The 56,274-nt window shown below is 74.0% G+C and carries 54 protein-coding genes and 2 riboswitches; of the genes, 31 read left to right on the top strand and 23 right to left on the bottom strand.

All coding sequences use genetic code 11. The features are described 5' to 3' along the window. Window positions 1–88 precede the first annotated feature (88 nt). A riboswitch (SAM riboswitch) is annotated at window positions 89–206 on the top strand. A gap of 219 nt (window positions 207–425) precedes the next feature. Then, on the top strand, window positions 426–1,829 hold the full coding sequence (locus tag ABT160_RS28250; RefSeq protein ID WP_351650666.1) for an aminotransferase class V-fold PLP-dependent enzyme: 1,404 nt from the start codon (window positions 426–428) through the stop codon (window positions 1,827–1,829). Between the two features lie 78 nt (window positions 1,830–1,907). Here the strand turns inward: ABT160_RS28250 and ABT160_RS28245 are convergent, their stop codons facing one another. Both ABT160_RS28245 and ABT160_RS28240 read right to left on the bottom strand, forming a co-directional pair. Further along, window positions 1,908–2,189: an Lrp/AsnC family transcriptional regulator gene (locus tag ABT160_RS28245; protein WP_161699606.1), complete on the bottom strand. Its 282-nt coding sequence runs from the start codon at window positions 2,187–2,189 to the stop codon at window positions 1,908–1,910. Then, complete coding sequence (locus ABT160_RS28240; RefSeq protein ID WP_351650664.1) at window positions 2,186–2,908, bottom strand: rhomboid family intramembrane serine protease; 723 nt, start codon at window positions 2,906–2,908, stop codon at window positions 2,186–2,188. The genes ABT160_RS28245 and ABT160_RS28240 overlap by 4 nt, the downstream gene beginning before the upstream one ends. A 170-nt stretch (window positions 2,909–3,078) precedes the next feature. Here ABT160_RS28240 and ABT160_RS28235 point away from each other — a divergent pair, with 170 nt between their 5' ends. From ABT160_RS28235 to ABT160_RS28215, 5 genes are all read left to right on the top strand, one after another. Beyond that, entirely contained in the window at window positions 3,079–3,321 is a 243-nt protein-coding gene (locus ABT160_RS28235; protein WP_351650663.1) for a hypothetical protein, read from the top strand. Between the two features lie 37 nt (window positions 3,322–3,358). Continuing rightward, complete coding sequence (locus ABT160_RS28230) at window positions 3,359–4,723, top strand: NYN domain-containing protein (RefSeq protein ID WP_351650662.1); 1,365 nt, start codon at window positions 3,359–3,361, stop codon at window positions 4,721–4,723. A gap of 257 nt (window positions 4,724–4,980) precedes the next feature. Continuing rightward, window positions 4,981–6,009 carry a C40 family peptidase gene (locus ABT160_RS28225; protein WP_351650661.1) on the top strand — a complete coding sequence of 343 codons (1,029 nt, stop codon included), beginning with the start codon at window positions 4,981–4,983 and terminating at the stop codon, window positions 6,007–6,009. A gap of 214 nt (window positions 6,010–6,223) precedes the next feature. Beyond that, window positions 6,224–7,252: a C40 family peptidase gene (locus ABT160_RS28220; RefSeq protein WP_351650660.1), complete on the top strand. Its 1,029-nt coding sequence runs from the start codon at window positions 6,224–6,226 to the stop codon at window positions 7,250–7,252. 24 nt (window positions 7,253–7,276) lie between these two features. After that, window positions 7,277–8,494 (top strand): gluzincin family metallopeptidase, encoded by a 1,218-nt coding sequence (locus tag ABT160_RS28215; RefSeq protein WP_351650659.1) that lies wholly within the window; start codon window positions 7,277–7,279, stop codon window positions 8,492–8,494. Window positions 8,495–8,501: 7 nt separating this feature from the next. Here ABT160_RS28215 and ABT160_RS28210 read toward each other — a convergent pair whose 3' ends face one another. Beyond that, window positions 8,502–9,752, bottom strand: coding sequence for a glycosyltransferase 87 family protein (locus ABT160_RS28210; protein ID WP_351650658.1), 1,251 nt, complete (start codon window positions 9,750–9,752; stop codon window positions 8,502–8,504). A gap of 142 nt (window positions 9,753–9,894) precedes the next feature. Between ABT160_RS28210 and ABT160_RS28205 the strand changes: the two genes are divergently transcribed. After that, on the top strand, window positions 9,895–11,037 hold the full coding sequence (locus tag ABT160_RS28205) for a glycosyltransferase family 4 protein (RefSeq protein WP_351650657.1): 1,143 nt from the start codon (window positions 9,895–9,897) through the stop codon (window positions 11,035–11,037). A gap of 362 nt (window positions 11,038–11,399) precedes the next feature. Here ABT160_RS28205 and ABT160_RS28200 read toward each other — a convergent pair whose 3' ends face one another. Beyond that, complete coding sequence (locus tag ABT160_RS28200) at window positions 11,400–13,196, bottom strand: AMP-dependent synthetase/ligase (RefSeq protein WP_351650656.1); 1,797 nt, start codon at window positions 13,194–13,196, stop codon at window positions 11,400–11,402. 255 nt (window positions 13,197–13,451) lie between these two features. On the opposite strand from ABT160_RS28200, the gene ABT160_RS28195 reads away from it, so the two are divergent. The 6 genes from ABT160_RS28195 (at window position 13,452) to ABT160_RS28170 (ending at window position 18,265) form a co-directional block, all read left to right on the top strand. After that, a complete protein-coding gene (locus ABT160_RS28195; RefSeq protein WP_351650655.1) occupies window positions 13,452–14,219 on the top strand; it encodes a metallophosphoesterase family protein in 768 nt (255 codons plus the stop codon). A gap of 116 nt (window positions 14,220–14,335) precedes the next feature. Further along, window positions 14,336–14,785, top strand: a complete 450-nt coding sequence (locus ABT160_RS28190; RefSeq protein ID WP_351650654.1) for an SRPBCC family protein — start codon at window positions 14,336–14,338, stop codon at window positions 14,783–14,785. Window positions 14,786–14,787: 2 nt separating this feature from the next. Continuing rightward, window positions 14,788–15,912 carry an ArsA family ATPase gene (locus tag ABT160_RS28185; RefSeq protein WP_351650653.1) on the top strand — a complete coding sequence of 375 codons (1,125 nt, stop codon included), beginning with the start codon at window positions 14,788–14,790 and terminating at the stop codon, window positions 15,910–15,912. A 67-nt stretch (window positions 15,913–15,979) separates the two neighbouring features. Then, window positions 15,980–16,432: a DUF5304 domain-containing protein gene (locus ABT160_RS28180; protein WP_351650652.1), complete on the top strand. Its 453-nt coding sequence runs from the start codon at window positions 15,980–15,982 to the stop codon at window positions 16,430–16,432. A gap of 65 nt (window positions 16,433–16,497) precedes the next feature. Further along, the gene (locus ABT160_RS28175) at window positions 16,498–17,439 is read left to right on the top strand and encodes an ROK family glucokinase (RefSeq protein WP_351650651.1); all 942 of its coding nucleotides are present in this window, start codon (window positions 16,498–16,500) and stop codon (window positions 17,437–17,439) included. Between the two features lie 70 nt (window positions 17,440–17,509). After that, window positions 17,510–18,265: an endonuclease/exonuclease/phosphatase family protein gene (locus tag ABT160_RS28170; RefSeq protein WP_351650650.1), complete on the top strand. Its 756-nt coding sequence runs from the start codon at window positions 17,510–17,512 to the stop codon at window positions 18,263–18,265. A gap of 176 nt (window positions 18,266–18,441) precedes the next feature. Here the strand turns inward: ABT160_RS28170 and ABT160_RS28165 are convergent, their stop codons facing one another. Beyond that, on the bottom strand, window positions 18,442–19,038 hold the full coding sequence (locus ABT160_RS28165) for a hypothetical protein (protein ID WP_351650649.1): 597 nt from the start codon (window positions 19,036–19,038) through the stop codon (window positions 18,442–18,444). Further along, window positions 19,031–19,810: an alpha/beta hydrolase gene (locus ABT160_RS28160; RefSeq protein ID WP_351650648.1), complete on the bottom strand. Its 780-nt coding sequence runs from the start codon at window positions 19,808–19,810 to the stop codon at window positions 19,031–19,033. The genes ABT160_RS28165 and ABT160_RS28160 overlap by 8 nt, the downstream gene beginning before the upstream one ends. Window positions 19,811–19,979: 169 nt before the next feature. Between ABT160_RS28160 and ABT160_RS28155 the strand changes: the two genes are divergently transcribed. The 5 genes from ABT160_RS28155 (at window position 19,980) to ABT160_RS28135 (ending at window position 24,944) form a co-directional block, all read left to right on the top strand. Next, window positions 19,980–20,726 (top strand): lysophospholipid acyltransferase family protein, encoded by a 747-nt coding sequence (locus ABT160_RS28155; RefSeq protein ID WP_351650647.1) that lies wholly within the window; start codon window positions 19,980–19,982, stop codon window positions 20,724–20,726. A gap of 27 nt (window positions 20,727–20,753) precedes the next feature. Continuing rightward, complete coding sequence (macS, locus tag ABT160_RS28150) at window positions 20,754–21,965, top strand: MacS family sensor histidine kinase (protein WP_351650646.1); 1,212 nt, start codon at window positions 20,754–20,756, stop codon at window positions 21,963–21,965. Further along, a complete protein-coding gene (locus tag ABT160_RS28145; protein ID WP_351650644.1) occupies window positions 21,962–22,639 on the top strand; it encodes a response regulator in 678 nt (225 codons plus the stop codon). The genes macS and ABT160_RS28145 overlap by 4 nt, the downstream gene beginning before the upstream one ends. A 138-nt stretch (window positions 22,640–22,777) precedes the next feature. After that, window positions 22,778–23,806, top strand: coding sequence for a 6-phosphofructokinase (locus tag ABT160_RS28140; RefSeq protein WP_351650643.1), 1,029 nt, complete (start codon window positions 22,778–22,780; stop codon window positions 23,804–23,806). A 130-nt stretch (window positions 23,807–23,936) separates the two neighbouring features. Next, window positions 23,937–24,944 (top strand): 2-hydroxyacid dehydrogenase, encoded by a 1,008-nt coding sequence (locus ABT160_RS28135; RefSeq protein ID WP_351650642.1) that lies wholly within the window; start codon window positions 23,937–23,939, stop codon window positions 24,942–24,944. 21 nt (window positions 24,945–24,965) lie between these two features. On the opposite strand, the gene ABT160_RS28130 is transcribed toward ABT160_RS28135, so the two are convergent. Beyond that, entirely contained in the window at window positions 24,966–26,843 is a 1,878-nt protein-coding gene (locus ABT160_RS28130; protein ID WP_351650641.1) for an anthranilate synthase family protein, read from the bottom strand. Window positions 26,844–26,933: 90 nt separating this feature from the next. Beyond that, the gene (locus ABT160_RS28125; RefSeq protein ID WP_351650682.1) at window positions 26,934–26,990 is read right to left on the bottom strand and encodes a trp operon leader peptide; all 57 of its coding nucleotides are present in this window, start codon (window positions 26,988–26,990) and stop codon (window positions 26,934–26,936) included. 171 nt (window positions 26,991–27,161) lie between these two features. On the opposite strand from ABT160_RS28125, the gene ABT160_RS28120 reads away from it, so the two are divergent. Continuing rightward, on the top strand, window positions 27,162–28,514 hold the full coding sequence (locus ABT160_RS28120; RefSeq protein WP_351650640.1) for a class II 3-deoxy-7-phosphoheptulonate synthase: 1,353 nt from the start codon (window positions 27,162–27,164) through the stop codon (window positions 28,512–28,514). 182 nt (window positions 28,515–28,696) lie between these two features. Continuing rightward, window positions 28,697–28,939, top strand: coding sequence for a (2Fe-2S)-binding protein (locus tag ABT160_RS28115; protein WP_351650639.1), 243 nt, complete (start codon window positions 28,697–28,699; stop codon window positions 28,937–28,939). 14 nt (window positions 28,940–28,953) lie between these two features. Here ABT160_RS28115 and bfr read toward each other — a convergent pair whose 3' ends face one another. Further along, complete coding sequence (gene bfr, locus ABT160_RS28110; protein ID WP_351650638.1) at window positions 28,954–29,433, bottom strand: bacterioferritin; 480 nt, start codon at window positions 29,431–29,433, stop codon at window positions 28,954–28,956. A 155-nt stretch (window positions 29,434–29,588) separates the two neighbouring features. Here bfr and ABT160_RS28105 point away from each other — a divergent pair, with 155 nt between their 5' ends. Beyond that, a complete protein-coding gene (locus ABT160_RS28105) occupies window positions 29,589–30,221 on the top strand; it encodes a sulfite oxidase-like oxidoreductase (RefSeq protein ID WP_351650637.1) in 633 nt (210 codons plus the stop codon). Window positions 30,222–30,223: 2 nt separating this feature from the next. Here the strand turns inward: ABT160_RS28105 and ABT160_RS28100 are convergent, their stop codons facing one another. The 5 genes from ABT160_RS28100 to thiO form a co-directional block, all read right to left on the bottom strand. Then, window positions 30,224–31,081 carry a deoxyribonuclease IV gene (locus ABT160_RS28100; protein ID WP_351650635.1) on the bottom strand — a complete coding sequence of 286 codons (858 nt, stop codon included), beginning with the start codon at window positions 31,079–31,081 and terminating at the stop codon, window positions 30,224–30,226. Between the two features lie 5 nt (window positions 31,082–31,086). Next, window positions 31,087–33,051 (bottom strand): Stk1 family PASTA domain-containing Ser/Thr kinase, encoded by a 1,965-nt coding sequence (gene pknB, locus ABT160_RS28095; RefSeq protein WP_351650634.1) that lies wholly within the window; start codon window positions 33,049–33,051, stop codon window positions 31,087–31,089. A 182-nt stretch (window positions 33,052–33,233) separates the two neighbouring features. Then, window positions 33,234–34,028 carry a thiazole synthase gene (locus tag ABT160_RS28090; RefSeq protein ID WP_351650632.1) on the bottom strand — a complete coding sequence of 265 codons (795 nt, stop codon included), beginning with the start codon at window positions 34,026–34,028 and terminating at the stop codon, window positions 33,234–33,236. A gap of 3 nt (window positions 34,029–34,031) precedes the next feature. Beyond that, window positions 34,032–34,256 (bottom strand): sulfur carrier protein ThiS, encoded by a 225-nt coding sequence (thiS, locus tag ABT160_RS28085; protein WP_351650631.1) that lies wholly within the window; start codon window positions 34,254–34,256, stop codon window positions 34,032–34,034. Next, window positions 34,253–35,413, bottom strand: a complete 1,161-nt coding sequence (gene thiO, locus ABT160_RS28080) for a glycine oxidase ThiO (protein WP_351650630.1) — start codon at window positions 35,411–35,413, stop codon at window positions 34,253–34,255. Before thiO ends, thiS begins: the two co-directional genes overlap by 4 nt. Beyond that, window positions 35,411–35,523: riboswitch (TPP riboswitch) on the bottom strand. Its footprint overlaps the gene before it by 3 nt. A gap of 123 nt (window positions 35,524–35,646) precedes the next feature. Here thiO and ABT160_RS28075 point away from each other — a divergent pair. From ABT160_RS28075 to ABT160_RS28055, 5 genes are all read left to right on the top strand, one after another. Then, window positions 35,647–36,861, top strand: coding sequence for an NAD(P)/FAD-dependent oxidoreductase (locus tag ABT160_RS28075; protein ID WP_351650629.1), 1,215 nt, complete (start codon window positions 35,647–35,649; stop codon window positions 36,859–36,861). A gap of 112 nt (window positions 36,862–36,973) precedes the next feature. Beyond that, entirely contained in the window at window positions 36,974–37,339 is a 366-nt protein-coding gene (locus tag ABT160_RS28070; RefSeq protein ID WP_351650628.1) for an Rv2175c family DNA-binding protein, read from the top strand. 104 nt (window positions 37,340–37,443) lie between these two features. Next, complete coding sequence (gene thiE, locus ABT160_RS28065; RefSeq protein WP_351650627.1) at window positions 37,444–38,094, top strand: thiamine phosphate synthase; 651 nt, start codon at window positions 37,444–37,446, stop codon at window positions 38,092–38,094. Between the two features lie 177 nt (window positions 38,095–38,271). Continuing rightward, a complete protein-coding gene (metF, locus tag ABT160_RS28060; RefSeq protein WP_351650625.1) occupies window positions 38,272–39,189 on the top strand; it encodes a methylenetetrahydrofolate reductase [NAD(P)H] in 918 nt (305 codons plus the stop codon). Window positions 39,190–39,237: 48 nt separating this feature from the next. Next, window positions 39,238–40,098 (top strand): hypothetical protein, encoded by an 861-nt coding sequence (locus ABT160_RS28055; RefSeq protein WP_351650624.1) that lies wholly within the window; start codon window positions 39,238–39,240, stop codon window positions 40,096–40,098. A 154-nt stretch (window positions 40,099–40,252) separates the two neighbouring features. Here ABT160_RS28055 and ABT160_RS28050 read toward each other — a convergent pair whose 3' ends face one another. From ABT160_RS28050 to ABT160_RS28030, 5 genes are all read right to left on the bottom strand, one after another. Then, the gene (locus ABT160_RS28050; protein ID WP_351650623.1) at window positions 40,253–41,737 is read right to left on the bottom strand and encodes a phytoene desaturase family protein; all 1,485 of its coding nucleotides are present in this window, start codon (window positions 41,735–41,737) and stop codon (window positions 40,253–40,255) included. Between the two features lie 66 nt (window positions 41,738–41,803). Then, the gene (locus tag ABT160_RS28045) at window positions 41,804–42,430 is read right to left on the bottom strand and encodes a DUF4126 domain-containing protein (protein ID WP_351650622.1); all 627 of its coding nucleotides are present in this window, start codon (window positions 42,428–42,430) and stop codon (window positions 41,804–41,806) included. A 378-nt stretch (window positions 42,431–42,808) separates the two neighbouring features. After that, window positions 42,809–43,417: a TetR/AcrR family transcriptional regulator gene (locus ABT160_RS28040; RefSeq protein ID WP_351650621.1), complete on the bottom strand. Its 609-nt coding sequence runs from the start codon at window positions 43,415–43,417 to the stop codon at window positions 42,809–42,811. A 29-nt stretch (window positions 43,418–43,446) separates the two neighbouring features. Then, window positions 43,447–45,528: a YhgE/Pip family protein gene (locus tag ABT160_RS28035; protein ID WP_351650620.1), complete on the bottom strand. Its 2,082-nt coding sequence runs from the start codon at window positions 45,526–45,528 to the stop codon at window positions 43,447–43,449. Then, window positions 45,500–46,348, bottom strand: coding sequence for an ATP-binding cassette domain-containing protein (locus ABT160_RS28030; protein ID WP_351650619.1), 849 nt, complete (start codon window positions 46,346–46,348; stop codon window positions 45,500–45,502). The genes ABT160_RS28035 and ABT160_RS28030 overlap by 29 nt, the downstream gene beginning before the upstream one ends. A 158-nt stretch (window positions 46,349–46,506) precedes the next feature. Here ABT160_RS28030 and ABT160_RS28025 point away from each other — a divergent pair, with 158 nt between their 5' ends. The 3 genes from ABT160_RS28025 (at window position 46,507) to ABT160_RS28015 (ending at window position 48,539) form a co-directional block, all read left to right on the top strand. Then, window positions 46,507–47,043 carry an SAV_6107 family HEPN domain-containing protein gene (locus ABT160_RS28025; RefSeq protein WP_351650618.1) on the top strand — a complete coding sequence of 179 codons (537 nt, stop codon included), beginning with the start codon at window positions 46,507–46,509 and terminating at the stop codon, window positions 47,041–47,043. Between the two features lie 66 nt (window positions 47,044–47,109). Continuing rightward, entirely contained in the window at window positions 47,110–47,868 is a 759-nt protein-coding gene (locus ABT160_RS28020) for a methyltransferase (protein ID WP_351650617.1), read from the top strand. Window positions 47,869–48,152: 284 nt separating this feature from the next. After that, window positions 48,153–48,539 carry an SCO2097 family morphological protein gene (locus ABT160_RS28015; protein ID WP_351650616.1) on the top strand — a complete coding sequence of 129 codons (387 nt, stop codon included), beginning with the start codon at window positions 48,153–48,155 and terminating at the stop codon, window positions 48,537–48,539. Between the two features lie 231 nt (window positions 48,540–48,770). Here the strand turns inward: ABT160_RS28015 and ABT160_RS28010 are convergent, their stop codons facing one another. The 4 genes from ABT160_RS28010 to ABT160_RS27995 form a co-directional block, all read right to left on the bottom strand. Next, window positions 48,771–51,188, bottom strand: a complete 2,418-nt coding sequence (locus ABT160_RS28010) for a transglutaminase TgpA family protein (protein WP_351650615.1) — start codon at window positions 51,186–51,188, stop codon at window positions 48,771–48,773. Beyond that, entirely contained in the window at window positions 51,185–52,594 is a 1,410-nt protein-coding gene (locus ABT160_RS28005) for a DUF58 domain-containing protein (RefSeq protein ID WP_351650614.1), read from the bottom strand. Before ABT160_RS28005 ends, ABT160_RS28010 begins: the two co-directional genes overlap by 4 nt. Continuing rightward, window positions 52,594–53,604, bottom strand: coding sequence for an AAA family ATPase (locus ABT160_RS28000; RefSeq protein ID WP_351650613.1), 1,011 nt, complete (start codon window positions 53,602–53,604; stop codon window positions 52,594–52,596). Before ABT160_RS28000 ends, ABT160_RS28005 begins: the two co-directional genes overlap by 1 nt. A 215-nt stretch (window positions 53,605–53,819) precedes the next feature. Further along, window positions 53,820–54,434 carry a beta-class carbonic anhydrase gene (locus ABT160_RS27995; protein ID WP_351650612.1) on the bottom strand — a complete coding sequence of 205 codons (615 nt, stop codon included), beginning with the start codon at window positions 54,432–54,434 and terminating at the stop codon, window positions 53,820–53,822. A gap of 335 nt (window positions 54,435–54,769) precedes the next feature. On the opposite strand from ABT160_RS27995, the gene rsmH reads away from it, so the two are divergent. Both rsmH and ftsL read left to right on the top strand, forming a co-directional pair. Next, window positions 54,770–55,723 (top strand): 16S rRNA (cytosine(1402)-N(4))-methyltransferase RsmH, encoded by a 954-nt coding sequence (rsmH, locus tag ABT160_RS27990; RefSeq protein ID WP_351650611.1) that lies wholly within the window; start codon window positions 54,770–54,772, stop codon window positions 55,721–55,723. Further along, the coding region (ftsL, locus tag ABT160_RS27985; protein WP_351650610.1) for a cell division protein FtsL at window positions 55,720–56,274 on the top strand (555 nt) is incomplete at its 3' end. The genes rsmH and ftsL, both read left to right, overlap by 4 nt.

The following is a 56,274-nucleotide window of genomic DNA, read 5'->3' as shown; positions in this document are numbered from 1 at the left end:
TCCCCGCACGCCGGTCGCGTCCGGCCGGGGGTCCACGATGTGGACCCCCGGTTGGGCGCGATCTTCGTCTGTGCCATACTCCTGGCAAGGTCATGAGTGACAGCGATCTAGGCCCCGGCCCGCTGTCCGGCAACCCTCCGTCCGTGGCGGGGTGCCCCGGGTGAAGACCAGGCCGTAGGCAGCGAGGTCTACGGCAAGCGCGGACCCCTGCATGCCCTGGGGTCCTGGTCCTCAAGGGAGCAGTCTCGTGAGCAAGCGAATGCGATAGGGCCCCTCGGCCCCTTTCTCCACCCCTCCTCCGTACGGCCCTCCTTGTCGCCGTGCGTCGAGCAACACCCGTGTGCCGTACGGCAGTCGAGCCGTACCCAGTCGTGCCGCGGGGTCCCCACGCCTCCATTCGCCTTGTCCTGCCGGGAGATGCCGCCATGTCCGCGTACCTGAACGACGCCGCCGCCACCGCCGACTCCGCCGCTGCCGCCGCTTCCGAGGAGCCCTGCTGTGCCGCCCCGCTCCCGGTCCTCGGCCGCGACGTGACCGTCCCGCTGGTCACCGGCGGCGAGGTCAGCTACGCGGCCCTGGACTACGGCGCCAGCGCCCCGGCCCTGCAGCGGGTCTGGGACGACGTGGCCGCCTACGCCCCGTACTACGGCAGCGTGCACCGCGGCGCGGGCTACCTCTCCCAGCTCTCCACCGACCTGTTCGAGAACAGCCGCAGGACCGTCCACGAGTTCCTCGGCTGCCGCCCCGACGACCAGGTCGTCTTCACCCGCTCCACCACCGACTCGCTCAACCTGCTGGCCCGCGCGCTGCCCGCGGACTGCCAGGTCTTCGTCTTCGAGACCGAGCACCACGCCTCGCTGCTGCCCTGGCGCGGCGCCCGCGTCACCTACCTCAACGCCCCCCGCACCCCCCGGCAGGCCGTGGAGACCCTGGAGCGCGCCCTCGCCGCGCGCGAGCCCCACGGCCCCGCCCTGGTCTGCGTCACCGGTGCCTCCAACGTCACCGGTGAGCTCTGGCCGGTGCGCGAGCTGGCGGCGGCCGCTCACGCGCACGGTGCCCGCATCGTGCTCGACGCCGCCCAGCTCGCGCCCCACCACCCGGTCCACATCGGCGAGCTGGACGTCGACTGGGTCGCCTTCTCCGGCCACAAGCTGTACGCGCCGTTCGGCTCGGGCGTGCTCGCCGGGCGGCCCGACTGGCTGCGCGAGGCCGACCCCTACCTGGCCGGCGGCGGCGCCACCCGCAAGGTCGCGCGGGCCGAGGACGGCGGCGTGGACGTGGAGTGGCACCAGAGCGCGGCCCGCCACGAGGCCGGTTCGCCCAACGTGATCGGCGTCTACTCCATCGCCTCGGCCTGCCGCGCCCTCACCGAGGCCGGCTTCGACTCCCTGGTGGAGCGCGAGCAGCACCTGATCGCCAAGGTCCGCGCGGGCCTCGCGGACGTGCCCGAGGTGCGGGTGCTCTCGCTGTTCGGCGACGACTCCCCGCGGGTGGGCGTCATCTCCTTCGTGGTGGAGGGCTGGAACAGCTCGCACTTCGCCGCCGCGCTCTCGGCCGAGTACGGCATCGGCGTGCGCGACGGCCTGTTCTGCGCCCACCCGCTGGTGCGCACCCTGCTCGGCGGCGAGCCGGGCGACCAGGGCGAGTGCGGCGCGCCGGACGCCGAGCCGGGGGAGCGCTCGCTCAACGCGATCCGGGTCAGCTTCGGTGCCGGTACGCCCGACGAGCACCTGGACCGCTTCGTGCGCGCCGTCAAGGAGCTGGTGCGCGACGGCGCCCGCTGGAACTACCGCACCGAGGACGGGCGCTGCGTGCCCGACCGCGGCTGAGGCCGTACCCGTACCCGTACGACGACGAAGGCGCCCGGCACGTGACGTGCCGGGCGCCTTCGGGCGTTCTCCCGTGGCCTAGGAGTCCAGGCCGATCGCGAAGGCCGCCTCCAGGTCGTGCTGGGAGTAGGTGCGGAACGCGACGTGGGTGTCGGTGCCCTCGACGCCCGGGATCTTGCTGATGCGGCCGGGGATGACGTCGGCCAGGTCGTCGTGGCGGGCCACCCGGACCATCGCGATCAGGTCGTACGTACCGGTGACGGAGAAGACCTCGCTGACGCTGTCCAGCGCCGCGATCGACTCGGCGATCTCGGGGATCCGGTCCACGCTGGTCTTGATGAGCACGATCGCGGTGATCACGGTTGGCTTTCTCCCTCGGGCGCCGCTGCTTGGGCCTTCACTGTAGCCCGCCCCCGGAAGCGCCCCCAGGCGTAGAGGAAGCCGACGCCGAAGCCCACCAGGTGGGCCAGGTAGGCGACGCCCGGGCCGCTGCCCGCCGTCCGCGCGGCCAGCCACTGCAGGACGAACCAGAAGACCAGCACGATCCAGGCCGGGAAGCGCAGCGGCAGGAAGAAGAGGAACGGGAAGAGGCTGGTGACGCGCGCCTTGGGGAAGAGGTAGAGGAAGGCGCCGAGCACCCCCGAGATCGCGCCCGAGGCCCCCACCAGGGTCTGGGCGGAGTGGGCGTGCGCGGCGGCGTAGGCGAGTAGCGCGAGGTAACCGCAGCCGAGGTAGAAGAGCGCGAACTCCAGATGGCCCATGCGCTCCTCGGCCATCGCCCCGAACACGTAGAGGAAGAGCATGTTGCCGAGCAGGTGCAGCCAGCTGCCGTGCACGAACAGCGCGGTCAGCGGGGTGACGAGGGCGTGCGGCTCGCTGTTCATCAGCTCCGCGGGGACCACCCCCCAGCGCCGGAAGTACGCGTCCTGCGCCGCCAGCAGGGCGTCCCCGGTGCCGTACACCGGGTTGAGGCCCGAGAGCGGACTGATGAGGAACACCGCGCAGCACAGGGCGATCACGCCGTACGTCACCGAGGGTCCGTGCACGGCCGCCCGGGCCGCCCGCCGCCAATCGATCATGATCAGAGCATGACGTAACGGGACCGAGCGGGACAGGGCGCCTCGCCGCACACGGGGCAGCCGTGAGGCCGTAGGGTTGCGGGCAGGACATCCGCAGTTCGACGGCGCACCGCGGCTCACGCATTCCGGTACGGCGCACGGCGCTCGTACGAGAAAGAGGACGGCGATCCATGACGACGGTACCCCTGCCGACCGCCGAGACCCGCTGGCGCTGCACCCTGTGCGGGAACCTCACCCGCTTCGACGTGACCCGCTCGTCCAAGGTCGTCGAGTACGTCCATCTGGACCTGGCCGGGGAGCCCAAGGTGGAGGAGCGCGAGGTGGTCAGTGAGACCATCGAGTCGGTGCGCTGCCGTTGGTGCAACGCGGTGGACCAGATCGAACTGGTGGACAGGCCGGGCGCCGGCTCCTGAGCGGGCGGCGCGCAAGACAACTGTGGGGTGACGGATCGTGGAGCAGCCGGAGAGCGGCGCCGAACCGGCCGGCTCGGCCGGCGACGCCGCCGAGGCGCTCGACCGACCGCTGCCCGAAGGGGTGCGGCGCCGGGTCGTCGCGCTCGTCTCGGACGCGTTCGGCGGCCTGACGGTCGCCGAACTGCCGTCCCAGCTGCGGCAGTACGCCCGGTTCACGCCGAGCCGCCGCGCCAAGTTCGCGGGCAACGCGATGGCCGCGGCGCTGGAGGGCGACCCGCTCTTCCGCCAGCGGATCGGCGAGCGGCTCAAGGAGACCCAGCCGGAGCTGGCCGGGGCCGTCGAGGCCGGCTCCCCGCCCGCCGCCGCCGACCCCGAGGACGTCGCGGCGGCGGCCTACGTACTGCGCCCCGCGGGCTGGGTGAAGCTCGTCGCGGCGGCCGGCGAGGAGGCCCAGCGGGCCGACGCCGAGCGGGCCGACGAGGCCGGGCGGCGCGAGCTGGAGCGGCTGCGCGAGGAGCTGGCCGACGCCCGCGCGCACACCCGCACCGAGACCGAGCGGCTGCGCGCCGACCTGGACGTGGCCCGGCGCGAGGCGGAGTCGCTCCAGCGCAAGCTGCGCAGCGCCCAGGCCGACGTCAAGCGCGGTGAGGCGGCACTGCGCCGCAGCCACGAGGAGATCGACGGCATCCGGGCCGAGGCGGCCGCCCAGGTGTCCGCCGCCGAGAGCGAGGGCCGGCGGCTCAAGGCCCGCCTCGGCGAGGCCGAGGCCAGCGTGGAGTCGGCCCGCCGGGCCGCCCGCGAGGGCCGCTCGGTGGAGGACATGCGGCTGCGGCTGCTGCTCGACACCGTGCTCGACGCGGCCCAGGGACTGCGCCGCGAACTGGCCCTGCCGCCCGCCTCGGTGCGCCCCGCGGACACCGTCGACGCGGTGGAGCCCGGCCGGATGTCGCCCAAGGACATCGCGGCCCGCGCCCTGTCCGAGACCGACCCGGCGCTCCTGGACCAGCTGCTCGCGCTGCCGCAGGCGCACCTGGTCGTGGACGGCTACAACGTGACCAAGACCGGCTACCCGACGATGCCGCTGGAGAAGCAGCGGCTGCGGCTGCTCGGCGGGCTCGCCATGGTGGCCGCGCAGACCGGTGCCGAGGTCACCTGCGTCTTCGACGGCGCGGAGCTGGCCGCGCCGGTGCTGCTGGCGCCGCCGCGCGGGGTGCGGGTGCTGTTCTCCAAGGCGGGTGTGACCGCCGACGAGCTGATCCGCCAGCTGGTGCGGGCCGAGCCGCCGGGGCGGCCGGTCATCGTGGTCTCCACCGACCGCGAGGTGGCCGACGGCGTCGCCAAGGCGGGGGCGCGCCCTGTGGCGTCCCTGATGCTGCTGAAGCGGCTTTCGCGCGTCTCGTAACTCCTGCGCGCAATGACCGGATTGGCGGCACTCCTGACCGACACACGGTCAAGTGGCCATCACTGCGCGTGTGACGACTGTAAAAAGTGCGCTTCATGAGCCTGATTTTTCGCATGAGGATTTGAACCGATCACAACTCGGTCACTAAGGTCATGGCTCGAACCTTCGCGCGGTAGATCATCCATCCGGGGTGTCAAGCGAAGGGGCCGCCACGTCCGCGCAGTTCGGCGGCTCTGAGGAAGAAGGAGCCGTCCTTCGTGGCGTCCCACCGTCGACCCAAGCAGCCGAGCCGTACCCGCGTGACCGTGCTGACCGCGACCGCCGCCGCTGCCGTGGCGCTCAGCTCGCAGGCCGCCAGCGCGGCGCCGTCCAAGCCCAGCAAGGACGAGGTCAAGAGCAAGGTCGACGAGCTGTACCACCAGGCGGAGAAGTCCACCGAGGAGTACAACGGCGCCAAGGAGAAGCAGACCACCCTCCAGAAGGAGGTGGCGCAGCTCCAGGACCAGGTCGCCCGCGGCCAGGCCGAGCTCAACACCCTGCGCGACGGCATCGGTTCGGTGGCCAGCGCCCAGTACCGCTCCGGCGGCCTGGACCCGTCCATCGCCCTCTTCCTCTCGGCCGACCCGGACACCTACCTCGACAAGGCCTCCGCGATCGACCAGCTCGGCGCCAAGCAGGCCGAGGCCCTCGGGACCATCCAGGCCAAGCAGCGGACCCTGGCGCAGAAGCGCGCCGAGGCCACCCGCAAGCTCTCCGACCTCGAGGACGTCCGCAAGACGCTGGGCGAGAAGAAGCGGTCCTTCCAGGCCAAGCTCGCCGAGGCGCAGAAGCTCCTCAACACCCTGACCGCCGCCGAGCGCGCCAAGATGCAGCAGGACGAGAACCGCGCCAGCCGCGACGCCGGCGAGCGGGTGAACCTCGGCAACGAGAAGCCCGGCTCGGGCCGCGGCGCCGCCGCCCTGCAGGCCGCCGCCAGCCAGGTCGGCAAGCCGTACGTGTCCGGTGCCGAGGGCCCCAACTCGTACGACTGCTCCGGCCTCACCCAGTGGTCCTTCCGGCAGGTCGGGGTCTCCATAACCCGGACCACCTACACCCAGATCAACGACGGCAGCCCGGTCAGCTTCAGCCAGCTGGCCCCCGGCGACCTGGTGTTCTTCAACGGGCTCGCGCACGTCGGCTTCTACGCGGGCAACGGCATGGTGCTGCACGCCCCCAAGCCCGGCGCCTCCGTCCGCTACGAGAAGATGAGCTACCTGGGCAGCTTCTACGGCGCCCGGCGGATCTGACCTCCTTCCCGCACCGTCCCCCGCGACACGTCGTAAAGGCCGCCCAATCGGGCGAATTACGACGCACCCCGCTGACGCCGCGCCCCGTCGGTGACCTGTGGTCACTGGCGGGGCGTCACTTTGCGTGCCCGGAACGGTCTTTGGCCGCCGCGTGTTCGTCCGGCTACTGTCTGCCGCCTGACAGACCTGCGTACGAGCCGTAAGGGAGCGAACTGTGGCGTCGCACCGCCGACCCCCGCAGCCCGGCCTCAACCGGGGCGCGACGGTCACCGTCCTCTCCGCGGCGGCCGCGACCGCCGCCGCCGCGCTCGGCGCCGCCCCGGCGAGCGCCGACCCGCGCGACAGCACCGAGGCCACCCGCGCCAAGGTCGACCGGCTCTACGAGCAGGCCGAACAGGCCACCGAGGGGTTCAACAAGGCCGACGACCGCGCCAAGCAGCTGCGCCGCGAGGTCGCCCAGAGCCAGGACAAGATGGCCCGCGCCCAGGAGCGGATCAACACCATGCGCGGGGCGCTGGGCTCGGTGGCGGGCGCCCAGTACCGCTCGGGCGGCATGGACCCCGCGCTCGCGCTGCTGCTCTCCGAGGACCCCGACAGCTACCTGGACAAGGCCGCCACCCTGGAGCGGGTCAGCGAGCGGCAGGCCGACGACCTCCAGGAACTCCGGCGCGAGCAGCGGGCCCTGAACCAGGAGCGCGCCGAGGCCATGCGGGACCTCGCCGAACTGGAGCGCACCCGGGTCGCGGTGGCCCGCCACAAGCGGGTCGTCGAGGGCAAGCTCGCCGAGGCGCGCCGGCTGCTCAACGCGCTGCCGTCCGCCGAGCGCGAGGCCATCGACCGGGCCTCCCGCTCCGGCCGCACCGCGCTGCCCCCGCTGTCCGGCCAGGCGCCGTCCTCGTCGCGGGCGGCCGCCGCGCTGATGGCGGCCCGGCAGGCCGTGGGGCGCCCCTACGTGTGGGGCGCCAACGGCCCGTCCGGATTCGACTGCTCCGGCCTGATGCAGTGGTCCTACGGACAGGCGGGCGTCGGCCTGCCGCGCACCTCGCAGGCCCAGCGCTACGCGGGCCGCCAGGTCTCCCTCGCCGACGCCGAGCCCGGCGACCTGGTCGCCTACCGCGACGACGCCAGCCACATCGGGATGTACGCGGGCAACGGCCAGGTGATCCACGCCCCCTACCCGGGCGCGCCGGTGCGCTACGACCCCGTGGGGATGATGCCGATCTCCTCGGTGACGCGCGTGTGAGCCGCTGACCGTACGATCGGGGGAATGGCGGACCAGGGGCGAGGACCAAGGACGGCGGCGGGCACCCTCGCGGCGATGCTGCTCGCCCTGTCCGGCTGCGCGGCCCCCGGCACCGCCGACGACGGCCGCGCGGAGATCCAGACCGTGCTCGACCGCCGGGCCGCCGCCGTCCTCGCTCACGACTCCGCGGCCTACCTCGCCGAGGCCGACCCGGCCACCCGCGGCCTGCGCGAGCGCGAGCTGCGCGACTTCGACAACCTCGCCGACCTGCCGCTCGGCTCCTGGGCCTACCGGCTGACCGGGGTGCGCCGCGACGGCGCCCGGGCCAGCGCCGACGCCGAACTCAGCTACCGCATCAAGGGGTACGACACCGGTCCGGTCAGCACCACCCGGCGGCTGACCCTGGTGGAGCGGTCAGGACGCTGGTACGTGAGCGGGGACCGGCCCGCCGACGGCGCCGCCCAGCAGCTCTGGCAGCAGGGCGACATCGAGGTGGTACGGGGCGAGCGCAGCCTGGTCCTCGGGGTCGGCCAGCCCTCCGCCCGGCTGCGCGGGATCGCCGACGTCGCCGACGCGGCGGTGCCCGCGGTGTCGGCGGCCTGGCCCGGCAGCTGGGCCGGGCGCGTGGTGGTCCTGGTGCCCGCCTCACTGGACGCGATGGGCGCCCTGCTCGGGGCGGAGCCGGCCGGCTACCGGGGCATCGCGGCCGTCACCACCGGGGAGACCGGCGGCGCGCCGGACGCGCCCGCGGACCGGGTGATCGTCAACCCCGAGGCGTACGGCATGCTCGGCGACTTCGGCCAGCGCATCGTGCTCACCCACGAGACGGCCCACGTGGCCACCCGCACCGCCACCTCGCCGTCCACGCCCATGTGGCTCTCCGAGGGCTTCGCCGACTGGGCCGCCTACCGCGACACGGGCCGTGGCGCCGGGCAGGCCGCGCCCGAGCTGCGCCGCGCGGTCCGGGACGGCCGGGGGCCCGCCGAGCTGCCCACCGACCACGACTTCGCGTTCGGCGGCGACGCGGACGCCCTGGCCCGCGCCTACGAGGGCGGCTGGCTGGCCTGCGAGCTGATCGCCGACGAGTGGGGCGAGGAGAAGCTGACCGCGTTCTACCGCGCGGTCGGCGCCCACCCGAGCCGGGACGGCGCGGTGGAGAAGGCCCTCGCGGACGTCCTGGGCACCACGCCGCCCGAGTTCACCGAGCGCTGGCGGGACTACCTGCGCGACCGGCTCGGCTGAGCCGCCGTCAGCGCGACAGCAGCTCCTTGGCGTCGGACGCCTGGGCCGGCACCCCCGCCGCCTCCCGCGCCGCCCGGCGCGGCTCGGCGACCGTCTGGCGCCACAGCACCCGGCAGGCGCTCACCGAGGCCGCCACCAGCAGGCCGTTGCGCGCCAGCAGCAGCACCAGGCCCAGCGGGTCGCTGTCGACCACGTGCGAGAACCAGATCGGGAACTCCAGCAGCGTCATGCCCGCCGCGAGCAGCACCAGGCGCACCGGGCGCTCCATCCGGCTGGAGCGGTACACCAGGCACACCGCCGCCAGGCCCACCAGCCAGATCAGGTACTGCGGGCTGATCACCCGGCTGGTGGTGGTGAACAGCAGCACCGCGCAGAACGCCGCGTCGGCCACCGTGGTCGTGCCGAACTCCCGCGCCCGCAGCCGCCACAGCAGCAGCCAGCCGAACGCGACGGCCGTCAGCACCATCGCCAGCGTGCTCACCAGCGGGACGTACGGGCCGATGAACTCCACCGAGCCGTAGTTCAGCAGCACCTGCCCCTCCCAGCCGAAGTGCCGGGCCACGTGGAAGACCAGCGAGCCCAGCGACTCCACCTCGGTGCCCCGGTCCCGCTGGAACGTCAGGAACGCCAGCGCCCCCGGCATCGCCGCCGAGAACAGCAGCAGCAGGGCCGCGCCCACCGCCGCGGCTGTCGCCCAGGCCCGGCGGGTCGCCCGGCCGCGCGCCGTGCCCGCGAGCACCAGCGCGGGCCACACCTTCAGCACCGCGCCGAACGCCGCCAGCGCGCCCAGCGCGCGCGGGTGCCGCACCGCCGCCAGCACCGCCGCCACCGCGACGGCCGTGACCATCAGGTCGTAGCGGGCGTACGCGGTCGGGCCGAGCAGCGGCACGCCCGCCACCCACACCCACGTGCCCCGGAGCGAGCGGCCCCGCCTGCGGCCGGTGCGCAGCAGCAGCCCGAAGACCAGCGCGTCGCTCAGGAACGCCAGTACGAAGAAGGCCGAGGCGTAGTCGAGGAAGGGCAGCAGCCCGGGGGAGAGCACCGCCAGCGCGGCGGCCGGCGGGTACTGCCAGGTGACGTCGTCCAGCGGATAGGTGCCGGTCCTCAGCACCTCGTACCAGCCCTGGTAGATCACCGAGATGTCGCTGGTGACGTCCGGGCCCGGGAGCACCAGGACCTTGAAGACGCAGAGCAGCAGCAGGGTCCGGGTCGCGGCCCAGGTCGCGACCGGGGCTCTCAGGCCCTTCGCGTCCGTCATTTCCACCCCGTGGGTCGTGGGTCGTGGTCGAGTGTCGGCTGTCGTGTGCGTGCGGTGTCCGCGCACATGATGCCCGGCCGGGAGGGGAGAGGGCGATCAGGCATGGCCGGTTCCCGGCCGCGTCGCGGTACTGTCTGCGGCGATGCACAAGACGCTGATCGTGACCAATGACTTCCCGCCCCGGCCCGGTGGCATCCAGGCGTTCCTGCACAACATGGCGCTGCGCCTGGACCCCTCGGACATCGTGGTCTACGCCTCCACCTGGAAGCGCGGCCGCGAGGGGACCGAGGCGACGGCCGCCTTCGACGCCGAACAGCCGTTCACCGTCGTGCGCGACCGCACCACGATGCTGCTGCCCACCCCCCGGGTCACCCGGCGCGCGGTGGAGCTGCTGCGGGAGCACGGGTGCACCTCGGTGTGGTTCGGGGCGGCCGCCCCGCTGGGCCTGATGGGGCCCGCGCTGCGCCGCGCCGGGGCCACCCGGCTGGTCGCCACCACGCACGGGCACGAGGCCGGCTGGGCCCAGCTGCCCGCCGCCCGGCAGCTCCTGCGCCGCATCGGCGAGGGCACCGACACCTTCACCTACCTGGGCGAGTACACCCGCTCGCGGATCGCCTCCGCCCTCACCCCGGCCGCCGCCGCCCGCATGGTCCAGCTGCCGCCCGGCGTCGACGAGAAGACCTTCCACCCCGGCTCCGGCGGCGACGCCGTGCGGGCCCGGCTCGGCCTCACCGACCGCCCGGTCGTCGTCTGCGTCTCGCGGCTGGTGCCGCGCAAGGGCCAGGACACCCTGATCGAGGCGATGCCCGCGATCCTGCGGAAGGTGCCGGACGCGGTGCTGCTCGTGGTGGGCGGCGGCCCCTACGAGGCGGACCTGCGCAAGCTGGCGGTGGCGACCGGCGTGTCCGGTTCCGTGCGGTTCACCGGGGCGGTGCCGTGGGCGGAGCTGCCCGCGCACTACGGCGCCGGGGACGTCTTCGCCATGCCGTGCCGCACGCGCCGGGGCGGCCTGGACGTGGAGGGCCTCGGCATCGTCTACCTGGAGGCGTCCGCCACGGGCCTGCCGGTGGTGGCGGGGGACTCCGGCGGGGCGCCGGACGCGGTGCTGGACGGGGAGACGGGGTGGGTGGTGCGCGGCGGGTCGCCCGAGGAGGCGGCGGAGCGCGTCGTCACCCTGCTCGGTGACGGGGAGCTGAGGGCGCGGATGGGGGAGAGGGGGAGGGCCTGGGTCGAGGAGAAATGGCGCTGGGACCTCCTGGCGGAGCGCCTGAAGGAACTCTTGTAGCCGCACACGCCTCCAGTCCAGCCGCTCCGGCGTTTGAGGAGCGGGGGTCTGGGGGCTGGCCCCCAGGACCGGGCCCTGTATCCGCCGGAGGCTTTCGGGAAGGGGTGGGGTGGGGTACGTGTCTTGGGCCCGGGCCCACGAGGACCTGAGGGGACCCGGGGTGCGGGCTTGGGAAGTCCCCTACCCGCCCCTTCCCGAAAGCCCCCGGCGGCGAGAGGGGCGGGGAGTTGACCTCGGCAGGTCGTGCCCCGGGTCCGTCCTCAAGCGCCGGACGGGCTGGAATCGCGGGGTGGGCCCGAGCGCTGGAACGGCTGGTTTCCCCGGGCGGGCCCGAGGGGTCTCCGGGTGGCCCGGAGTCTTGGTTACGGGTGGTAGATCGCTTCGATCTCGTCAGCGAAGTCCTTCGCCACCACGTTCCGCTTCAGCTTCAGCGACGGCGTGATGTGCCCCGCCTCCTCGGTGAACTGGCTCGGCAGGACGCGGAACTTGCGCACCGACTCCGCCTTCGACACCGCCGCGTTCCCGTCGTCCACCGCCCGCTGCACCTCCGCGAGCAGCTCCGGGTCGTCGCGCAGCGAGGCGGCCGTGGCGTCGGACGGCTTGCCGTGTTCGGCGGCCCAGCGGCCCAGGAACTCCTCGTCGAGGGTGACCAGCGCGCCGACGAACGGGCGCCCGTCGCCGACCACCATGCACTCCGCGACCAGCGCGTGCGCCCGGATGCGGTCCTCGATCACGGCCGGGGCGACGTTCTTGCCGCCCGCCGTCACCAGGATCTCCTTCTTGCGGCCGGTGATCGCGAGGTAACCGTCCTCGTCGAGGGTGCCGATGTCCCCGGTGTGGAACCAGCCGTCGGCCAGCGCCTCGGCCGTGGCCGCCTCGTTGTTCCAGTAGCCGGTGAAGAGGTGCTCGCCGTGCAGCAGCACCTCGCCGTCGTCGGCGATGCGCACCACCGAGCCGGGCAGCGGCTGGCCGACCGTGCCGATCTTCTGCCGGTCCCAGGGGTTGAAGGCGGTCGCCGCGCAGGACTCGGTCAGGCCGTAGCCCTCCAGGACGGTGAAGCCGATGCCCCGGTAGAAGTGGCCCAGCCGCTCGCCCAGCGGGGCGCCGCCGGAGATCGCGTACTCCCCGCGCCCGCCGAGCACGGCGCGCAGCTTGCCGTACACCAGCTTGTCGAAGAGCTTGTGCCGCAGCTTCAGGCCGAGGGACGGGCCCTGCGGGGTGCCCAGCGCGCGGCTGTAGGCGATCGCGGTGTGCGCGGCCCGGTCGAAGATCCTGCCCTTGCCGTCGGCCTGGGCCTTGGCCCGCGCCGAGTTGTAGACCTTCTCGAAGACGCGCGGCACGCCGAGGATCAGCGTCGGCCGGAAGGAGGCCAGTTCGTCGGTGAGGTTCTTGATGTCCGGTACGCAGCCGAGGCGGATCGGCGCCATCACGGACGCGATCTCCACCAGCCGGCCGAAGACGTGCGCGGCCGGCAGGAAGAGCAGCACCGAGCACTCGCCGGTGCGGAACAGCGGCTTGAGCCGCTCCACCACGTTGCCGCACTCGGCGAAGAAGGCGCGGTGGGTCAGCACGCAGCCCTTGGGGCGGCCGGTGGTGCCCGAGGTGTAGACGATGGTGGCCGGGTCGTCGGCCTTGGCGGCGGCGCTGTGCTCGTCGACGGTCTCCTCGGAGACCCCGGCCCCGGCGGCGACCAGCTCGTCGACCCCGCCCTTGTCGATCTGCCACACGTCGCGCAGCCCGGGCAGCCGGTCGCGCACCGACTCCACGGCGGCGCTGTGCGCATCGCTCTCCACCAGCACCGCGACGGCGCCGGAGTCGCCCAGGATCCACTGGACCTGCTCGGCCGAGCTGGTCTCGTACACCGGCACGGTGACGGCGCCCGCGGTCCAGATGGCGAAGTCGAGGAGGACCCACTCGTAGCGGGTGCGGGACATCAGGGCGACCCGGTCGCCGGGGCGCACGCCGGAGGCGATCAGGCCCTTGGCGGCGGCGCGGACCTCGGCCAGGAACTGGGTGGCGGTGACGTCCGCCCAGGCACCGGCGACCTTGCGGGCGACGACGGCGACCTCTGGGTGCTGCGTGGCATTGCGGCGGATCAGATCCGTCAGGTTGCCGTCCGTGGGGACCTCGTACAGGGCCGGAAGGCTGAACTCGCGCAAGACTGCTGCTCCTCATCGGGCGCCGGCGCCACGGCTCTGTGTGATGCACCGGCTGCGGTCCAAGATCGGGCAGGTGCTCGTGGGGGTGAGCACGACTGGACTGCCCGGACGTTACCCACCAGTACTCGGTTCCGGATAGGGGGTTCTGGCCAGATGTTCCGTGCGTCACACATATGTGGCGGTGCTCCGCGCACAGTAGTCCACACCCTTGAAGACTCGGAAGTAACCGCAGGTCCGACGCCCTAAGGTGTGGGCATGCGAGTCCATGTGGTCAGCGACGTGCACGGAAACACCGAGGGCCTGGCCAAGGCGGGCGACGGCGCGGACGCCCTGATATGCCTCGGTGACCTGGTCCTCTTCCTCGACTACGCGGACCACTCGCGCGGGATCTTCCCCGACCTCTTCGGCGTGGCGAACGCCGACCGGCTGGTCGAGCTGCGCACCGCACGCCGCTTCGACGAGGCCCGTGAGCTGGGACGGGAGCTGTGGGCCGGGCTCGACGTCGACCGGGGGACCGCGATCGAGTCGGCCGTGCGGCGGCAGTACGCGCAGATGTTCGCCGCCTTCCCCACGCCGACGTACGCCACCTACGGCAACGTCGACATGCCCGCCCTCTGGCCCGAGTACGCCGGCGCGGGCACCACCGTCCTGGACGGCCAGCGCGTCGAGCTCGGCGGCCTCGTCTTCGGCTTCGTCGGCGGCGGGCTGCGCACCCCGATGCGCACCCCCTACGAGGTCTCCGACGAGGAGTACGCCGCCAAGGTCGAGGCGGTCGGCGAGGTCGACGTCCTGTGCACCCACATCCCGCCGGAACTCCCCGAGCTCACCTACGACACCGTGGCCCGCCGCTTCGAGCGCGGCAGCCGGGCCCTGCTCGATGCCATCCGCCGCACCCGCCCCCGCTACTCCCTGTTCGGCCACGTCCACCAGCCGCTGGCCCGCCGGATGCGGGTCGGCGCCACCGAGTGCGTCAACGTCGGCCACTTCGCGGCGACCGGCCGCCCCTGGGTACTCCAGTGGTGAGCGGGGCCGGGATCCGGCCCCGGCCCACGGGCGCCGGAGATCGGCGGCCCGCGCACGCGATAGCCTTCACACCACACACACCACCCCCGGCGGGTCGTACTGGAGGAGCCACAGCGATGGCGGAACACACCAGCTCGAGCATCACGATCGAGGCGGCGCCCGCCGAGGTCATGGGGGTGATCGCGGACTTCGCCCGCTACCCGGAGTGGACGGGCGAGGTGAAGGAGGCCGAGGTGCTCGCCACCGACGCCGCCGGCCGCGCCGAGAAGGTCCGGCTGCTGCTCGACGCGGGCGCCATCAAGGACGACCACACCCTCGCCTACACCTGGACCGGCACCGACGAGGTCAGCTGGACCCTGGTGAAGTCGCAGATGCTGCGCACCCTGGACGGCTCCTACCGGCTCGCCCCGGTCGCCGGCGGCACCGGCACCGAGGTGACCTACCAGCTCACCGTCGACGTCAAGATCCCGATGCTCGGCATGATCAAGCGCAAGGCCGAGAAGGTCATCATCGACCGGGCGCTGGCCGGCCTGAAGAAGCGGGTGGAGTCCGGCCCGAAGGCCTGATCGTGCGCACCGTCCTCGTCACCGGCCCCGGCGGCTCAGGCCGCACCACCGTCGCCGCCGCCACCGCCCTGGCGGCGGCCCGGGCCGGCCACCGCGTCCGCCTGGTCGCGCAGCACCCCCCGGCCGGACCGCTGCCCGGCGTCGACGTGCTGCGGGTCGACACGGCCGCCGACTTCCGCCGCGAGCTGCTCGCCCTCCAGGACCGCGCGGGCACCGCGCTGGACCTGCTCGGCGCCGGCCGGCTGGACGAGGAGGAGCTCACCGAACTCCCCGGCAGCGAACAGTTCGCCCTGCTCAGAGCGGTACGCCGGGCCGCGTCCGGCGACCACGGCCTGGTCGTCGTCGACCTGCCGCCGGTGCCCCAGGCCCTCGCCCTGCTCGCCCTGCCCGAGCAGCTGCGCCGCTACCTGCGCCGCCTGCTGCCGCCCGAGCGCCGGGCCGCCCGCGCCCTGCGCCCCGTACTCGCCCAGCTCGCCGGGGTCCCGATGCCCGCGCAGTGGCTGTACGAGACCGCCGCCCGCTGGGACGAGGAGCTGGCCGCCGTCCAGGCCGTCGTCGCCGACCCCGGCACCTCCGTGCGGCTGGTCCTCGAACCGGGCCCCGCCGCGGCCGACGCCCTGCGCACCGCCCGCCTCGGCCTGGCCCTGCACGGCCTCCCGCTGGACGCGGTCGTCGCCAACCGGGTGCTGCCCGCCGACACGCCCGACCCCTGGCTCGCCGGGCTCGTCGCCCAGCAGGACAAGCACCTCGCCGAGCTGCGCGACACCTGCCCCGTCGTGACCCCGGTGCCGCACCTGGGCCGCGACCCGCAGGGCGCCGACGACCTGGCCCTGCTCTGGGAGGACGGCGGCCAGCCCGCCGTGCCCGACGCCCGCTGGCGGGTGGAGGACCGCAGGGCCGAGGACGGGGTCCTGGTGTGGCACGTCCCGCTGCCCGGCGCCGCCAAGGGCGAGCTCGGGCTGGTCCGGCGCGGCGACGAACTCCTGCTCACCGTCGGACCGCTGCGCCGCGTGGTCCCGCTGGAGCCGGTGCTGCGCCGCTGCACGGTCGCCGGGGCGGGCCTGGTCGACGGCGTGCTGGGCGTCCGGTTCGCCCCCGACCCCGATCTGTGGCCGAGGACGCGCTGAACGCCGTACCGCCGTTCGGGTACCGTCGAGCGTACGAAGTACGGATGCCCTGCCTCAGGAGTGCGCGATGAGCGATGCCACCGAGCGTCCCCCCTACGACGCGGACGCCTGGGCCAAGGCCTGCGCCGAGGACCTGGCGGCCGAGAAGGCGCGCCGCCGCGCCGAGCGCGGCCCGCAGCCCGGCTCCGCCGCCGAGGAGCTGCGCAAGCTCGTCGACGCGGTCGCCGAGAAGGTCGCCGGCTTCCAGTCCGGGCTGCCCGGCATGGCCGCCCAGGGCGCCGTCAACCAGCTGATCGACCAGGCCAGGTCCGCGGGTGAACGCGTCATCGAGCGCAACCCGCAGGTCTTCGACCACCTCGCCGCGGCCGGCAGCGAACTGCTCGCCGCCTACCGCTCCGCCGTCGAGGGCCAGGAGAAGCGCTGGACCCACGACCGGCCCGGCACGGGCGAAGGGTCCGAGGGCTGGTCCAAGGGCCGGGACGAAGGCCCCGCGGCGGGCGAGCAGATAGACCTGGACTGACGGCGGCGCCCCCCTGCTCGGGTACGGTGGCCCGTAGCGGGGCACGACCGAAAACTGAGGGACACATGGGACTCACCATCGGCGTCGACATCGGCGGCACGAAGATCGCGGCCGGCGTGGTCGACGAGGACGGAGCGATCCTCGACACCCACAAGGTGCCGACCCCGGCCACTCCCGAGGGCATCGTCGACGCCATCTGCGCGGCCGTCTCCGAGGCCGGCAAGGGACACGACATCGAGGCCGTCGGCATCGGCGCCGCCGGGTACGTGGACGACAAGCGGGCCACCGTCCTGTTCGCGCCGAACATCGACTGGCGCCACGAGCCGCTCAAGGACAAGGTCGAGCAGCGCGTGGGCCTGCCGGTCGTCGTGGAGAACGACGCCAACGCGGCCGCCTGGGGCGAGTACCGCTTCGGCGCGGGCCAGGGCCACGACGACGTCATCTGCATCACCCTCGGCACCGGCCTGGGCGGCGGCATCATCATCGGCAACAAGCTGCGCCGCGGCCGCTTCGGCGTCGCCGCGGAGTTCGGCCACATCCGGGTCGTGCCCGACGGCCTGCTGTGCGGCTGCGGCAGCCAGGGCTGCTGGGAGCAGTACGCGTCCGGCCGCGCCCTGGTGCGCTACGCCCGCCAGCGCGCCAACGCCACCCCGGAGAACGCCGAGTTCCTGCTCTCCCTGGGCGACGGCACCCCCGAGGGCATCGAGGGCAAGCACGTCTCCAAGGCCGCCCGCGAGGGCGACCTGGTGGCCGTCGACTCCTTCCGTGAGCTGGCCCGCTGGGCCGGTGCGGGCCTGGCCGACCTGGCCTCCCTGTTCGACCCGTCCGCGTTCATCGTCGGCGGCGGCGTCTCCGACGAGGGCGAGCTGGTGCTCGACCCGATCCGCAAGTCCTTCCGGCGCTGGCTGATCGGCGGCCAGTGGCGCCCGCACGCCCAGGTCCTCGCCGCCCAGCTGGGCAACAAGGCGGGGCTCGTCGGCGCGGCGGACCTGGCCCGCCAGGGCTGAGCCCACCCGGACCGCGCGGTGCCCGTCGTGCCCCCTGGGGGCGCGGCGGGCACTCGCCTATGTTGGGCCCATGGACCACGGCCCGCTCCCCGGCACGCTGCCCAACTCCCGTACCGAACCGGACGGTTCGGCGGTGATCAGGGTGCTCAGCTACAACGTGCGCTCGATGCGCGACGACGAGGACGCGCTCGCCCGGGTGATCCGGGCCTGCGCCCCGGACCTGGTGTGCGTGCAGGAGGCGCCGCGCTTCTTCCGCTGGCGCAAGCACGCGGCGCGGCTGGCCGCCAAGAGCGAGCTGGTGGTCCTCTCCGGCGGGGCGACCGCGGCCGGGCCGCTGCTGCTCTGCTCGCTGCGGGCCACCGTGGAGCGCAGCGAGGACGTGCTGCTGCCGCTCACCCCGGGCCTGCACCGCAGGGGCCTGGCGACGGCGGTGGTACGGATCGGGGGCGCCCGGCTCGGCGTCCTCAGCTGCCACCTGAGCCTGGCCGCCGAGGAGCGGTACGCCCAGGCGGGCGCGGTGCTCGACGGGCTCGCGGCGCTGGACGTGCCGCACGCGGTGGCGGCCGGTGACCTCAACGAGCGGCCGGGCGGGCGCGCGTACACCCGGCTCTCCGCACGGCTCACCGACTGCCGCGCGGCGGCGCCGTGGGGCGGCGAGCACACCTTCCCGGTGGACGCCCCGGACCGCAGGATCGACGCGGTGTTCGCGACCCCGGGGATCGAGGTGCTGGGCTGCGGCGTCCCCCTGGACCTCCCGCCCGCCGACACGAAGGCGGCCACGGACCACCTCCCGGTCCTGGCCGCCTTGCGGGTGCCCGCGAGCTGAGCCACCGGCCCGGCGGCCGGAGGCCGGCGCAGCCCCACGAAGCCCGTGAGGCGCCCCGGCGCCGAGCGGTGCGAGCGGGGCGTGAGGGGGACTCAGCCCACCTCCCGGTCCTGGCCGCCTTGCGGGTGCCCGCCTCCTAGGGCTGGGCGCGGGTGCCCGCCTCCTAGGACCAGGTCCTAGACGACCGCTCCCCGGCCCGGGTCGCCGTCGTCCTCGTCGTCGCCGTGCTGCATCCGGGCCACCAGGGTGGCGAAGCCGCCCAGGAAGCCGCCGACGCACAGCGTGGTCAGCCACCACGTCATGTCCCACTGGAGCAGCACCGCGAGCAGCATCAGCACCGGTCCGCCGATCACGCCCAGCCAGGCGAACTTGGCGGTGGTGTCGGCCTCCGGCAGCGGCGGCGGCTCCGGCGGGACGAAGTGCCCCTCGTCGCCCTCGCCGAGGTCCTCGTCCTTGGGCTCGTCCACCGAGTAGTCGCGCGGCCCGGACGCGCCCACGCCGGGCGCGAACACCACCGAGCTGCCCAGCGGGCGCTCCGGCTCCCGCTCCCGGTCGCCCGGCCCGTCGTTGGTCTCGTACTCCGCGAGGTCCGCCAGGTTCTCCACGGACTTGAACGGCTTGGCCCCCGGCGGGTCCGGCGGCTCCTCCCCGTACCCCGCGACGATCGCGGCCCAGGCCGCGTCCTCGTCGACCGGCTGCGGCTCCCGCTGCCCGTCGCGGTCCTGCGGGTCCGACCGCTCGGAGTCGTGCTGTTCGGAGTCGTGCTCAGCCACCGGTCGTGCTCCCCTTCTCGACGACGTCAGGAGCGAGGCGGCCGATGAACGCGAGACTCTCGTCGAAGATCCGCTCCGCGTCGTGGTCCAACGTCGCCACGTGGTAACTCTGTTCCAGCAGGATCTCGGTGACGTCCGTGGACGACACCCGGGCGAGCACCCGGGCCGAGTCGGCCGGCGGCACCACGTGGTCCTGCGGGCTGTGCAGGAGCAGCAGCGGCTGCGTGACCTGCGGCAGCTCGCCGTCGACCAGCCGGAAGAAGTTCCGCAGGGAGTGCGCCGCGTGCAGCGGCACCCGGTCGTACCCCACCTCCACCGAGCCCGGCTTGGCGATGTCGCTGGCGATGCCCTTGGTGGAGGGCACCAGGTGCCGGGCGACCGGCAGCGCCCGCGCGGCCAGGCCGTGCACCTTGTTCCCCGGGTTGACCACGACCACCCCGCTCACCGCGTCCCCGTGCCGGGCGGCCAGCCGCAGCGCCAGGGCGCCGCCCATGGAGAGCCCGCACACGAAGACCCGCGCGCACCGCGCGGTGAGCTCCCGCAGGGCCTTGTCCACCTCCGCGTACCAGTCCTGCCAGCCGGTGAGCTGCATGTCCTGCCAGCGCGTGCCGTGTCCGGGGAGCAGGGGGAGGGAGACCGTCAGACCGCGCTCGGCCAGGTACTCCGCCCAGGGGCGCATCGACTGCGGGGAACCGGTGAAGCCGTGACAGAGAAGGACACCGACCTCGCCGCCCTCATGGCGGTACGGCTCGGCTCCGGGAAGGACCGGCACCGGGGTCTCCTGTTCGTGAGGGAAGGGACGACTCAAGGGTGCCTTCACCGTACGCGACCGGACTGACACCGACCAGGGCCGTCGCCGCACCGCGCGCGGCGCTCGTGCACGGGAGTGCGGGCCCCGCACGGGTTAAGGTCTGTGCGACGGAAAACAGGAGGCATACGAGTTGATCTACGGCGCAATGAAGTTCTCCATCGGGGGCACTCTGAAGCTCGCCTTCAGGCCCTGGGTCGAGGGCCTCGAGAACATCCCCGCCGAAGGGCCGGCGATCCTCGCGAGCAACCACCTCTCGTTCTCCGACTCCTTCTTCCTCCCCGCGGTGCTCGACCGCAAGGTCACCTTCATCGCGAAGGCCGAGTACTTCACCACCCCCGGGGTCAAGGGCAAGCTGACGGCCGCCTTCTTCAAGGGCGTCGGACAGCTGCCGGTGGACCGCTCGGGCGCGCGCGGCGCGGGCGAGGCGGCGATCAAGGCGGGCATCGAGGTCATCGAGGGCGGCGGCCTGTTCGGCATCTACCCCGAGGGCACCCGCTCGCCCGACGGCCGGCTCTACCGGGGCAAGCCCGGCGGCCTGGCCCGGGTGGCGCTGGCCACCGGGGCGCCGGTGATCCCGGTGGCGATGATCGACACCGAGAAGATCCAGCCGCCCGGCAAGGTGGTGCCCAAGCTGATGCGCCCGGGCATCCGGATCGGCAAGCCGCTGGACTTCAGCCGCTACCAGGGCATGGACGGCGACCGCTTCATCCTGCGCTCGGTGACCGACGAGGTCATGTACGAGATCATGAAGCTCTCCGGCCAGGAGTACGTCGACATCTACGCGACGGCCGCCAAGCGCCAGATCGCGGAGGCCGAGAAGGCCGCCAAGGAGGCGCTGAAGGCGGAGATCGCCGAGCGGGAGCAGTCGGGCGCCTAGAGCGGGCGCCCCAGGGGGGTGGGGGAGATGGCCAGGCGCGAGCGGGTCGTGCGGATGTCGGTCGAGCAGCCGCTGTGGCGGGCGCTGACCGCGTACCGGGTGCTGACCATGGCGTACGCCGTGCTGCTCGCCGTGTTCGGCTGGCACGGGTACGAGCGGCCCTGGGTGGCCGCCGGGTACCTGGCCTTCCTCGCGGTGTGGACGCTCGCCACCCTGCCCAGGGTCGCCGGCGCCGCGAGCTGCACCAAGCGCTTCCTCGGCGCCGACCTGGTGGTGGCGCTCACCGGCATCCTGCTGACCCCGCTGGCCGACGCCCAGGCGCAGACCCAGGACGGGCCCACGCTGCCGTCCATCTGGACGGCCGGCGCGGTCCTCGCGTTCGCGATCAAGGGCGGCTGGCGCTGGGCGGGCTTCGCCTCGTCCTTCGTCGCCGTGGCCAACCTGGTCGAGCGCGGCGAGCCCAGCCGCGACACCCTGCACAACGTGCTGCTCGTCTGGGTCGCCTCGATCGCCATCGGGTACGTGGTGGAGGTCGCCCGGGCCTCCGAGCGCACCCTGGCCCGCGCCCTGGAGATCGAGGCCGCCACCCGGGAGCGGGAGCGCCTGGCCCGGGACATCCACGACAGCGTGCTCCAGGTCCTGGCGATGGTGCAGCGCCGCGGCACCGCCCTGGGCGGCGAGGCCGCCGAGCTCGGCCGGATGGCGGGCGAGCAGGAGGTGGCGCTGCGCACCCTGGTGGCGGGCGGCCTGATCCGCACCTCGCACGTGTCGGAGGACGAGTCGCTGGGCGCGGTCGTACGGGTGGTGGAGGAGCCGGACGACGCCGCCGGGTCGGGCCCGGACGACCTGCGCGCGCTGCTCGCCCCGTTCGCCGGGTCGCGGGTGACGCTGGCCGACCCCGGGGCGCCGGTGCCGCTGCCGCGCCAGGCCGCCCGGGAGCTGGCCGCCGCGGTCGGGGCCGCCCTGGACAACGTGCGCGCGCACGCCGGGGAGGAGGCCAGGGCCTGGATCCTGGTGGAGGACTGGGGCGACGAGGTCGTGGTCACCGTGCGCGACGACGGCCCCGGCATCCCCGAGGGGCGGCTGGCGCAGGCCGAGGGGGAGGGCCGGCTGGGCGTGGCCCTGTCCATCCGTGGCAGGCTGCGCGACCTGGGCGGCAGCGCCGACCTGGTGTCGGTGCCCGGCCAGGGCACGGAAGTAGAACTGAAGGTCCCACGGGGGAAGGCGAGCGGAACATGAGCGAAGAGCGACGGATCAGGGTGATGGTGGTCGACGACCACCCGATGTGGCGCGACGCGGTCGCCCGGGACCTCGAAGGGGCCGGCTTCGAGGTGGTGGCCACCGCGGGCGACGGCGAGCAGGCGGTGCGCCGGGCCCGGGCGGCGGCGCCCGATGTGCTGGTCCTGGACCTGAACCTGCCGGTGATGCCGGGCGTCCAGGTGGCCAGGGAGCTGGTGGGCGCCGACCCGAAGCTGCGGGTCCTGGTGCTGTCGGCGAGCGGCGAGCACGCGGACGTCCTGGAGGCGGTGAAGTCCGGCGCGACCGGCTACCTGCTGAAGTCGGCGAGCACCGAGGAGCTGATCGACGCGGTGCGCCGCACCGCGGCCGGTGACCCGGTGTTCACCCCGGGCCTGGCGGGCCTGGTCCTCGGCGAGTACCGCAGGCTGGCCTCGGAGCCGGCGCCCGCGGCGGGCGGCGACGCGGGCAAGGCGGCGCCGCAGCTGACCGACCGGGAGACCGAGGTGCTGCGCCTGGTCGCCAAGGGCCTGAGCTACAAGCAGATCGCCGAGCGCCTGGTGATCTCGCACCGCACGGTGCAGAACCACGTGCAGAACACCCTCGGCAAGCTCCAGCTGCACAACCGCGTGGAGCTGGTGCGGTACGCGATCGAGCGCGGCCTGGACGACGCCTGAGCGCGTCCGGCGCGCGCCGACTCCTTTACGGCGGAGCGGATTTGACCCTTCGCACCATCCCTGGGTGACGTGGGTCACCCCTAGCGTGGCGTGGAGACACGACGCGTAGGCGTGACCCACGGCGAAGGGAAGGGTTCCATGCGGGTCGGAGTACTGACCGGGGGCGGCGACTGCCCCGGCCTCAACGCGGTCATCCGGGCCATCGTGCGCAAGGGCGTCCAGGAGTACGGGTACGACTTCACCGGCTTCCGGGACGGCTGGCGCGGCCCCCTGGAGAACGACGCGGTACCGCTCGGCATCCCGGCCGTCCGCGGCATCCTGCCGCGCGGCGGCACCATCCTCGGCTCCTCGCGCACCAACCCGTTCACGCAGGACGACGGCGTCCGCCGGATCCGGGAGAACCTGGCCAAGACCGAGGTGGACGCCCTGGTCGTGATCGGCGGCGAGGACACCCTCGGCGTCGCGGCCCGGCTGTACGAGGAGCACGGCGTGCCCTGCGTGGGCGTGCCCAAGACCATCGACAACGACCTGTCCGCCACCGACTACACCTTCGGCTTCGACACCGCCGTCGGCATCGCCACCGAGGCCATCGACCGGCTGCACACCACCGCCGAGTCCCACATGCGGGTCCTGGTGGTGGAGGTGATGGGCCGGCACGCGGGCTGGATCGCGCTGCACTCGGGCCTGGCGGGCGGTGCCAACGTGATCCTGATCCCCGAGCACCCCTTCGACGTGGACCAGGTCTGCACCTGGGTGACCTCGCGCTTCCGTGCCTCGTACGCACCGATCGTGGTGGTCGCCGAGGGGGCGGTCCCGCGCGACGGCGAGATGGTCCTGAAGGACGCCACCACCGACTCCTTCGGCCACGTCCGGCTGTCCGGGGTGGGCGAGTGGCTGGCCCTGGAGATCGAGCGGCGCACCGGCAAGGAGGCCCGCACCACCGTCCTCGGGCACGTCCAGCGCGGCGGCACCCCCAGCGCCTTCGACCGCTGGCTGGCCACCCGCTTCGGGCTGCACGCGATCGAGGCCGTGCGGGACGGGGACTACGGGCGGATGGTCGCCCTGCGCGGCACGGACATCGTGCGCGTGCCGATCATCGAGGCGACCGCCCGGTTGAAGACGGTCGGCCCCGAGCTGTACCGGGAGGTGGGGGTCTTCTTCGGCTGACCGGGGCCGACCGGGGCCGATCGCGGCCGGCCGGGACCGGCCGTGCTCCCGGGGGCACCCTCGCGCTGTGGGCCGTATATTCGGCGATATCCGGCCCAACAGTGCGAAACACCTGATTCGGGAGAGCGGCGTGGAGATCCTGGCGTTCGGCGTGCAGGCGGACGAGAAGCCGCTGATCGAGAAGGCCTTCGAGGGCCACCACGACGTCCGCTGCCTCGACGTCTTCCTGACCGAGGACACCGCGCCCATCGCGGCCGGCCACGAGATCGTCTCCACCAGCGTCAACGCCGACCTGGACGCGCGGGTGCTGCGCATCCTGGCGGCCGGCGGGACGAAGATGATCGCCCAGCGCTCCACCGGCTTCAACAACATCGACCTCGCGGTGGCCCAACAGCTGGGCCTGACCGTCTCCCGGGTCTCGTACTACTCGCCCTACTCGGTCGCCGAGTTCGCCTGGACCCTGGCGATGGCCGTCAACCGGCGCATCGTGCGGGCCTCCAACCGCACCCGCGACTTCGACTTCCGCCTCGACGGCCTGATGGGCCGCGACATGCGGGGCCGGACCGTCGGCGTGCTGGGCACCGGCAAGATCGGCGAGGGGTTCACCCGGATCGCCCACGGCTTCGGCATGCGCCTGCTGGGCTGGGACGTCGCCGAGAACCCGGCCTGCGTCGAGCTCGGCATGGAGTACGTGGACAAGGAGCGGCTGCTCGCCGAGGCCGACGTGATCAGCCTGCACGTCCCGCTGCTCCCGGCCACCCAGCACATCATCAACGCCGACGCCCTGAAGGCGATGAAGGACGACGCGATCCTGGTGAACTCCAGCCGCGGCGGCCTGATCGACACCGAGGCCCTGGTCCGCGAGCTGCGCGCCGGGCGCTTCGCCGGGGTCGGCCTCGACGTGTACGAGGCGGAGGCGGGGCTGTTCTTCCTGGACAAGTCCCTGGAGGTGGTCGAGGACGACACCCTGGCCCGGCTGGTCACCTTCCCCAACGTGGTGGTCACCTCGCACCAGGCGTACTACACGGTCGACGCGGTCGGCCAGATCATCGACACCACGGTCCAGAACGTCCTCGACTACACCGCGGGGCGGCGCAGCGAGAACGTCCTGGTCCCGAGGGAGGCCCCGCGGGGCTGACGGCCGCCGCGGACGGGTCCTTCAGACGAGCACGCCCGCCAGCAGGTCCGCGACCACCGCCGCCCCGTCCGGGGTCAGCACCGACTCCGGGTGGAACTGCACCGAGGCGAAGCCGGGCCCGCGCAGCGCGTGCACCTCGCCGCTCGCCGGGTCGCGGCTGACCTCGACCCGGTGCAGGGCCAGCTCGGCGGCGGCCTCCTCGTCGCAGCGGGCGGTGAAGCTGTTGTAGAAGCCCACCGTGCGCTCCCGCCCGAACAGGTCCACGCGCACCTGGGCCCCCTGGAAGGGCACCTCCTTGCGCACGATCTCCAGGCCCAGCTCCGCCGCGATCAGCTCGTGCCCCAGGCACACCCCCAGCAGCCCGTGCCGGTGGCCGCGCACCAGCTCGGCGGTGAGCTCCCGCAGCGCCCGCATCTTCGGGTCGGCCGTGTCCGACGGGTCGCCGGGACCGGGGCCCAGCACCACCGGACCCCGGTGCGCGAGGACCCGCTCGCGCAGCCCCGGCTCGTCGAAGCGCCGCACCTCCACCTCCAGGCCCGAGGAGCGCAGCAGGTGCGCCAGCATCGCGGTGAACGTGTCCTCGCCGTCCACCACCAGCGCCCGTCCCTCCAGCCGCGCCACCCGGGTCTGCATCTTCAGCCAGAACGGCGCGAGGCCGGACCGGCGCGCGTCCAGCGCGGCCCGCACCCGGGGGTCGTCGGCCAGCTTCCCGGTGCGCTCCGCCTCCGCCACCGGCCGCCCCGGCCGCACCCCCAGCGCGGACAGCACGCCCGCCGCCTTGGCGTGCGTCTCGGCCACCTCGGACGCCGGGTCCGAGTGCCGTACGAGGGTGGCGCCGACCGGCACCCGCAGGGCGCCGTCCGCCGAGATGTCGGCGGTGCGGATCAGGATCGGGGAGTCCAGGGTCTGGGCGCCGCTGCCGTCCAGGCCGAGCAGGGCGAGGGCGCCCGCGTAGTAGCCGCGGCCCCCGGCCTCGTGGCGCTCGATCACCCGGCAGGCGTTCTGCACCGGCGAGCCGGTCACGGTCGCCGCGAACATCGTCTCGCGCAGCACCTCCCGCACGTCCAGCGAGGAGCGCCCGCGCAGCTCGTACTCGGTGTGCGCCAGGTGCGCCATCTCCTTCAGGCGCGGCCCGACCACCACCCCGCCCATGTCGCCGACGGTGCACATCATCTTCAGCTCCTCGTCGACGACCATCGACAGCTCGTCGGTCTCCTTGCCGTCGGCGAGGAAGGTCAGGAGCGAGTCCACCGAGGGGCCCTCGGCGGGGTAGCGGTAGGTGCCGCTGATCGGGTTCATCACGACCGTGCCGCCGGACATCCGCACGTGCACCTCGGGGCTCGCGCCCACCAGCACGCGGTCGCCGGTGTGCACCACGAACGTCCAGTACGCGCCGCGCTCGGCGGTCAGCAGCCGGCGGAACAGGGCCAGCGCGTCGGCCCGCGAGAAGTCCGGGATCCCGCCCGTGTAGGTGCGCCGGACGACGAAGTTGGCGCCCTCGCCGCTGCCGATCTCCTCCTCCACGACCCGCCGCACGATCCGGGCGTACTCCTCGTCGGCCACGTCGAAGCCGCCGTCCTCCACCCGTACGTCGTGTCCCGGCAGCGCGGCCAGCACCTCGTCGAGCGGCAGCTCGTGGACCTCCTCGGCGGTCAGCACCGCCAGCGGGGTGCCGTCGTCGCGGACGTCGAAGCCGCGCTCGCGGATCTGCCGGAACGGCACCAGGGCCAGTGTGGGCAGCTCGCCGACCGGTAGCTCGGCCAGTCTCCCGGCCTCGTGGACCGGTCCGGTCAGCAGCTCCACGGTGTCGTGGTCGCGGCCGGGGGTGCGCCGGCGCAGCAGCGCGAACGGGGGGTGGGTGTCGTCCTGGAGGCGGGCCAGGAGCCGGTGGGTGTCCATCGCCTGTTGTTCCTTCCGGGAGGGGAGGAACGGCCGGGAAAACGAAGAAGGCCGCCCCTCGGGCGGCCTTCGCGAGTTGGGTACGCGCAGTCAGCGGGCCGCCGGATGAGCGGTCCACCACCAGTTCTGGTTCGTCTGTGCGTACATGCGGCGAACCCTACCCCACCCCCGGCACGGCTGGCTCAACTCCGGCTTGACGCGGTGGCGCCGGGCTCGGGAGGCTCGACCGGGCCCCGCGCCGCGTGTCCGCGCGCCGGTCGCGTCTCACTTGCTGGGCCGTGTCCTGGACACCGCGCACAACCCCGTAATGTTGACGAGGTGACCGTGAACGCTAAGACCACCGCCACCGGTGGCAACACCTGGCAAAACCTGCCCGCGGCGCAGCAGCCCGAGTACCCGGATGCCGAGGCTCTGCGCGATGTGATCGCGGACCTCGAGTCGTATCCGCCGCTCGTCTTCGCCGGCGAGTGCGACCAGCTGCGCGCCCGGATGGGAGCCGTCGCCAGGGGCGAGGCGTTCCTCCTGCAGGGCGGCGACTGCGCCGAGGCCTTCGACGCCGTGTCCGCCGAGCACATCAGGGCCAAGCTCAAGACCCTGCTGCAGATGTCGGCCGTGCTCACCTACGCGGCCTCGGTGCCCGTGGTGAAGGTCGGCCGGATCGCCGGCCAGTACTCCAAGCCGCGCTCCAAGGGCACCGAGACCCGCGACGGCGTCACCCTGCCCACCTACCGGGGCGACTCCGTCAACGGCTTCGCCTTCGACGAGAAGTCCCGCGTCCCGGACCCCGAGCGCCTGAAGCGGATGTACCACGCGTCCGCCTCGACGCTGAACCTGGTGCGCGCCTTCACCACCGGCGGCTACGCCGACCTGCGCCAGGTGCACGCCTGGAACCAGGACTTCGTGAAGTCGTCCCCGTCGGGGCAGCGCTACGAGCAGCTGGCCCGCGAGATCGACAACGCCCTGAACTTCATGAAGGCCTGCGGCACCGACCCGGCCGAGTTCAAGGCGGTGGAGTTCTACGCCTCGCACGAGGCGCTGCTGCTGGACTACGAGGGCGCGCTGACCCGTACGGACTCGCGCACCGGCAAGCTGTACGACACCTCCGGCCACATGGTCTGGATCGGTGAGCGCACCCGGCAGCTGGACCACGCGCACATCGAGTTCGCCTCGCGGATCGCCAACCCGATCGGCATCAAGCTCGGCCCGACCACCACGGTCGACGACGCGCTGACCTACATCGACCGCCTGGACCCGGACCGCGAGCCCGGCCGGCTGACCTTCATCGTCCGGATGGGCGCGGACAAGGTCCGGGACAAGCTCCCCGAGCTGGTCGAGAAGGTCACCGCCTCCGGCGCCACCGTGGCCTGGGTGACCGACCCGATGCACGGCAACACCTTCGAGGCGGCCTCGGGCCACAAGACCCGCCGCTTCGACGACGTGCTCGACGAGGTCAAGGGCTTCTTCGAGGTGCACAAGGCGCTCGGCACGCACCCGGGCGGCATCCACGTGGAGCTCACCGGTGACGACGTCACCGAGTGCGTGGGCGGCGGCGACGAGATCTTCGTCGACGACCTCCACCAGCGCTACGAGACGGCCTGCGACCCGCGGCTCAACCGCAGCCAGTCGCTGGACCTGGCGTTCCTGGTGGCGGAGATGTACCGCGACCAGTGATCTTCCGGTGACCCCCGGTCGATCTTCCGGGGGTACGAAGGTGGGGCACGGATCCTTGTGATCCGTGCCCCACCTGTCGTATCCGGGCTTTTGCGGGCCGCGGGTGCCGGGTAAGGTTAGGTTAGCCTCACCGATCAATCGGGACGGCGTTCCTTATCGATCCCGCATGGTCGCCCCGGGAGGTGAACCGCGTGTACGTCTGCTCGTGCTTCGGCGTGACCGAGAAGCAGGTGAAGGAACACGCGGACGCCGGCGCCTGCACGCCGCGCCAGATAGCGTCGGCCTGCAAGGCGGGCACCGACTGCGGCTCGTGCGTCCGCCGCATCCAGGCGATCCTCGGCCGGGGCAACTGCCCGCGCCGCGATCTCCTGGACCAGGGCCGGCCGGCGCTCGCCCCGGTGGCCGCGCTCGACGAGGCGGCCTGAGCCCACGGGCCCGCTCAGCCCTCGGGCTGCTCGATCTGCTGCGCCAGGTACAGCGCCTCGCCGAGGCTCTCGATGAGCTCCAGCTGCGTGTCCAGGTAGTCGATGTGGTGCTCCTCGTCCTCCAGGATCTCCTCGAAGATCCTCGCGGACGTGACGTCGCCCTTGGCGCGCATGACCTCGATGCCGCGCTTGAGGCGGTCGATCGCCTCGACCTCGACCTGGCGGTCGGCCTGGAACATCTCGGTGACCGTCTGGCCGACCCGGACGTGGAAGAGCCGCTGGTAGTTCGGCAGGCCGTCAAGCATCAGGATGCGTTCCGTCAGCTTGTCCGCGTGCTTCATCTCGTCGATGGACTCGGCACGCGTGTAGTTGGCGAGCTTCGTCCACCCCTTGTTGTCCTGGATGCGATAGTGCAGCCAGTACTGGTTGATGGCCGTCAGCTCACCCGTGAGCTGCTCGTTCAGGAACTCCAGGACCTCGGGGTCGCCCTGCATCGCAGAGGCTCCTTCCGCAGTGGGTCGGGGGCAGGTGCGCGCATCCTCGCACCGCCCGATCCGGACCGTCCAGTAAGTGCACGCTTAGTAGGAGTTGCCCGAATCGGGCCAGACCTGGTCATGACCACCCCTCGCGGTCTGTCACCATGGATGGCATGGGTCATCCGGAGAGCCGGGAAAGCGGCATGCTGCAGCAGTCCGAGCTTCCGCCGGGGCAGCGTCTGCAGCGCGGCTGGCCGGTCACCCACTACGGACCCGTACCGAAGTTCAAGCCGGACCGCTGGGAGTTCCGGGTCTTCGGCTCCACCGCCGACGGCGAGAAGCGCTGCTGGAACCACGAGCAGTTCTCGGCCCTGCCGTTCTCCACGGTCGTCGCCGACCTGCACTGCGTGACCAAGTTCAGCATGCTGGGCGCCGAGTGGGGCGGGGTCGCCGCCCGGGCGCTGGCCGAGCTCGCGCCGCCCGCCCCGGACGTCACGCACGTGATGGTGTGGGCCGAGTACGGCTTCAGCGCCAACCTGCGGCTCTCCGACTTCACGTCCGACCGCACCATCTTCGCCACCCACAAGGACGGCGAGCTGCTCACCGCCGAGCACGGCTTCCCGCTGCGCCTGGTGGTGCCCCACCTGTACGCCTGGAAGGGGCCCAAGTGGGTCCGGGGCGTGGAGTACATGACCGCCGACCGCCGCGGCTTCTGGGAGGAGCGCGGCTATCACAACATCGGCGACCCGTGGACCGAGCAGCGCTACTCCTACCAGGAGCTCCCGGGCGACGGCCCGGAGTTCTGAGGTCAGCGGACGTCGCGCAGCTCCTTGAGGAGCGCCACGTCCGTCGCGTGCCCCTCCTTGCCCCCGGGCGTCTCGATGATCAGCGGTACGCCCTCGGTGGCCGGGTGCCGCATCAGCTCGCGGAACGGTTCGCGGCCGATGTGCCCCTGGCCGATGTTCGCGTGCCGGTCCTTGTGCGCGCCGACCACGTCCTTGGAGTCGTTGGCGTGGATCAGCTTCAGCCGCCCGGTGCCGATCGTCTCCTGGAGCAGGTCCAGGGTCTTGGCCACCCCGTCGGGCTCCGCCAGGTCGTGCCCCGCGGCGAAGACGTGGCAGGTGTCCAGGCAGACGCCGAGCTTGGGGTGGGCGTCCAGGGCCTCGAAGTAGGGGCCGAAGTCCCAGGTGCGCGAGCACAGCGAGAAGCCCTGCCCGGCCGTCGACTCCAGGAGCAGGTCCGGGTCGTCGTCGTGGGTCAGCTCGTCGAGCAGCGGCAGCAGGTGCTCGCGCACCTGGGCCAGGGCCTCCTCGCGGGGCCGTCCGCCGGTCGCCGAGCCGGTGTGCACCACCACGCCCCGGGCGCCGATCTCCCGGCCCCGGCGCAGCGAGTGCCGCAGCGACTCCACGGACTTCTCGACCGTCGCCTCGGTGTGCGAGCCGAAGTTGATCAGGTACGGGGCGTGCACCCAGGCCGACAGGCCCTCCTCGGCGCACTCGGCCAGGAACCGCTCGTCCTGGGCCGGGCTGCCGGTGGGCGTCGCCCAGCCGCGCGGGTTGGCGACGAAGACCTGCACGGCCTCCGCGCCCATCTCGCGGGCGTACGTGAGCCCGATGGAGGCCAGGCCCCCGGCCACCGGGACGTGGCCGCCGACGGGGTTGCGCATCAGTCCTACAGTCCCTTGGTCTTGATGGTGATGGTGCTGCCCTCCGGGGCCTTGCCGCCGCCCTTGACGGACTGGCTCTCCACCTCGTCGCCCAGGAAGGGGAAGTTCCGCTCCACCTTCACCTGGAACCCGGCGGCCTCCAGCGTGCTCTTCGCGTCGTCCGCCTTGGCGCCGGTGACGTCGGGGACCTCGACCATGCGCGGGCCCTTGGAGACGGTCAGCGTGACGGTGTCGCCCTTGGCGGCCTTGGTGCCGGGGGAGACCGACTGCTTCGCCACGGTGCCGGCCTCGCCCGGGGCGTTCACCCGCTCCGGCGCGACCTCCACCCGGAAGCCCTCGCCCTCCAGCGTGCTGCGGGCGTCCTCGACCTTGTCCCCGCCCACGTCCGGCACCTCGACCGGGGAGCCCTTGGACACGACCAGGGCGACGGCCGAGTCGGGGCGCCGCCCCGTGCCCGCCTCCGGGTCGGTGCTGATGACCTGCCCCTGCGCGATGTCCTCGCTGAACGCGGTGGTCACCAGACCGGCCGCGAGGCCCGCCTTCGACAGGCGGCGCTTGGCGTCGTCCAGGTCCACGCCCTTGAGGTCGGGGACCTTCACGATCTCCGGGCCGCGCGAGACGGTCAGGGTGACCGCCGCGTTGCCCCGCACGCGCTCGCCCGGGCCGGGGTCGACGGCCATCACGGTGCCGCGCCGGTAGGCGTCGCTGAAGCCCTGCTTCGAGGGCCGTACGTCGAGTCCCGCGTCGGCCAGCCGCTTCTTGGCCTGCGCCTCGCCCTGGCCGAGCACCGCCGGGACCCGGGTGAACTGGCCGGAGTTGATGTACCAGACGCCCGCGCCGACGCACAGCACGACCAGCGCGACCACCAGCGCCAGGACGCCGCGCCGGGGCACGCCGGGGCGGCGGCGCGGGGCGGGCGCGGGCGGCTCCTCGGGCGGCTCGGGCGGCCGGGTCAGCCGGGTGGTGTGCCGCACCGGCTGGTCGGCGTGCCGCTCCCCGGCCGTGCGGTACGGCTGCGCCGGGGTCGCCTCGGCGGGCAGGGCGCGCGGGATGACGCTGGTCAGGTCCTCGGAGTGGCTGGAGCGCTCGGTGCGCGCCTGCGGCGGTACGGCGTCCAGCTGCTCGTCGCCCAGCGCGGCGCGGGCCTCGCGGGCCAGCGCCAGCAGGGCCACCGCGTCGTACGGGCGGACGTCGGGGTTGCGCGCGGTGGCCGCGGCCACCAGCTCGTCCAGTTCCAGGGCCATGCCGGGCACGGCCGCCGAGGGGGCGGGCACGTCGGAGTTCAGGTGCCGGTAGAGCACCTGGGCCGGGGTGTCGCCCGAGTGCGGCTTGGCGCCGGTCAGCATCTCGTACAGCACCACCCCGCACGCGTACACGTCGGCGCGGGTGTCGGCGGTGCCGTGCTCGATCTGCTCCGGGGCCAGGTAGGAGACGGTGCCCAGGACGGACCCGGTGGTGTTGGTGGCGGAGCCCACCGCCCGCACCAGTCCGAAGTCGGCGACCTTGACCCGGCCGTCGTCCCCTATCAGCACGTTCTCCGGCTTCATGTCACGGTGGACGAACCCGGCCCGGTGCGCGGCGCCGAGCGCGGCGAGCACCGGCTCCAGGACGTCGAGGGCGGCGCGCGGCTGCAGGGCCCCGCGCTCGCGCAGCACGTCGCGCAGGGTGCACCCGGCCACGTACTCCATCGCCAGGAAGACGTACGCCCCGTCGGCGCCCTGGTCGAAGACGCCGACCACGTTGGGGTGGGAGAGCCGGGCGACGGACTTGGCCTCGCGGATGAAGCGCTCCACGAAGGCGGCGTCCGTGGCGAGCGCCGGGTGCATCACCTTGAGGGCGAGCACCCGGTCCAGACGGGTGTCGACGGCCCGGTAGACCGTGGCCATGCCGCCGACGGCGATGCGCGCATCGACGCGGTAGCGGCCGTCGAGCAGCTGCCCGACGAGGGGGTCCTGAAGGGTCGTGTCCACGGAGGCGAGTCTACGAGCCGCCGCCGACAGCCCGGCCGCCCCGTCCGGAACCGGGCCGGTACTGCAGCCGAGCTGTGACGCACCCGACGCGCGGCGACCCGTCGGCGAGGGCCCGTGGACGCCGCCTCGCGGACCCGGCCCCGTGGACGTGACCCCTCGGACGCCGCCTCGCGGACCCGGACTCAGAAGGCGGGCCGCTCCGGGTCGAGCCGGGCCCGGCCGTCCTCGGGCGAGGAGGCGAGCGCGAAGTGCCGCTTGGGGATGCGGCCCGCGCGGTGCGCCAGCCGGCCCGCCTCCACCGCGTGCCGCATCGCCTCCGCCATCAGCACCGGCTCCTGCGCGCGCGTGACCGCCGAGGCCAGCATCACCGCGGCGCAGCCCAGCTCCATCGCGAGCGCCGCGTCGGAGGCGGTGCCCGCGCCCGCGTCCAGGATCACCGGCACGCGCGCGTGCTCGACGATCAGCTGGAAGTTGTGCGGGTTGCGGATGCCGAGCCCGGAGCCGATGGGGGAGCCCAGCGGCATGATCGCCGCGCACCCCACGTCCTCCAGCCTGCGGGCGAGCACCGGGTCGTCGTTGGTGTACGGCAGCACGGTGAAGCCGTCGTCCACCAGGGTCTCCGCCGCGTCGAGCAGCTCGATCGGGTCCGGCAGCAGGGTCCGCTCGTCGGCGACCACCTCCAGCTTCACCCAGTCCGTGCCCAGCGCCTCCCGGGCCAGCCGCGCGGTGAGCACGGCCTCGCCCGCGGTGAAGCAGCCCGCGGTGTTCGGCAGGACCCGGATGCCCAGGCGCTCCAGGACGGACAGCACCGAGCCCTGCACCGTCGGGTCCAGGCGCCGCATCGCCACCGTGGTCAGCTCGGTGCCGCTGGCGGCCAGCGAGCGCTCCAGCACGTCCAGGCTGGGCGCCCCGCCGGTGCCCATGACGAGCCGGGAGGAGAACGTCGTACCGCCCAGCCGCAGCAGGTCGTCGGCCATCGCTCAGCCCCCCTGCACCGCGGTCAGCACCTCGACCCGGTCGCCGTCGGCGAGCCGGGTGCGGGCCCAGGCGCCGCGCGGCACCACCGTCTCGTTCACGGCCGCGGCCACGCCCGAGGGGGCCGCGGTGAGCAGGGCCACCGCGGTGTCCAGGGTGACGGGCCCGGCCAGCTCGCGGGGCTCGCCGTTGAGGTGGACGCGCACGGCGCCGGTGTCCATGACGGTCATGCGGGCTGCTCCAGACGTACGGCGGAGGGGGCGAAGCGGCGGGGGGTGAACGGGCGCGCCTCGGGCGGCAGTTCGCCGCTCACCAGGTAGTGCGCCATGACGTCCCCGGTGACGGGCGTCAGCAGCACCCCGTTGCGGTAGTGGCCGGTGGCCAGGGACAGGCCGGGCAGGGCGGTGGGGCCCAGCAGCGGCGCGTTGTCCGGCGAGCCGGGGCGCAGGCCCGCCCGGGTCTCGGTGAGCGGCAGCTCGGTGATGCCCGGCACCAGCTCGTGGGCGTCGCGCAGCAGCTCGTACACCCCGCCGGCCGTGACGGTGGTGTCCCAGCCCAGCTCCTCGCTGGTCGCGCCCACCACCAGCTCGCCGTTGGCGCGCGGCACCAGGTAGACGTGGCTGCCGCGGACCACGGCCCGCACCGTGCGGGACAGGAAGGGCGCGTACGCGGCGGGCACCCGCAGCCGCAGCACCTGCCCTTTCACCGGCCGCACCGGCGGCAGCGCGGCCGGCGGCACCCCGGCGAGCCGCCCGCTCAGGCTGCCCGCCGCGAGGACCACCTGGTCCGCGGCCAGTTCGGCGCCGCCCTCCAGGACGGCCCCGGCGGCCCGGTCCCGCACCACCCTCAGGCGCTCGGCCCTGGTGCGGTGCAGGACCACCCCGGCCCGCTCGCACGCGGTCACCAGGGCGTCGGCGAGCCGGCGCGGGTCGACCTGGTGGTCGCCGTCCACCCGCAGCCCGCCGCGCACCCCGGGGGCCAGCATCGGCTCCAGGCGGCGGCAGTCGCGGCCGGTCAGCCACTCCGACTCCAGGCCGGACTGGCGCTGGAGGGCGTGCAGTTCGCGCAGGTGGGCGCGGTCGTCGGCGTCCAGGGCGACCGCGAGGGTGCCGCAGGCGCGGTAGCCGACGTCCCGGCCCGAGGCCTCTTCGAGCTCGGCGACGAAGTCCGGGTAGCGGCGCGCGGACTCCAGGTTCAGGCCGAGCAGCGTCTGCTCGCCGTAGTGCAGTTCGGTGACGGCGGCGAGCATCCCGGCCGCGACCCGGGCGGCCCCGCCGCCCGGCTCCGGGTCGGCCACGGCGACGCGCAGTCCGCGCCGCGCCGCGCGCCAGGCCGTGACCAGGCCGATGATGCCGCCCCCGACCACGAGGACATCCGAGGAACGCATGGGCGTCCAGCCCCTCCCTTCGCCGGCATGACCCGGATCAGGTTCGTACGGTCGGAGGCCGGCCAGCCTCCCTCTCAGCCCGGTGCGTCCGGGCTCCCGCGAGTGCTTTCAGTGCGGCCAGCCTAACCCCCGGCCCCGGCGCCGGGTAAGGGAGCCCGGACCCGGGGCCGGGCCGCCCTCCCCGAGGACGCGACGCCCTTCCTGACAAAACGTCAGGTACGTAAGGTGGCCGGGTGAGCGAACAGAGGCAGGCACAGCAGCGCGTCGTGATCGTCGGCGCCGGAATGGCCGGGGTGCAGACCGCCGTGGCCCTGCGCGAGCAGGGGCACCGGGGCCCCGTCACCCTCATCGGCGCCGAACCCCACCCCCCGTACGACCGGCCGCCGCTGTCCAAGGCGGTGCTGCTCGGCAAGGCGGAGGGCTCGGCGTTCGACATCGACTTCGACGCGCTCGGCATCGAGCTGCTGCTCGGCGTGGAGGTGACCGGGCTGCGCGCCGGCGCCCACGAGGTCGACACCTCCCGGGGCCCGGTGGCGTACGACTCCCTGGTCCTGGCCACCGGGGCCGACCCGGTCAACCTGCCGGGCGCCGACGGCGTGCCCGGCGTCCACCTGCTGCGCACCCTGGACGACGCCCGCCGGCTGCGGCCGGTGCTCGACGCGGGCGGCGACGTGGTGGTGGTCGGCGCGGGCTGGATCGGCGCGGAGTTCGCCACCGCCGCGCGCGAGGCGGGCTGCGCGGTGACCGTGGTCGAGGCCGCCGACCGCCCGCTGGCCGGGGCACTGCCCGCAGAGGTGGCCGCCCCGATGGCCGACTGGTACGCGCAGAGCGGCGCCGAACTGCTCGTCAACGCGCGCGTGGAGCGCGTCGCGCCGGGCGAGGTGCTGCTCTCCGACGGCCGGGCGCTGCCCGCCTCCGCCGTGGTCGTCGGCATCGGCGCCCGCCCCGCCACCGGCTGGCTCGCCGGGTCGGGCGTCGCGCTCGGCCCGGACGGCTCGGTCGTCGCCGACGAGCGGCTGCGCACCTCGCTGCCCGACGTGTACGCGGTCGGCGACTGCGTCTCCTTCCCGTCCGCCCGCTACGGCGTCCGGCTCCTGGTGCACCACTGGGACAACGCCCTGCAGGGCCCGCGCGCGGTCGCCGCGGACATCGCGGGGGAGACGGAGGCCGCCTACGACCCGGTGCCCTACTTCTGGTCCGAGCAGTTCGGCCGGTTCGTGCAGTACGCCGGACACCACGGCGACGGCGACCTGCTGGTGCGCCGCGGCGACCCGGCCGAGGCCGCCTGGTCGGTGGCCTGGCTGCGCGACGGCGCCCTGGTGGCGCTGCTCGCGGTGGGCCGCCCGCGCGACCTCGCCCAGGGCCGCAAGCTGATCGAATCGGCCACCGCGCTGGACCCGGCCCTGGTCGCCGACCCCGCGGTCCCACTGAAGTCCGCGGCGGCCTGACCGGCCGCCGCCCTTGCGGCGCAAGGGATCCGGGGCCGCCCGGGTCCCGCATACGGACTCCTGACGCCGGTCCCGGCTACCGGCTGTCGGTCCTGGATGGCAGGCTTGTCCCGTGACCGAGATTGACGTAAAGACCGATGCCCTCGTCCCGGCCTGGCTCTACCTCCCCGACATCGCCGAAATGCTCGACGTCGAGGTGACGCGTGTGCGCCAGCTGGTCAAGGAGGGCCAGCTGATCGCCGTACGCCGCGGTGAGAACCGGGCGCTCCAGGTGCCGGCCGCCTTCCTCCAGGAGGACAAGGTGGTCAAGGGCCTGGTGGGCACCCTGACCCTCCTGAGGGACGACGGCTTCACGGACGAAGAGATGCTGGAGTGGCTCTTCACCCCGGACCCGACCCTGCCCGGCACCCCCGTGCAGGCGCTCGGCGAGAATCGCGGTACGGAGGTGAAGCGCCGCGCCCAGGCGCTCGCCGTCTGACGTACCCGGACGCTCCGGCGTACGAGCACACCACGAGAAGCGGGGTACGGGACGGGGCGCGCCCCGTCCCGTACCGCCGCCGCACCCAACGGGGGGACCGCCAGATGGCCACGACGAACCGCCGCGCCCTGCTGTCCGACGCACGGCTGTACCTGTGCACGGACGCCCGCAAGCGCCAGGGGGACCTCCCCGAGTTCCTGGACGCCGTGCTCTCCTCGGGCGTGGACGTCGTCCAGCTGCGCGACAAGGGCATGGAGGCGGGCGAGGAGCTGGAGCACCTGGCGGTCTTCGCCGACGCCTGCCGGCGGCACGGCAAGCTGCTCGCGGTCAACGACCGCGCGGACGTGGCGCACGCCGCCGGGTCGGACGTGCTGCACCTGGGCCAGGGCGACCTGCCGGTGCCCGCGGCCCGCGCGATCCTCGGCGACGACGTGCTGACCGGCCGCTCCACGCACGCGGAGGCGGAGGTGGACGCGGCGGTCGCCGAGCCCGGCGTGGACTACTTCTGCACCGGCCCTTGCTGGCCCACCCCGACCAAGCCCGGGCGGTACGCGCCGGGTCTGGGCCTGGTGCGCTACGCGGCCTCGCTGGAGCAGGACCGCCCCTGGTTCGCCATCGGCGGGATCGACGAGTCCAACCTGGACCAGGTCCTGGAGGCGGGCGCCCGGCGGATCGTGGTGGTGCGGGCGATCACCGCGGCAGACGACCCGGGCGCGGCCGCCGCGTCCCTGGCGAAGCGGGTCCGCGAGCTCTGAGGCCCCGGCGGGGCGCCGGATGACGCCCCGATGACGCCCTGAGGGGGACCCGAGGGTGCCCCGGGTGCGCCCCGAGAGTGTGCGGAGGGTGTCCGAAGGGTGGACAAGAAAGCGGCAAAGGCGACAAAAGCCCCCGGGATGGTTGGGGGCCCGCCGCGCCCTGGCTAACCTGCGGGTATGGCCCTCGGTACACCTTCCACCAGGTCCGACCGTGCGCGGACCGTTCGCGACATGCTCGCGACCGGCAAGACGACGTACTCGTTCGAGTTCTACGCGCCCAAGACGGAGAAGGGCGAGCGGAACCTCTGGAACGCGCTGCGCAGAGTGGAGTCGGTCGCCCCCGACTTCGTCTCGGTCACCTACGGCGCCGGCGGCAGCACCCGCTCCGGCACCGTCGAGGCCACCCACCAGATCGCCGAGGACACCACCCTCACCCCGGTCGCCCACCTCACGGCCGTCGGGCACTCGGTGGCCGAACTGCGCAACGCCGTCGGGCAGTACGCCGACGCGGGCATCCGCAACATCCTGGCCGTGCGCGGCGACCCGCCCGGCGACCCGATGGGCGAGTGGGTCAGGCACCCGCAGGGCGTGACGTACGCGGCCGAACTGGTCTCCCTCATCAAGGAGTCGGGCGACTTCTGCGTGGGCGTCGCGGCCTTCCCCGAGATGCACCCCCGCTCCGCGGACTGGGACTCGGACATCCGGCACTTCGTGGACAAGTGCCGCGCGGGCGCCGACTACGCCATCACCCAGATGTTCTTCGAGCCCGAGAACTATTTCCGCCTCCGCGACCGGGTCGCCGCGGCCGGCTGCGACACCCCGATCCTGCCCGAGGTCCTGCCCGTGACCAGCATGAAGATGCTGGAGCGGCTGCCGAACCTGAGCACCGCGCACTTCCCGGACCGGCTGCGCGAGCGGATCCTCTCGGTCAAGGACGATCCGGCCGCTGTACGCTCCATTGGCATCGAGCACGCAACGGAGTTCTGCGCGCGACTGCTGTCCGAGGGTGTCCCGGGGCTGCACTTCATCACGCTCAACAACTCCACGGCGACGCTCGAGATCCACGAGAATCTCGGACTGCACCGGCAGTCCTGACCGGCCGTACCCGCCCCTCCCGGCGGCGGCCGCAGGAGAGGGGCGGACATGGGCTGGACGGTCCTCTACATCGCGTTCGGCATCGTCGCGCTGTGGCTGCTCGGCGAAGTGCTGCTGCAGTACAAGGCACGGCTGCGCTGGCGGCTGCTCGCCTTCACCGGCTTCCTCGGGGTGGTCCTGGGGGTGCTGCTGCCGTCGGTCGTCGTGATCGTGCTCGGCGCGGTCGCCTTCGCCGTGGGGCAGACGTACGTGACGCTGTCCTTCCGCAAGGGCTTCTCCACCGGCTGGGCGCTGGGCGGCAGGCCCGGCGCCAGCCGCCGCCGCAGGGCGGGGGGCCGGGCCGCCGGGGAGCGCGCCCCGCAGCTGGAGGTCACGGAGCTCTCGTACGACGGCGAGGGCGCGGCGGGCACGGCCCCGGCGCGGGCGGACGACGAGGGCGCCGCGGTCCACACGCCGCAGCCCATGCCGGACGACACCGGGCAGTACGGGATCTACGGCAACGCGCCCTACGAGACCCCCGGTCACGGCGGCGACTACGGGCAGCCGGCCCAGGGCCACGGCCAGGGCGACGCCTACGCGGCCGGCGGCACCTACGACTACGGGACCGGCCAGCAGAGCTACGCGGCCTACTCCGACCCGTACATCGGCCAGGGCAGCTACGACGGCTACGGGCAGCAGTACGGCAGCGACCCGTACGCCCAGCAGTACGGCACGGACACCCCGCCCGGCGGGGTCTGGGTGCCCCAGCAGCGCGACGGCGAACAGCACCCGCAGCCCTACGACTACGACCAGGGGTACGGACCCGACCAGGGGCAGCAGCACCCGGACCAGCACCACCCCGACCCGCACCACCAGGGCCGGCACCAGGACGACCAGCACCACAACGACCAGCAGCAGTACCGCTACTGAGCCGGGTACGCGTGGGGGGCGGGCCCGGCCCGGCCCCCCCCCCACGCACCACCCCCCCCCCGACCCCCAGACCACCCACCATACCCCATCGTCGGGCGGTTCGGGGGGGGGGCCGGCCCCCCCCGGCCCCCCCCCCCCCCCACGTCCGCCCCGCCTACCGGGAGCCGCGGAAGTCCGCGCCCTCCACGATCAGGCCCGCCACCAGCGCGCCCGACATCCCGCTGTGGGCCAGGCCGCCGCCCGGGTGGGACCAGCCGCCCGCGAGGTACAGGCCCGGCAGCGCCGAGGCGTTGGCGGCGGGCAGCAGCGCCCCGCCGTCCCCGGCGAGCGCCGGGCCCGGCACCTGGTGGGCCCCGGTCTCCCGGAAGGTGTCCGCGGGCGTGCGCACCTCGCGCCAGAGCACCCGCTCCGCCAGGCCCGGCACCGCGCGCGCGGCCACCGCCACCATCCGGTCGGCGAAGCCCTCCGCACCCGGGTCCACCCCGTCCCACAGGGCGCCGTCGGCCGGGACCGTCGCGGTCACCGTGACCGCCTCGTGCGCGTCGTCCGGGCGCAGGGCCGGGTCGTCGGGCCGCAGCACCGTCACCGTCGGGTGCCCGGCTAGCCGCCCCCCGGACAGCGCGGCCAGCTCCTCGTCGCGGTCCGCCGAGTGCACCACCGCGCGGTGCGCCGCGTCCGCCTCCCGGGCGCCGCGCAGCGCCAGGCACACCATGACCCGCCCGGTCGTGACCGCCTGGACGCGCGGGGGCTCCCGGAACGGCAGGACCCCGGTGCGACCGAGCGCTGGCACGGGCGCGCCCGCCACCACGTGGTCGGCGTCCACCCGGCGGCCGTCCGCGAGCTCCAGGCCGGCGGCCCGGCCGTCCTCGACCCGGACGCCCGTCACCTCGGCGTCGAAGACGAACTCCACCCGGCGCGCCAGGCACCGCTCGTACACCGCGTCGGCCAGCGCGCGCAGGCCCCCGCGCACGTACCAGCTGCCGAAGGTCTGCTCCAGGTAGGGGAGCACGGCCGCGGACGCGGGCGTACGGGCCGGGTCGAAGCCGTACGCCAGCGCGTGGGCCTCGAGGAGCGCGGCCAGCCGCGGGTCGCGCAGCTCGCGCCGGCCCACCTCGGCCAGGGTGCGCGCCGGGCGGCGCAGCAGACCGCCCTTGAGCGCCGGGTACGGATCACGGCCGAAGGGCGTGGTGTCGGCGGGCAGCGGCTCCTCCAGGAGCGGACGTCGCGAGCGGTCCCAGGCGTCGCGCGCCCGGCCGAGGAACGCGCCCCAGCGCTCGCCCGCGCCCGCGCCCAGGGCCTCGTCCAGCGCCGCGACGATGCCCGCGCGCGAGGCGTTGGGCAGCGCGACGACCGTGCCGTCCGCGAAGTGGTGCCGGCTCGCCGGGTCGACCTGGACCAGCTCGACGCTGGACTCCAGCGGCTCCTTGCCCGTCTTGACGAACAGGTCCCGCCACACGGCGGGCAGGTGCAGCAGACCGGGGCCGGTGTCGAACGCGAACCCGTCGCGCGCCAGCCGGCCCACCGCGCCGCCGTACGTCCCCGAGCGCTCGTACACTGTCACCCGGTGGCCTGCCACGGCCAGCCGGGCGGCCGCCGCCAGGGCGCCCATCCCGGAGCCGATCACCGCAATTCGTGCCATGTCAGGGACTGTAGCGGCACCCTCGGACAGTCCCCGGGGCGGGCCGCCGGTCCCTGACGGGGGGCCTCAGCGGGGCGGGCCGCCCGGCGGGTCACCGGCGGACGAGGCCATCCGCTTCTCCTCCCTGCGCTGCGCCCTGCGGCGCAGGAACCGGCGGATGCGCGAGGCCAGGAAGAGCACCAGCACGATGCCGGTCAGCAGCAGCACTCCGGCGATCACCGCCGCCGCCACCGGGTGGAAGATCGCGAAGCTTATGACGCCCGCCACCCCCAGGTCCTCCGCCGTGCTCAGCACGACGTTGCTGAACGGCTCGGGCGAGGTGTTGACCGCCATCCGCGTCCCGGCCTTGACCAGGTGGCTGGCCAGCGCGGTGGAGCCGCCGACGGCGCCCGCCGCCAGCTCGGGCAGCGAGCCGCTCTGCCCGGCCAGCAGGGCCGCCACCACGGCGCCCGACACCGGCCGGACCACGGTGTGGACGGTGTCCCAGACGGAGTCGACGTACGGGATCTTGTCCGCCACCGCCTCGCACAGGAAGAGCACGCCGGCCACGATCAGGACGTCCGGGCGCTGCAACGCCTCGGGCACCTCGTCGGTCAGGCCGGTCGCACCGAAGACGCCGAGGAGCAGGACCACCGCGTAGGCGTTGATCCCGCTGGCCCAGCCGCTGGTGAAGACAAGGGGGAGTACGGACACGGACGCGATCGTAACCAGCCCGGGCCGCTCGCGGATGGGCCTGAGCGCGGGCGTCTGAGTATCCGTACCTAGGGGGTGAGATGAGTAGGCGCGCGGATGGGGGTTCACCTGCGCGGACGGGAGAGTGGAGGCACACGGAGGGAGCGCGGCGCCGGTACCGCCGACACGGGGCGGCGGAACCGGCGTCGCGCACCCACCGGGACGGGGTGCGCGACGGAGGGTCCACGACTGCGGGGGAACGTGGGACCGGACCTTTCGGCACCCTTCCTCCAGGGGGTGGGGGAGTACGGGGGAGCACAGCGGAAGGGGCCGTCCACGCACGCGTGGACGGCCCCTTTTCCGTGTTCCGGTCCCGGGGACCGGGGCCCCGGGGGCGGCTCAGCCGCCGCTCACCCGTCCGTGCAGCAGCCGGGACAGCGCCGCGTGCACGTCGTCCAGGGAGCGCTCCGGCTGGAAGGCCTGCCAGTCCAGGGCGGCCACCAGCACCATCCCGACCAGCGCCGCCGCCGTCAGCTGGACGTCGATCTCCTCGCTCAGCTCCCCGGCCGCGACCCCCTCGCGCAGCACCGTCTCGACGACGGCGACCGCCTCCTGGCGGACCACCAGGAGGGTCGACTGCCAGGCCCGGTTGGTGCGCCACAGCTCGGCGACGTACAGCTGGGTGAACGCCGGGTAGCGGTCGATGAAGACCAGACCGGCCCTGATCATCGCGTCCAGCGCCTCGACCCGGGTGCCGCCGCGCTCCGCCGTCCCGTCCGCCGCCGTGCGCAGGGACGAGGTCAGCAGGCCGACGCCGTGCCGCAGCAGTTCCTCGAAGAGTTCGGTCTTGCTCTTGAAGTTGTAGTAGACCGTGCCCTTGGCGACCCCGGCGCGCTCGGCGATCTCGTCGACGGTCGTCGCCGAGAACCCCTGCTCGGCGATGAGCGTCACGGCCGCTTCGTAGAGCTTCGCGCGCGTGGCCTGCCGTCTGGTGCTGCTGCTGTCCATGGCGTCGATTCTCACAGGCCCGGCCCCTCTCACAGGCTCAGCTCGGGGTGGAGCTTGTCCAGCGTCCACACCTGGCGCTGCCGGGCCGACAGGGCGGTCAGCAGCAGCGAGCCGAGGGTGAAGGCCCCCAGGACCGCGCAGGCCGTCCACACCGGGCCCAGGCCGCCGCCGGTGATCAGCCGCCGCAGCGCCTCGACCACGTGGGTCATCGGCAGGTAGGGGTGGATGGCGTTGAAGAAGCCCGGACTGGTCTGGACGGGGTACGTGCCCCCGGCCGAGGTCAGCTGGAGCATCAGCAGCGCGAGCACCAGGATCCGGCCCGCCGCGCCGAACTTGGCGTTGAGGAGCTGGATGATCGCCGCGAAGCAGCAGGTCACCAGGAACAGGAACCCGACCGTGCCCGCCGCCCTGGCCATCTGCAGGCCCAGCGCCCAGTGCAGCACCGCGATCAGCGCGGCCACCTGGGCCACGCCGAGCGCGGCCACCGGCAGCCAGCCGGCCAGCGCGATCCGCCAGGGCGAGGCGCCCGCCGCCAGCGCGCGCTTGTTGAGCGGCGCGATCAGCATGTACGCCACCATGGCGCCCACCCACAGGGAGAGCGGGATGAAGTACGGCGCGAAGCCGGTGCCGTAGTTGGGCGCCTTGTGCAGCGACTGCGAGGCCAGCTTGACCGGGTCGGCCATCACCTCGGTACGGCGGTCCCGGGCGTCCTTGTCGTAGTCCGGGATCTTGGCCACGCCGCTGCCCAGGCCCTCGGCGAGCTGGTTGGAGCCGTCGGCGAGCTTGAACATGCCGCCGTCCAGCTGGACCGCGCCCTTCTCCAGCTTGCCCACGCCCGTGTCCAGGTCGGTGGAGCCGCTCTTGGCGTCACCCAGCCCCGCGTGCAGCTTGCGGGCCCCGTCGGCGACCTTGTGGGCACCGGTGTTCAGCTCGTTGACCTGGCCGACCGCGTTCTTGAGGTCGTCGTCCAGGCGCGGTGCCCGCTTCGCCAGCGCGTCGGCCTTCTTCTGCAGGTCGGCGAGCTGCCGGTCGAGGGTGGCGAGGTCGCCCGCGTTGTCCTTGGTCAGCTCGTGCAGGTCGTCGGCGACCTTGGCGACGTTCGCCGCCGACTCCTTGGCGTGCGCCAGGCCCGCGCAGACCTTGGAGCCGTCGTCCGGCGTGCACAGGTCCTGGTAGGTGGCGGCCAGGTCGTCGGCCGCCTTGTGCGCGGCCGTCCGCGCCAGCGGCGCGCCCTTCACGAGCTCCTTGAGGTCGTGCCGGATCGCCTTGGAGGAGTCGGAGACCAGCCGGGCGGCGTCGCCGATCTGCTCGCCGTTGTCCTTGAGGTACGGACGGACCTGGTCGGCCACGCCGTTGACCTTGCCGGCCAGCAGCCGGGTGCCGTCGGCGACCTGCCGGGAGCCGGACTCCAGGTCGCCCGCGCCCTGGTTGAGCTTCTTCAGGCCGCCCGCCAGCTTCCCGCTGCCGTCCTTGGCGTCCTTCAGCCCGTCGGCGAGGTCCTTGGAGCCCTTCTTCGCCTTGCCGACCCCGTCCTTGAGGTCGTCGGCGCCCTTGGCGGCCTTCGCCGTGGCGTCGTGGATGTCGGAGAAGGAGATGAAGATCTTGTCGAGGAACGAGCGCGAGGACTTGGTGGAGGCGGCGGTGCGCACCTCGGAGAAGACCGAGCGGGAGATCTGCCCGACGATGTAGTTGTTCGCGTCGTTGGTGCGCACCTGGAGCGCGCCGGTCTCCGGCGCGTCACCGGAGCTGGAGGCGATCCGCTCGCTGAAGTCCTCGGGCATGGTCAGCGAGAGGTAGTACGTACCGTCCTCGACGCCCTCGCGCGCCTGTTCGGCGTCGACCTCGTGCCAGTCGAAGACCTCGCTGTCGAGCAGCTTCTTGGTGATCTCGTCGCCCGCGGCGAGCTTCTGGCCCTGTGCGGTGGCGCCCTTGTCGGCGTTCACCAGGGCCACGGGTATCCGGTCCAGACGGCCGTACGGGTCCCAGAAGGACCACAGGTACAGCGCGCCGTACAGCAGCGGCAGCAGCAGGATCGCGACGAGCGCGGCGCGCGGCAGCTTCCCCCTGCCGAAGCGCTTGAGCTCAAGCGCGGCCAGTTTCGGCGAGCGCATCGGCCGCCCCCTCCTCGGTCTTCGCGGTCTTCGCGGTCTTCGTGTTCTCCGCGGGCTCCGCCGTCTTCGCGTTCTCCGTGGTTCCCGCCGTCTTCGCGGGCTCGGCGGTCCCGCTGGGGGCTCCGGTCCGTACGACCACGGCGTCGGCGGGCGCCTCGCTGCACACGGCCAGCACGGTGGTGCCGCCCTCGGCGATCGCCCGCAGCTGGGCCCAGGCGGTCGCCCGGTCCGCGTCGGACAGCTTCAGGTCCGCGTCGTCCACGCCCAGCAGGCGGGGCCGCCCGATCAGCGCCAGGGCCAGCGACAGGCGCAGGGCCTCCAGGCGCTCCAGGTCGCGCACCGCGGTGCGCTCGCCCTTGGGCAGGGAGTCCAGGTCGAGCCCGGCGGCGGCCAGCGCGGTGTCGATCCGCTCGCGCGCGGCGGCCCGGCGCTCGGCGCGCGGGCGCAGCAGGGCGCGCAGCGAGCCGCCGAACCGGCGCTGGAGCAGCACCCGTTCACGCAGGTGCTCGGCGACGGTGAGGGCCGGTTCGAGCTCGCTGACCCCGGCCACGTGCCCGAGCGCGCTGATCCGGCGTACGGCCGCCATCTTGCGGGGCAGCGCCAGGTGTCCGACCTCGGCCCGGCCCTCGGTGGGCTTCATCCGGCCGGTGAGGGCGAGCAGCAGGCAGGTGCGGCCCGTGCCGGACGGCCCCTCGACGGCGACCAGGGCGCCGGGCCCCGCCGTGACGTCCACGCCGCGGAACGCCCAGCCGCGCGGTCCCTTGAGCCCGAATCCCTCGGCGACGACCGAGGCACCCGGGGCTGACGCGGTGCTGTCCACGCCCACTCCCCCCAGATTTTGAACTGACCAGTCAGTGCAAAAACTATCCCGAACCGCTGTCCGAGGCAAAGTCCCAGGTCAGGGCCGATTGTCAGTGGTGGCCCCCACCATGGACACATACGGCCACAGTGCCGTCACCCGACGACAGGAGGTTCGTCATGGCCAGCTCGCACGCAGCCGCGCACCGGCGCCGCGCCACCGGCCCTGCCCCCTCACTGACCGGACCGGCGAGCGACGTCCACCCCGTCACCAGGCGGGCCACCGCCCCGCCCGCCGCCCTCGACCTGCTCGCCCAGGCCCGGCACGGCCTGGACGAGGCCGCGGCCCTCCCCTTCCCCAACGAGCGGTACGCCACCGCGCACCTGGCCGCCCTGCGCACCGCCGCGGCCGTCCTCGCCGCCCGCGGCCGCCCCGAACCCACCCCCCGCAAGCGCGCCCGGATCCGCAGCGCGTGGGAGGTCCTGCCCGAGATAGCCCCCGAACTGACCGAGTGGAGCGCCCTGTTCGCCTCCGGGGCGGCCCGCCGGGCCCGCGCCGAGGCCGGCATCCGCAACGCAGCGAGCGCCCGTGAGGCGGACGACCTGCTGCGCGACGCCGCGGTGTTCCTGCGCCTGGTGGAGCGCATGCTGGTGCTCCAGCCCGCCCTGCCCAGGCCCCGGACGACGGAGGTGGAGGCGGACGACGTCGCGGGGTGACGGGGGAGCGGGGGCGAGGCCATAGGGTGGGGACCGTTCGTACCCGTCGCCGAGGAGTCAACCGCCGTGCCGGACCCGCAGCGCCCCCGCGCCTCCCTTCGTACCGCCGTGGTGTGGGACGTCCTCAAGGACGCCCTGGAGCGCCGGGTCAAGGCGACCGGTCAAGACAGCCTGGACGTCCTGGACACCGGCGGCGGCAGCGGCAACTTCGCCGTGCCGGTCGCCCGGCTCGGCCACCGCGTCACGGTGGTCGACCCGAGCCCCAACGCGCTCTTCGCGCTGGAGCGCCGGGCCGCCGAGGCCGGGGTCGCCGAGCGGGTCAGCGGGGTGCAGGGCGACATCAGCGGCCTGTTCGACGTGGTCGCGCGCGAGGGGTACGACGCGGTGCTGTGCCACGGCGTCCTGGAGTACGTGGACGACCCGGCCGAAGGCGTGCGCAACGCGGTCCAGGCCCTGCGCCCCGACGGCGCCCTGAGCCTGCTGGCCGCCGGACTGGGCGGCGCGGTCCTCGCCCGCGCCCTCGCCGGCCACTTCACCGAGGCCCGCCAGGCCCTCGGCGACCCGGACGGCCGATGGGGCGAGGGTGACCCCGTGCCGCGCCGCTTCACCGCCGACCAGCTCACCGCCCTGGTCACCGGGGCCGGCGTCGAGGTCGGCGCGGTGCACGGCGTACGGGTGTTCGCGGACCTGGTCCCCGGGGTCCTGGTGGACACCGCGCCGGGCGCCGTGGAGGCCCTGCTCCAGCTGGAGGCCGCCGCCGCCGAGCTGCCCGCCTTCCACTCGGTCGCCACCCAGCTGCACGTGCTCGGCGAGCGGAGCGCTTGAGCGCCGCCGGGAGGGGCACTCGACCGAGGGGCTGATCAGCGGCGCAGCCGTACATGGAGTGCGCCACAGGCCCCCCGATCCCGCCGGTATCCCCGTATGATCGGGGGACACCATCCGGCATGACGGATCGGAGGTCGGGGAATCAACGCCTCACCAGCCGGGCCGTCGTGGCGGCCCGAATGGCGAATTGGCGTAGAGGGCGGGTTTCACGGGGGCGATTCCCTGCCTATCCTGGAAGGGCCGCATACCGGTCGCCCCCCGCGACCGACGACGAGGAGGACTCCGTGCCGCTCTCGGAGCACGAGCAGCGAATGCTCGAGCAGATGGAGCGAGCGCTGTACGCCGAAGATCCCAAGTTCGCGACAGCGCTCGAGGGAAGCGGGCTGCGTACGTACACCCGGCGACGGGTCTACCAGGCGGTCGCAGGCTTTCTGGTGGGTATCGCGCTCCTCATGGCCGGAATGGTCGCGCAGGCGATCTGGCTCAGCGTGGTGGGGTTCCTCGTCATGCTCGGCTGCGCGGTCCTGGCGGTCACCGGCTGGCGCAAGGCGCCCAAGCCGGGCGAGCAGGCCCTCGGGGGCGCGGCTCGCACGCAGGCCAGGCAGCGCCGGTCGATGATGGACCGGATCGAGCAGCGGTGGCAGCGTCGCCGTGACGAGCAGGGCTACTGACAGCACCGGACTTCACGCCGTGAGGGGTGACCGCGCACACCGCGGCCACCCCTCACGCGTCCGCGCACCCCGAACGCCGTGTGCGCCGCCCACTCCCGTCTGCGCGCCCCGGGCCACGAACGCTCGCAGGCCCCGCCCCGCAGAGCCGCTCCCAGGCCACAGGCCCCCGCAAGCCCCCCCGGGCCACGAGTGCCCGCACCCGCGGGCCCGCCCCGCACCCCCCCGCAGGCCTCAGCTGCGTTGGCGGGATGGGCGGTGGGGCAGGGACGGGAGGCGGGTCAGCAGGGACGTGCGGCGCCTCGACCAGCGGGCGGTCGTCGCCGTCCAGCGGTCCGACGCGCCCCACACCACCCGGACGGCCGAGCGCGGGGCGAGCAGGGCCCGCAGCCGGGCCGGGCGGCCCAGGGGGGCCCGCAGGCCCTCCCGTACCAGCCGGGCGTCCTCCGTGAGGCCGGACACCGGACGGGGCCGGGGCGCGTACAGCACCTGCTCCACCGCGGACGCCACCCGGTGCACCGCCTCGGCGGCCTCCCCGTCCAGCCGTCCCAGCCGGACGATCCGCTCGGCCGTGCTGCGCGGCGTCCGCGACTCGTCGGGCAGGATCCCGTGGTCCCAGGCGGTGTCCACGACCTCCCGCCAGGCGGCCAGCACCCGGGTGGCCGTCTCGCGCGGGGTGCGCCCGGGCGAGCCGAGCCGCGCGGCCCGTACCCGTGAGCGCCACACCATCGGCAGCAGCGGCACCCCGACCAGCAGCACCGCGCCCAGCACCCCCCACAGCAGCGGGCCGAGCGGGAGGCCGGGGTCGCCCGGGCCCGCGGCGCCCGGGGCCGCGGCCTCGCCGCAGTCACCGGCGCGGCGCGCCTCGGGCGGGCAGCTGTCCGACACGGACGGCTTCGCCGAGGGCTGCGCCGAGCTGCTGGCCGACGGCTGCGCCGGGTCGCTGGCCCCGTCGGACGGCGCCTGCTCCTGGGTGTACGCGGGCATGGTGCCCCGGGTCGGCGTGGGCTCGAACCGGGTCCAGCCCACGCCCTCGAAGTACAGCTCGGGCCAGGCGTGCGCGTCGCGCAGCCCCACCGACATCACGCCGTCGGACAGCGGGGTGCCCGGGGTGAAGCCGACCGCCACCCGTGCCGGGATGCCCAGCGTGCGGGCCATCGACGCCATCGAGAAGGAGAAGTGGACGCAGAAGCCCCGCTTGTCCTTGAGGAACCGCGAGATGGCGGAGGAGCCGCTGCCCGAGGACACCTGGGTGTCGTAGGTGAAGCCGCCGCTGACGGCGAACCAGTCCTGGAGCTTGACCGCCCGCTCGTAGTCGTCGCGCGCCCCCCGGGTCACCTGGAGCGCCGTCGCCCGCACGTCCTGGGGCAGTGATTCGGGGACCCGGGTGTACTCCTTGACCACCGAGGCCCGCGCCCGCGGGGCCGAGGCCAGCTGCTGCGGGCTGGGCCGCACGGCGAGGCTGGTCACCGTGTACTTCACCCCGCCGGTGTCCTGCTTGTCGTCGCCGACGAGCATCCGCCCGGCCGGTTCGTACCGCCAGCGGCCCGGGACCTTCACCTGGGTGGCCGGGTACGGCATCGGCAGCCACTTCTGCTGGTACGAGGGCGCGGCCGACAGGTTCGTCACGACCTCCGTGGTGTCCACGTCCGGGGCCAGGCCGTCCGGCGTGGGCAGCCGTTCGGGCACGTCCTTGATCGGCCGCTCGGAGGACTTCCAGGAGGTGCCGTCGAACTGGTCCAGCGCCACCAGGCGCAGGTACATGTCCGAGGTGTCCGCCGCGTTGGTCTGGTACTTCAGGACCTCGCGGTTCTCCGGCTGGTTGAGGTTGTCCTGCAGTGAGACCAGCGGGTTGACCGCGGAGATCGTGCCGCCGCCCCCGCGGCCCGAGCCCGGTCCGCTGCCGCCGAGCAGGCCGCCCTCCAGCGAGGGCAGCACGGCGGGCACGGCCAGGGCGATGCCCAGGGCGACCGCTCCGATGCGACGGCCGGTGCGCACCGGCGCGGTGGCCGAGCCGCCGCCCGCGAGGTCGAACCCGGGGGTGTCGCGCCGGGGCGCCCCGCCGAAGACCCGGCCCCACTGGGAGAGCCGGTCGCGGCCCTCGGCGAGCAGGAGCAGCAGGTACCCGGCGGCGGCCAGCAGGAACCACAGCCAGCCGCTGCCGCCGCCGGCCAGGCCCGCGGCGACCGAGTACAGCGCGAGCAGCGGCAGTCCCGCGGGCGCGGCGCTGCGGAAGGTGACGGCGAGGGCGTCCACGGCGAGCCCGATGACCACCACGCCGCCGACCACCATCAGCCGGATGCCGGGGGTGTCGGGCGCCGGGATCATGTACGTCGCCACGTCGTTGCCGCCGGCCCGGAGCAGCTCGCCGAACCGGACGAAGGTGTCGGGCCCGGGCAGCACCCCGGCGACCGCGCGGTCCCGGGCGAACAGCAGGGTGAGCAGCAGCAGGCTGACCAGGGCCTGCGCCAGCACGGTCAGCGGCCGGGCCAGCGGCACCCGCCGGGCAAGCGCGCCCACGCCGCTCTGCACGGCGACCAGGAACGCGGCCTGCAGGATCCAGGTGGCCGGGTCCACCAGCGGGAGCAGGGCGCCCGCCGCCATCAGGGTGGCGGCCAGCGCGCACAGCGTCAGCCTCCCGCGACCGCTCATGACCAGCCCTCCGCACTCGCCCGGGGCCCGGGGGAGGACCCGTAGGACTCGGTGGAGCCGGAGAAGCCGGTCCCGCCGAGGCCGCCGGTGCCCGCCTGCTCCCGTCCCGCCCGTCCCGCGAGCTGCCACAGCTCGCCCAGCGCGGCGCCGGGCGGCACGGCCAGCGCCGTCCAGCCCGACTCGCGCAGCCGCCGCAGCCGGTCCTCGACCGCGCCGGCCACCGCTCCGCCGGTCAGCCAGGTCCCGCTGTCCAGCACGAACGCGACGGCTGCCCCGCTGCGCTGGCGCAGCCGGGCGGCCATCGCGGCCTGCTCCTCGTCCAGGTCGCCGAAGAAGGCGACCAGCAGTCCCTCGTTGCCGCCGCGCAGCACGTCGTGCGCGCGGGAGAGCCCGGCGCCGTCGGAGTGGTCGACGACCGCGAGGGTGTCCATCATCAGCCCGGTCGAGTCGGCGGACTCGTGGCCGGTCCCGGCGAAGCCCTCGGCGCCCTCGCCGGGCACCGAGCTGCCGGTGTCGGTCAGCAGCCGCACCGCGAAGCCCCGCTCCATCATGTGCACCAGGGCCGAGGCCGCGCCGGACACCGCCCACTCGAAGGCCGAGTCGGGGCCCGCGCCCTGGAAGGCCACCCGTCGGGTGTCGAGCAGCACGGTGCAGCGCGAGCGCTGGGGCTGCTCCTCGCGGCGCACCATCAGCTCGCCGTAGCGCGCGGTGGAGCGCCAGTGCACCCGGCGCAGGTCGTCGCCGTGCCGGTAGGTGCGCGGGATGACGTCGTCCTCACCGGCCAGGGCCAGCGAGCGCTGCCGCCCGTCGCCGTACCCGGAGGCCTCGCCGGCCAGCCGCACCGGCGGCAGCGGCTCGGTGCGGGGGACGACGGTCAGGGTGTCGTACGCGCTGAAGGAGCGGGTCAGTTCGCACATGCCGAACGGGTCGCTCAGCCGCAGCTGGAGCGGGCCGAGCGGATAGCGGCCGCGCAGGTCGGAGCGGACCCGGTAGGAGACCTCGCGCCGGCCGCCCGCCTCGACCCGGTCGAGCACGAAGCGGGGCCGGGGGCCCAGGACGTACGGCACGTGGTCCTGGAGCATCAGCAGTCCGGTGGGCAGCCGGGAGACGTTGTCCATGCGCAGGTGGACCCGGGCCTCGGAGCCGGCGGGCACCCGCTGGGGGGAGAGCCTGCGGGTGGCGGCGACCCGGTAGCGGGTGCGGTAGAGCACGGCGACGGCGACCAGGGGCAGCACCGCGAGCAGCAGCCCGACGCGCAGCAGGTCGCCCTGGCCCAGTACGTACGCGCAGGCCGCGGCGGCCACTCCGGCGGCGAGGAAGGAGCGGCCCCGGGTGGTGAGCCCGCCGAGGGCCGCCCGCAGCCCGCCCTTGTGCTCGTCCTCGGCGGCGGGCGCCCCGGCCGCCATCACGGCCGCCGGGGGCCGGGCTGCTGCTGGCCGTAGAGCGGGGAGCCGGCCTGCGGCACGGGAGTGCCCTGGAGGATCTCCAGGACGACCTGCTCGGCGGTGCGGCGGTTGAGCTGGGCCTGCGCGGTGGGCAGCAGGCGGTGGGCGAGCACGGCGACGGCCAGTGCCTGGAGGTCGTCCGGCAGCGCGTACTCCCGGCCGCTGAGCGCGGCGGACGCCTTGGCGGCCCGCAGCAGGTGCAGGGTGGCGCGCGGGGAGGCGCCGAGTCTGAGGTCGGGGTGGCTGCGGGTGGCGGCCACCAGCTCCACGGCGTACCTGCGGACGGCGTCCGAGACGTGCACGGTGCGCACGGCGTCGATGAGCTTGGCGATGTCGTGCGCGTGGGCCACCGGCTGGAGGTCGTCCAGCGGGGAGACGCCGCCGTGCACGTCCAGCATCTGCAGCTCGGCCTCGGCGCTGGGGTAGCCGATGGAGACGCGGGCCATGAAGCGGTCGCGCTGGGCCTCGGGCAGCGGGTAGGTGCCCTCCATCTCGACCGGGTTCTGGGTGGCCACGACCATGAACGGGCTGGGCAGCTCGTACGTCTGGCCGTCGATGGTGACCTGGCGCTCCTCCATGGACTCCAGGAGGGCGGACTGGGTCTTGGGCGAGGCGCGGTTGATCTCGTCGCCGATGACGATCTGCGCGAAGATCGCGCCCGGCTTGAACTCGAAGTCGCGGCGCTGCTGGTCGTAGATCGACACACCGGTGATGTCGGAGGGCAGCAGGTCCGGCGTGAACTGGATGCGCCGCACCGAGCAGTCGACGGACCGGGCCAGCGCCTTGGCCAGCATGGTCTTGCCGACGCCCGGCACGTCCTCGATCAGCAGGTGCCCCTCGGCCAGGAGCACGGTCAGCGCGAGCCGGACGACCTCGGGCTTGCCCTCGATCACTCCCTCCACCGACCTGCGGACGCGCTCCGCTGTGGTGGTCAGATCCGCGAGGCTCGCTCGATCGTCATAGGTGGTCACCCGGCCCTCCTCGGCCACTGCTGCGGGCCGACGCACGACTGTCGGCACGGCCCACCCCGGAACACGGACACCGACCGCGGACGGTTCCGCGGAAGGTGTCATCACCCGCATTCTTTCTGCCGTTGCCGGGTCGTGTCACTCGCCTGTGGACAACTGGGTGCGATATGTCCGATCTTGCTATTGTTCGCCGGTCGGATGACCGGTCCGTACGCGCCTCAGGAGGCGGGGGAGATCTCCCGCAGCAGGCCCGTGTGCACGTCGAAGACGAAGCCGCGCACGTCGTCGGTGTGCAGCAGGAACGGCGAGGTGCGCACCCGCTGCATCGACTGGCGCACGTCCTGGTCGACGTCGCGGAAGGCCTCCACCGCCCACGCGGGGCGCTGGCCGACCTCCATCTCGATCTCGTGCCGGAACTCCTCGGTGAGGGTCTCCAGGCCGCAGCCGGTGTGGTGGATGAGCACCACGCTGCGGGTTCCCAGCGCCCGCTGGCTGATGGTCAGGGAGCGGATCACGTCGTCGGTGACGACACCGCCGGCGTTGCGGATGGTGTGGCAGTCGCCCAGGTGCAGGCCGAGGGCGGCGTGCAGGTCGAGGCGGGCGTCCATGCAGGCCACCACGGCGACGCGGGACACGGGACGGGCGTCCATGCCGGGGTCGGTGAAGTCGGCGGCGTAGCGGGCGTTGGCCTCGACGAGCCGGTCGGTGACCGTGCCCTCGGGGTCGTTCGGGCGTATCGCGTCGGCGGTGGGGTGCGCGGAAGTCGACATGCCTACGACGGTAGTGGTCACCGGCGGTCGCAGCCTGCTGTGAGAGGGGACAAAGAACGCCATTGAGGCTTGTTGTGAGGTAACCCACAGGCACCCCCGGGACGGGGCCGTACGGGTGACGCGGCACGGTCCGCGGGGTGCGCGCGGACGCCCGGCGCGGCGCGCCAGCCGGTTGATTGACCGGGCCGACCCGTGGACTAAAGTGACGCGGAGTTCACGGAGACTTCGAGCATTTCGGCAGTTTCTCCCCACGTGTGTGCGGCGGTACGTACGGCTCGGCCTCCTCCCGCTCGCCGGTCGGCCGACGCGCCCCCTCCCGGCGTCGGCGGGCCACCTCCCCTTCTACGAGCGGGCGGGGACCCGGCGGTGCGTACGCCGCGCCGGACCTGAGAGGGCGCATGAGCCACACCCGACACGTCCCGGTGATGCTCCAGCGGTGCCTGGACATGTTGGCCCCGGCCCTGCGCGAGCCGGGCGCCGTCGTCGTCGACTGCACCCTGGGGCTCGGCGGCCACAGCGAGGCCCTGCTCACCCGGTTCCCCGAAGCGCGGCTGGTCGCCCTGGACCGGGACAAGGAGGCGCTGCGCCTCTCCGGCGAGCGGCTCGCCCCCTTCGGCGACCGCGCCACCCTGGTGCACGCCGTCTACGACGAGCTGCCCGAGGTCCTCGCCCGGCTCGGCACCCCGCGCGTCCAGGGCGTCCTGTTCGACCTCGGGGTCTCCTCCATGCAGCTGGACGAGGCCGACCGCGGCTTCGCGTACGCCCAGGACGCCCCGCTGGACATGCGCATGGACCAGACGACCGGGATGAGCGCCGCCGAGGTCCTCAACACCTACCCGCCCGGCGAACTGGTCCGCATCCTGCGCGCGTACGGCGAGGAGAAGCAGGCCAAGCGGATCGTCTCCGCCGTCGTGCGCGAGCGCGCCAAGGAGCCCTTCACCACCAGCGCCCGGCTCGTCGACCTGATCCGCGACGCCCTGCCGCAGGCCGCCAAGCGCACCGGCGGCAACCCCGCCAAGCGCACCTTCCAGGCCCTGCGCATCGAGGTCAACCGCGAGCTGGAAGCCGTCGAGAACGCCATCCCCGCGGCCGTCCGGGCGGTCTCCGTGGGCGGCCGGGTCGTCGTCCTGTCGTACCAGTCGCTGGAGGACCGCATCGTCAAGCAGGTCTTCGCCGCGGGCGCGGCCAACACGGCCCCGGCCGGACTGCCCGTGGTGCCCGAGGAGTTCCAGCCCAGGCTCAAGCTCCTGACCCGGGGAGCCGAACTTCCCACCGAGGAGGAGGTCGCCGAGAACCGCAGGGCGGCCCCCGCGCGTCTGAGGGGCGCGGAACGCATCCGGGAGGACGTGTGAGCAAAGCAGGACCGCTGAAGGGGCGCGCCGCCCGGCTCGCCCAGCTGATGCCGCAAGGGCCGAGCTCCGCGGCCCGCACCCCCTTCGTCCTGCTCGTCGTGCTCCTCCTGGGCGGCGGCCTGATCGCGCTGCTGCTGCTCAACTCCTCCCTCAACGAGGGCTCCTTCCGGCTCAGCGAGCTCAAGCGCAAGACCACCGAGCTCACCGACGAGGAGCAGGCCCTCCAGCGCGACGTCGACGACCGCTCCGCACCCGACGCGCTGGAGCGGCGCGCCCGGGAGCTGGGCATGGTCCCCGGCGGCAGCCCCGCCTTCCTCGGCACCGACGGCAAGGTCAAGGGCGACCCGAGCCCGGCCGCCGAGCCGTCCGCCGACCCCACGCCGCAGACCGCGCTCCAGTCCGTCCCCGAGCCGCCGCCCGCCCCGTCGCGGGCCCCGCGCTCCGCCGGGCCCTCCCCGTCCGCCGCCGCCGAGCGGCCCGCCGCGGAGCCGTCCGGCGCCGCCCCGGCCGCCGGGCGGTCCGCCGCTCCGGGCCGCGCCCCGGCCGCCGAG

It is taken from the genome of Streptomyces sp. NPDC001941 (assembly GCF_040296945.1).
In the GTDB taxonomy this organism is placed as follows: Bacteria; Actinomycetota; Actinomycetes; order Streptomycetales; family Streptomycetaceae; genus Streptomyces.
Note: the sequence above shows the minus strand (reverse complement) of the source record. Positions and strands in the feature narration are given on the sequence as shown.

Bases quoted from the DNA above. Each gene is read 5' to 3' on its own strand.
- ABT160_RS28250 (WP_351650666.1), top strand. From the start codon at position 426: ATGTCCGCGTACCTGAACGACGCCGCCGCCACCGCCGACTCCGCCGCT.
- ABT160_RS28240 (WP_351650664.1), bottom strand. From the start codon at position 2,908: ATGATCGATTGGCGGCGGGCGGCCCGGGCGGCCGTGCACGGACCCTCG.
- ABT160_RS28235 (WP_351650663.1), top strand. From the start codon at position 3,079: ATGACGACGGTACCCCTGCCGACCGCCGAGACCCGCTGGCGCTGCACC.
- ABT160_RS28215 (WP_351650659.1), top strand. From the start codon at position 7,277: ATGGCGGACCAGGGGCGAGGACCAAGGACGGCGGCGGGCACCCTCGCG.
- ABT160_RS28210 (WP_351650658.1), bottom strand. From the start codon at position 9,752: ATGACGGACGCGAAGGGCCTGAGAGCCCCGGTCGCGACCTGGGCCGCG.
- ABT160_RS28205 (WP_351650657.1), top strand. From the start codon at position 9,895: ATGCACAAGACGCTGATCGTGACCAATGACTTCCCGCCCCGGCCCGGT.
- ABT160_RS28195 (WP_351650655.1), top strand. From the start codon at position 13,452: ATGCGAGTCCATGTGGTCAGCGACGTGCACGGAAACACCGAGGGCCTG.
- ABT160_RS28190 (WP_351650654.1), top strand. From the start codon at position 14,336: ATGGCGGAACACACCAGCTCGAGCATCACGATCGAGGCGGCGCCCGCC.
- ABT160_RS28180 (WP_351650652.1), top strand. From the start codon at position 15,980: ATGAGCGATGCCACCGAGCGTCCCCCCTACGACGCGGACGCCTGGGCC.
- ABT160_RS28175 (WP_351650651.1), top strand. From the start codon at position 16,498: ATGGGACTCACCATCGGCGTCGACATCGGCGGCACGAAGATCGCGGCC.
- ABT160_RS28170 (WP_351650650.1), top strand. From the start codon at position 17,510: ATGGACCACGGCCCGCTCCCCGGCACGCTGCCCAACTCCCGTACCGAA.
- macS (WP_351650646.1), top strand. From the start codon at position 20,754: ATGGCCAGGCGCGAGCGGGTCGTGCGGATGTCGGTCGAGCAGCCGCTG.
- ABT160_RS28145 (WP_351650644.1), top strand. From the start codon at position 21,962: ATGAGCGAAGAGCGACGGATCAGGGTGATGGTGGTCGACGACCACCCG.
- ABT160_RS28140 (WP_351650643.1), top strand. From the start codon at position 22,778: ATGCGGGTCGGAGTACTGACCGGGGGCGGCGACTGCCCCGGCCTCAAC.
- ABT160_RS28130 (WP_351650641.1), bottom strand. From the start codon at position 26,843: ATGGACACCCACCGGCTCCTGGCCCGCCTCCAGGACGACACCCACCCC.
- bfr (WP_351650638.1), bottom strand. From the start codon at position 29,433: ATGCAGGGCGACCCCGAGGTCCTGGAGTTCCTGAACGAGCAGCTCACG.
- ABT160_RS28105 (WP_351650637.1), top strand. From the start codon at position 29,589: ATGGGTCATCCGGAGAGCCGGGAAAGCGGCATGCTGCAGCAGTCCGAG.
- ABT160_RS28100 (WP_351650635.1), bottom strand. From the start codon at position 31,081: ATGCGCAACCCCGTCGGCGGCCACGTCCCGGTGGCCGGGGGCCTGGCC.
- ABT160_RS28090 (WP_351650632.1), bottom strand. From the start codon at position 34,028: ATGGCCGACGACCTGCTGCGGCTGGGCGGTACGACGTTCTCCTCCCGG.
- thiS (WP_351650631.1), bottom strand. From the start codon at position 34,256: ATGACCGTCATGGACACCGGCGCCGTGCGCGTCCACCTCAACGGCGAG.
- thiO (WP_351650630.1), bottom strand. From the start codon at position 35,413: ATGCGTTCCTCGGATGTCCTCGTGGTCGGGGGCGGCATCATCGGCCTG.
- thiE (WP_351650627.1), top strand. From the start codon at position 37,444: ATGGCCACGACGAACCGCCGCGCCCTGCTGTCCGACGCACGGCTGTAC.
- metF (WP_351650625.1), top strand. From the start codon at position 38,272: ATGGCCCTCGGTACACCTTCCACCAGGTCCGACCGTGCGCGGACCGTT.
- ABT160_RS28055 (WP_351650624.1), top strand. From the start codon at position 39,238: ATGGGCTGGACGGTCCTCTACATCGCGTTCGGCATCGTCGCGCTGTGG.
- ABT160_RS28050 (WP_351650623.1), bottom strand. From the start codon at position 41,737: ATGGCACGAATTGCGGTGATCGGCTCCGGGATGGGCGCCCTGGCGGCG.
- ABT160_RS28040 (WP_351650621.1), bottom strand. From the start codon at position 43,417: ATGGACAGCAGCAGCACCAGACGGCAGGCCACGCGCGCGAAGCTCTAC.
- ABT160_RS28035 (WP_351650620.1), bottom strand. From the start codon at position 45,528: ATGCGCTCGCCGAAACTGGCCGCGCTTGAGCTCAAGCGCTTCGGCAGG.
- ABT160_RS28025 (WP_351650618.1), top strand. From the start codon at position 46,507: ATGGCCAGCTCGCACGCAGCCGCGCACCGGCGCCGCGCCACCGGCCCT.
- ABT160_RS28010 (WP_351650615.1), bottom strand. From the start codon at position 51,188: ATGAGCGGTCGCGGGAGGCTGACGCTGTGCGCGCTGGCCGCCACCCTG.
- ABT160_RS28005 (WP_351650614.1), bottom strand. From the start codon at position 52,594: ATGGCGGCCGGGGCGCCCGCCGCCGAGGACGAGCACAAGGGCGGGCTG.
- ABT160_RS27995 (WP_351650612.1), bottom strand. From the start codon at position 54,434: ATGGCGTTCTTTGTCCCCTCTCACAGCAGGCTGCGACCGCCGGTGACC.
- rsmH (WP_351650611.1), top strand. From the start codon at position 54,770: ATGAGCCACACCCGACACGTCCCGGTGATGCTCCAGCGGTGCCTGGAC.